39 protein-coding genes are annotated in these 47,232 nt (G+C 72.7%); 24 read left to right on the top strand and 15 right to left on the bottom strand.

The window, feature by feature from the left end; translation table 11 throughout:
• Both IE244_RS41740 and ctaC read right to left on the bottom strand, forming a co-directional pair.
• Positions 1-419 (bottom strand): cbb3-type cytochrome c oxidase subunit I (locus IE244_RS41740; protein WP_229853962.1); only part of this gene is annotated, 419 nt, incomplete at its 3' end.
• On the bottom strand, positions 416-1,375 hold the full coding sequence (ctaC, locus tag IE244_RS04550; protein ID WP_191871275.1) for an aa3-type cytochrome oxidase subunit II: 960 nt from the start codon (positions 1,373-1,375) through the stop codon (positions 416-418). The genes ctaC and IE244_RS41740, both read right to left, overlap by 4 nt.
• A gap of 258 nt (positions 1,376-1,633) precedes the next feature.
• Between ctaC and IE244_RS04545 the strand changes: the two genes are divergently transcribed.
• Positions 1,634-3,013 (top strand): cysteine desulfurase/sulfurtransferase TusA family protein, encoded by a 1,380-nt coding sequence (locus IE244_RS04545; RefSeq protein WP_191871274.1) that lies wholly within the window; start codon positions 1,634-1,636, stop codon positions 3,011-3,013.
• Positions 3,014-3,049: 36 nt separating this feature from the next.
• On the opposite strand, the gene IE244_RS04540 is transcribed toward IE244_RS04545, so the two are convergent.
• Positions 3,050-4,024 (bottom strand): carbohydrate kinase family protein, encoded by a 975-nt coding sequence (locus IE244_RS04540; protein WP_191871273.1) that lies wholly within the window; start codon positions 4,022-4,024, stop codon positions 3,050-3,052.
• 130 nt (positions 4,025-4,154) lie between these two features.
• Between IE244_RS04540 and IE244_RS04535 the strand changes: the two genes are divergently transcribed.
• Together IE244_RS04535 and IE244_RS04530 are read left to right on the top strand one after the other, a co-directional pair.
• Positions 4,155-4,364: a hypothetical protein gene (locus IE244_RS04535; protein ID WP_191871272.1), complete on the top strand. Its 210-nt coding sequence runs from the start codon at positions 4,155-4,157 to the stop codon at positions 4,362-4,364.
• A 102-nt stretch (positions 4,365-4,466) separates the two neighbouring features.
• On the top strand, positions 4,467-6,215 hold the full coding sequence (locus IE244_RS04530; RefSeq protein WP_229853944.1) for an ICP22 family protein: 1,749 nt from the start codon (positions 4,467-4,469) through the stop codon (positions 6,213-6,215).
• Between the two features lie 84 nt (positions 6,216-6,299).
• Here the strand turns inward: IE244_RS04530 and IE244_RS04525 are convergent, their stop codons facing one another.
• The gene (locus IE244_RS04525; RefSeq protein WP_023551351.1) at positions 6,300-6,656 is read right to left on the bottom strand and encodes an iron-sulfur cluster assembly accessory protein; all 357 of its coding nucleotides are present in this window, start codon (positions 6,654-6,656) and stop codon (positions 6,300-6,302) included.
• A 295-nt stretch (positions 6,657-6,951) separates the two neighbouring features.
• On the opposite strand from IE244_RS04525, the gene nadA reads away from it, so the two are divergent.
• Positions 6,952-8,148, top strand: a complete 1,197-nt coding sequence (nadA, locus tag IE244_RS04520) for a quinolinate synthase NadA (RefSeq protein ID WP_191871271.1) — start codon at positions 6,952-6,954, stop codon at positions 8,146-8,148.
• A gap of 96 nt (positions 8,149-8,244) precedes the next feature.
• Here nadA and IE244_RS04515 read toward each other — a convergent pair whose 3' ends face one another.
• The 3 genes from IE244_RS04515 to IE244_RS04505 form a co-directional block, all read right to left on the bottom strand.
• The gene (locus tag IE244_RS04515) at positions 8,245-11,349 is read right to left on the bottom strand and encodes an efflux RND transporter permease subunit (protein WP_191871270.1); all 3,105 of its coding nucleotides are present in this window, start codon (positions 11,347-11,349) and stop codon (positions 8,245-8,247) included.
• A 158-nt stretch (positions 11,350-11,507) separates the two neighbouring features.
• The gene (locus tag IE244_RS04510) at positions 11,508-12,188 is read right to left on the bottom strand and encodes a response regulator (RefSeq protein WP_191871269.1); all 681 of its coding nucleotides are present in this window, start codon (positions 12,186-12,188) and stop codon (positions 11,508-11,510) included.
• Positions 12,185-13,414, bottom strand: coding sequence for a sensor histidine kinase (locus IE244_RS04505; protein ID WP_229853943.1), 1,230 nt, complete (start codon positions 13,412-13,414; stop codon positions 12,185-12,187). Before IE244_RS04505 ends, IE244_RS04510 begins: the two co-directional genes overlap by 4 nt.
• A gap of 260 nt (positions 13,415-13,674) precedes the next feature.
• On the opposite strand from IE244_RS04505, the gene IE244_RS04500 reads away from it, so the two are divergent.
• Positions 13,675-15,009 (top strand): hypothetical protein, encoded by a 1,335-nt coding sequence (locus IE244_RS04500; protein ID WP_373305706.1) that lies wholly within the window; start codon positions 13,675-13,677, stop codon positions 15,007-15,009.
• Between the two features lie 46 nt (positions 15,010-15,055).
• On the opposite strand, the gene pspAA is transcribed toward IE244_RS04500, so the two are convergent.
• Both pspAA and IE244_RS04490 read right to left on the bottom strand, forming a co-directional pair.
• Complete coding sequence (pspAA, locus tag IE244_RS04495) at positions 15,056-15,334, bottom strand: PspA-associated protein PspAA (protein ID WP_031173067.1); 279 nt, start codon at positions 15,332-15,334, stop codon at positions 15,056-15,058.
• A 33-nt stretch (positions 15,335-15,367) separates the two neighbouring features.
• The gene (locus IE244_RS04490; protein ID WP_078964031.1) at positions 15,368-16,159 is read right to left on the bottom strand and encodes a PspA/IM30 family protein; all 792 of its coding nucleotides are present in this window, start codon (positions 16,157-16,159) and stop codon (positions 15,368-15,370) included.
• Positions 16,160-16,396: 237 nt separating this feature from the next.
• Here IE244_RS04490 and IE244_RS04485 point away from each other — a divergent pair, with 237 nt between their 5' ends.
• The 3 genes from IE244_RS04485 to IE244_RS04475 all read left to right on the top strand — a co-directional run bounded on the left by IE244_RS04485 (position 16,397) and on the right by IE244_RS04475 (position 18,938).
• Complete coding sequence (locus IE244_RS04485; protein ID WP_191871266.1) at positions 16,397-17,023, top strand: DUF3043 domain-containing protein; 627 nt, start codon at positions 16,397-16,399, stop codon at positions 17,021-17,023.
• Between the two features lie 83 nt (positions 17,024-17,106).
• The gene (locus tag IE244_RS04480; protein WP_191871265.1) at positions 17,107-17,808 is read left to right on the top strand and encodes a class I SAM-dependent methyltransferase; all 702 of its coding nucleotides are present in this window, start codon (positions 17,107-17,109) and stop codon (positions 17,806-17,808) included.
• A gap of 56 nt (positions 17,809-17,864) precedes the next feature.
• Positions 17,865-18,938, top strand: a complete 1,074-nt coding sequence (locus IE244_RS04475) for a S1C family serine protease (RefSeq protein WP_191871264.1) — start codon at positions 17,865-17,867, stop codon at positions 18,936-18,938.
• Between the two features lie 57 nt (positions 18,939-18,995).
• Here IE244_RS04475 and IE244_RS04470 read toward each other — a convergent pair whose 3' ends face one another.
• On the bottom strand, positions 18,996-19,208 hold the full coding sequence (locus IE244_RS04470; RefSeq protein ID WP_055709718.1) for a hypothetical protein: 213 nt from the start codon (positions 19,206-19,208) through the stop codon (positions 18,996-18,998).
• An 80-nt stretch (positions 19,209-19,288) separates the two neighbouring features.
• On the opposite strand from IE244_RS04470, the gene IE244_RS04465 reads away from it, so the two are divergent.
• Entirely contained in the window at positions 19,289-20,491 is a 1,203-nt protein-coding gene (locus IE244_RS04465) for a bifunctional adenosylcobinamide kinase/adenosylcobinamide-phosphate guanylyltransferase (protein WP_191871263.1), read from the top strand.
• A gap of 91 nt (positions 20,492-20,582) precedes the next feature.
• Here the strand turns inward: IE244_RS04465 and IE244_RS04460 are convergent, their stop codons facing one another.
• Positions 20,583-21,584, bottom strand: coding sequence for a methyltransferase domain-containing protein (locus tag IE244_RS04460; RefSeq protein ID WP_191871262.1), 1,002 nt, complete (start codon positions 21,582-21,584; stop codon positions 20,583-20,585).
• Positions 21,585-21,717: 133 nt separating this feature from the next.
• Between IE244_RS04460 and cobT the strand changes: the two genes are divergently transcribed.
• The 3 genes from cobT (at position 21,718) to IE244_RS04445 (ending at position 25,614) form a co-directional block, all read left to right on the top strand.
• Positions 21,718-22,878 carry a nicotinate-nucleotide--dimethylbenzimidazole phosphoribosyltransferase gene (gene cobT, locus IE244_RS04455; RefSeq protein ID WP_191871261.1) on the top strand — a complete coding sequence of 387 codons (1,161 nt, stop codon included), beginning with the start codon at positions 21,718-21,720 and terminating at the stop codon, positions 22,876-22,878.
• A gap of 161 nt (positions 22,879-23,039) precedes the next feature.
• Complete coding sequence (locus IE244_RS04450) at positions 23,040-24,836, top strand: phosphatidylglycerol lysyltransferase domain-containing protein (protein WP_191871260.1); 1,797 nt, start codon at positions 23,040-23,042, stop codon at positions 24,834-24,836.
• 25 nt (positions 24,837-24,861) lie between these two features.
• Positions 24,862-25,614, top strand: coding sequence for a hypothetical protein (locus IE244_RS04445; protein ID WP_191871259.1), 753 nt, complete (start codon positions 24,862-24,864; stop codon positions 25,612-25,614).
• On the opposite strand, the gene IE244_RS04440 is transcribed toward IE244_RS04445, so the two are convergent.
• A complete protein-coding gene (locus tag IE244_RS04440) occupies positions 25,554-26,318 on the bottom strand; it encodes a hypothetical protein (RefSeq protein WP_191871258.1) in 765 nt (254 codons plus the stop codon). The two genes, IE244_RS04445 and IE244_RS04440, sit on opposite strands and share 61 nt — an antisense overlap.
• 60 nt (positions 26,319-26,378) lie before the next feature.
• Here IE244_RS04440 and IE244_RS04435 point away from each other — a divergent pair, with 60 nt between their 5' ends.
• The 9 genes from IE244_RS04435 to IE244_RS04395 all read left to right on the top strand — a co-directional run bounded on the left by IE244_RS04435 (position 26,379) and on the right by IE244_RS04395 (position 38,731).
• Entirely contained in the window at positions 26,379-27,164 is a 786-nt protein-coding gene (locus tag IE244_RS04435; protein WP_191871257.1) for an adenosylcobinamide-GDP ribazoletransferase, read from the top strand.
• An 81-nt stretch (positions 27,165-27,245) separates the two neighbouring features.
• Entirely contained in the window at positions 27,246-27,854 is a 609-nt protein-coding gene (locus tag IE244_RS04430) for an RDD family protein (protein WP_229853942.1), read from the top strand.
• Between the two features lie 260 nt (positions 27,855-28,114).
• Positions 28,115-29,671: a leucyl aminopeptidase gene (locus IE244_RS04425; RefSeq protein ID WP_191871256.1), complete on the top strand. Its 1,557-nt coding sequence runs from the start codon at positions 28,115-28,117 to the stop codon at positions 29,669-29,671.
• A 289-nt stretch (positions 29,672-29,960) separates the two neighbouring features.
• Positions 29,961-31,349, top strand: a complete 1,389-nt coding sequence (gene lpdA / locus IE244_RS04420; protein ID WP_053711762.1) for a dihydrolipoyl dehydrogenase — start codon at positions 29,961-29,963, stop codon at positions 31,347-31,349.
• Between the two features lie 61 nt (positions 31,350-31,410).
• Entirely contained in the window at positions 31,411-33,201 is a 1,791-nt protein-coding gene (gene sucB, locus IE244_RS04415) for a 2-oxoglutarate dehydrogenase, E2 component, dihydrolipoamide succinyltransferase (protein WP_191871255.1), read from the top strand.
• A gap of 231 nt (positions 33,202-33,432) precedes the next feature.
• Positions 33,433-34,056 carry a GntR family transcriptional regulator gene (locus IE244_RS04410; RefSeq protein WP_031173098.1) on the top strand — a complete coding sequence of 208 codons (624 nt, stop codon included), beginning with the start codon at positions 33,433-33,435 and terminating at the stop codon, positions 34,054-34,056.
• Positions 34,057-34,314: 258 nt separating this feature from the next.
• A complete protein-coding gene (gene aceE / locus IE244_RS04405) occupies positions 34,315-37,017 on the top strand; it encodes a pyruvate dehydrogenase (acetyl-transferring), homodimeric type (RefSeq protein WP_191871254.1) in 2,703 nt (900 codons plus the stop codon).
• Positions 37,018-37,123: 106 nt separating this feature from the next.
• On the top strand, positions 37,124-38,146 hold the full coding sequence (locus IE244_RS04400) for a helix-turn-helix transcriptional regulator (protein WP_191871253.1): 1,023 nt from the start codon (positions 37,124-37,126) through the stop codon (positions 38,144-38,146).
• A 66-nt stretch (positions 38,147-38,212) separates the two neighbouring features.
• Positions 38,213-38,731, top strand: a complete 519-nt coding sequence (locus IE244_RS04395) for a DUF4240 domain-containing protein (RefSeq protein WP_191871430.1) — start codon at positions 38,213-38,215, stop codon at positions 38,729-38,731.
• Positions 38,732-39,048: 317 nt separating this feature from the next.
• Here the strand turns inward: IE244_RS04395 and IE244_RS04390 are convergent, their stop codons facing one another.
• Positions 39,049-39,900 (bottom strand): peptidoglycan recognition protein family protein, encoded by an 852-nt coding sequence (locus IE244_RS04390; protein ID WP_191871429.1) that lies wholly within the window; start codon positions 39,898-39,900, stop codon positions 39,049-39,051.
• A gap of 1,276 nt (positions 39,901-41,176) precedes the next feature.
• Here IE244_RS04390 and IE244_RS04385 point away from each other — a divergent pair.
• Positions 41,177-42,361: a MarP family serine protease gene (locus IE244_RS04385; RefSeq protein WP_191871252.1), complete on the top strand. Its 1,185-nt coding sequence runs from the start codon at positions 41,177-41,179 to the stop codon at positions 42,359-42,361.
• A gap of 3 nt (positions 42,362-42,364) precedes the next feature.
• On the opposite strand, the gene IE244_RS04380 is transcribed toward IE244_RS04385, so the two are convergent.
• Positions 42,365-42,853 carry a GNAT family N-acetyltransferase gene (locus IE244_RS04380; RefSeq protein WP_191871251.1) on the bottom strand — a complete coding sequence of 163 codons (489 nt, stop codon included), beginning with the start codon at positions 42,851-42,853 and terminating at the stop codon, positions 42,365-42,367.
• A gap of 64 nt (positions 42,854-42,917) precedes the next feature.
• On the opposite strand from IE244_RS04380, the gene IE244_RS04375 reads away from it, so the two are divergent.
• Both IE244_RS04375 and IE244_RS04370 read left to right on the top strand, forming a co-directional pair.
• The gene (locus IE244_RS04375) at positions 42,918-43,817 is read left to right on the top strand and encodes a TIGR01777 family oxidoreductase (RefSeq protein ID WP_191871250.1); all 900 of its coding nucleotides are present in this window, start codon (positions 42,918-42,920) and stop codon (positions 43,815-43,817) included.
• A 206-nt stretch (positions 43,818-44,023) separates the two neighbouring features.
• The gene (locus IE244_RS04370; protein WP_191871249.1) at positions 44,024-45,388 is read left to right on the top strand and encodes an NAD(P)/FAD-dependent oxidoreductase; all 1,365 of its coding nucleotides are present in this window, start codon (positions 44,024-44,026) and stop codon (positions 45,386-45,388) included.
• Positions 45,389-45,542: 154 nt separating this feature from the next.
• Here IE244_RS04370 and IE244_RS04365 read toward each other — a convergent pair whose 3' ends face one another.
• A complete protein-coding gene (locus tag IE244_RS04365; protein ID WP_191871248.1) occupies positions 45,543-47,012 on the bottom strand; it encodes an NsdA family TPR-like regulatory protein in 1,470 nt (489 codons plus the stop codon).
• Positions 47,013-47,232: the final 220 nt, after the last annotated feature.

The following is a 47,232-nucleotide window of genomic DNA, read 5'->3' as shown; positions in this document are numbered from 1 at the left end:
GCGATGGTCGAGCCGAACAGGTACAGCCAGTAGGCGAACATGTTCAGCCGCGGGAACGCCACGTCGGGCGCGCCGATCTGCAGCGGCATGATCCAGTTCGTGAAACCGGCGAACAGCGGCGTCGCGAACATCAGCAGCATGATCGTGCCGTGCATCGTGAACGCCTGGTTGAACTGCTCGTTCGACATGATCTGCAGGCCCGGCCGGGCCAGCTCCGCACGCATCAGCAGCGCCATGACGCCGCCGATCAGGAAGAACGCGAACGACGTGACCAGATACAGCGTGCCGATCGTCTTGTGGTCGGTGGTCGTCAGCCACTTCACCACGACATTGCCGGGCTGCTTGCGCCTGACCGGCAGCTCGTCGGAGTACGAGCCTTCAGCTGCCGCGGCACCCTGGGGTTCGTTGAGGATGCTCACAGGTTGTTCGTCTCCCGGTTCTTCTCGTGGCTCGTCTGCGCGATGCCGGCGGGAACGTAACCGGTCTGCCCCTTCTTGGCGAGGTCCTGGAGGTGCTTCTGGTACGCCGCCGGGGAGACGACCTTCACGTTGAACAGCATGCGCGAGTGGTCGACGCCGCAGAGCTCGGCGCACTTGCCGAGGAAGGTGCCTTCGTGGTTCGGAGTCACCTGGAAGGCGTTGGTGTGGCCCGGGATGACGTCCTGCTTCATCAGGAACGGCACCACCCAGAAGGAGTGGATGACGTCACGAGAGGTCAGGACGAAGCGGACCGTCTTGCCCTTGGGGAGCCAGAGCGTCGGACCGGGGTTGCCCGTCTCCGGGTTCCGCGTGCCCGGGGTACCGACGTCGTAGACACCGCCGGCGTTCGCCGGGAAGTCCTTCTTGAACCGGTCCGGGATGGCGTCCAGGTTCTTGTCGGTCTTGGCGTCGCCGGGCACACCGGGGACGTTCTCGACGTAGTTGAAGCCCCAGCTCCACTGGAAGCCGACCACGTTGACCGTGACGTCGGGCTTCTTGGAGAGATCGAGGAGCTTCGACTCGTCCCGGGCCGTGAAGTAGAAGAGCACCGAGATGATGATGATCGGGACCACCGTGTACAGGGCCTCGATCGGCATGTTGTACCGGGTCTGCGGAGGTACCTCGACCTTGGTGCGGCTGCGCCGGTGGAACATGGCGCTCCACAGGATCAGGCCCCACACCAGCACGCCGACGGCGAGCGCGGCAGCCCAGGAGCCCTGCCACAGCGAGAGGATCCGCGGAGCCTCTTCCGTGGTCGGGGTGGGCATACCAAGGCGGGGGAAGTCCTTGTATGTGCAACCGGTTGCGGTCGCCAGGACCAGGCCCGCGGTCAATGCCTGCAGCAGCTTCCGCCGCATCGGGCGCCGCGGCGAGCGGTCGGAGCCGTTGGGACTCACGTAGCGCCTTCCCGAGAGTCTCGCCCGCGCGGTCGGCTGCGGCCTTCTCGCTGGTCGGTCGCCGCCCTGCGTCGGGCAGGGGTTTGGATGTTTATGCGGACCAAACCCTAGCCGACGCCCTCCGGGGGTTCGCGGGGAGGGGGGCCTACTAACTCGGGTGGTTCGCTGGATTGGCGGCTGCGGGCCTGTTGTGGCTGGTCGCGCCGTTCCTCGTGCCCCTTGGGGACGCTGCCCTGACCGGCGGTTTAGCGTTGCCGTATGGGCTACTTTGATGCTGCTTCCGCCGTTCCCCTCCATCCCGTCGCTCGTCAGGCGTTGTTGGCCTCTTTGGATGAAGGATGGGCCGATCCCGCTCGGCTCTACCGGGAGGGGCGGAAGGCGCGGATGCTGCTTGACGCGGCTCGGGAGGCCGCCGCCGAGGCGGTGGGGTGCCGGGCCGATGAGCTGGCCTTCACCTCTTCGGGGACGCGGGCCGTCCATGCGGGTGTCGCGGGGGCGTTGGCCGGCCGGCGCCGGGTCGGACGCCACCTGATCGTGTCAGCCGTCGAACACTCCTCCGTGCTCCATTCGGCGGAGGTGCTTGAGGCGGACGGTGGAACGGTGACCCAGGTGCCGGTGAACCGGGCCGGCCTGGTGGACCCGGCGGGCTACGCGGCCGCTCTTCGCCCGGACACCGCACTCGCCTGTCTGCAGTCGGCCAACCACGAGGTGGGGACCGTGCAGCCGGTGGGCGAGGTGGCCGAGCTGTGCCGGGCCGCGGGGGTGCCGCTGCTGGTGGACGCGGCGCAGTCGCTGGCGTGGGGGCCCGTCGAGGGCGACTGGTCGCTGCTGGCGGCCAGTGCGCACAAGTGGGGCGGGCCGTCCGGGGTGGGGCTGCTCGTCGTCCGCAAGGGGGTGCGGTTCGCCGCCCAAGGGCCGGTGGACGAGCGGGAGTCGGGGCGGGCACCCGGGTTCGAGGACATCCCGGCGATCGTGGCGGCCGCGGCGTCCCTGCGCGCGGTGCGGGCGCAGGCGGCCCAGGAGGCGGTACGGCTGCGGGAGCTGACGGAGCGGATCCGGGCCCGGGTGCCGCAGACCGTGGCGGACGTGGAGGTGGTCGGCGACCCCGAGCGGCGGCTGCCCGGGATCGTCACCTTCTCCTGTCTCTACGTCGACGGCGAGGCGTTGCTGCACGAACTGGACCGGGAGGGCTTCTCGGTGTCCTCCGGCTCGTCCTGCACCAGCAGCACGCTGACGCCCAGCCATGTGCTGAAGGCGATGGGGGTGCTCAGCGAGGGGAACGTGCGGGTGTCCCTGCCGGCGGGGGTGGCCGAGGAGGACGTGGAGCGGTTCCTGGCGGTGCTGCCGGGCGCGGTGTCCGGGGTCCGGGAGAAGCTGGGCGCGCCGACGGCGCCCGCCGTGCAGGCGGGCCCGCGGGAACTGCTCGTCGACTCCCTCGGCAAGCGCTGCCCGATCCCGGTCATCGAACTGGCCAAGGCGTTCGGCGGGGTGCCGGTCGGGGGGACCGTACGGGTCCTGTCCGACGACGAGGCGGCCCGCCTGGACATTCCGGCGTGGTGCGAGATGCGGGGGCAGGAGTACGTGGGAGAGGAGCCGGCGGACAACGGGACGGCATACGTCGTCCGCCGGACGAGGTGACCGGCCTCGGGGCCGCGAGGAGCGGCGGCCGGCGCCTCAGCGCAGGTGAGCCCGCACCTCCTGCGCCGCGTCGTCCCCGTACGCCTTCACGAACCGCTCCATGAAGTGACCCCGGCGCAGCTGGTACTCCTGCGTCCCCACGGTCTCGATGACCAGCGTGGCGAGCATGCAGCCGACCTGGGCGGCGCGCTCCAGCGAGACCCCCCAGGCCAGTCCCGACAGGAACCCGGCGCGGAAGGCGTCGCCGACACCCGTGGGGTCGGCCTTGCGCTCCTCCTCGGCGCAGCCGACCTCGATCGGGTCCTCGCCGACCCGCTCGATCCGCACGCCCCGCGAGCCGAGCGTGGTGATGCGGTGGCCGACCTTGGCCAGGATCTCGGCGTCGCTCCAGCCGGTCTTGGACTCGATGAGGCCCTTCTCGTACTCGTTGGAGAACAGGTACGTCGCACCGTCCAGCAGTATCCGGATCTCCTCGCCCTCCATCCGGGCGATCTGCTGGGAGAAGTCGGCGGCGAACGGGATCCCGCGCGAGCGGCACTCCTCGGTGTGGCGGAGCATCGCCTCGGGGTCGTCGGCGCCGATGAGGACCAGGTCGAGGCCGCCCACGCGGTCGGCGACGGTCTTGAGCTCGATGAGGCGGGCCTCGCTCATCGCGCCGGTGTAGAAGGAGCCGATCTGGTTGTGGTCGGCGTCGGTGGTGCACACGAAGCGGGCGGTGTGCAGGGTCTCGGAGATGCGGACCGAGTCGGTGTCCACACCGTGCCGGCCGAGCCAGGCCCGGTACTCGTCGAAGTCGAAGCCGGCGGCACCGACCAGGACCGGCGCGGTGCCGAGCTGGCCCATGCCGAAGGCGATGTTCGCGCCGACGCCGCCGCGACGCACCTCCAGGTTGTCGACCAGGAAGGAGAGCGAAACCGTGTGCAGCTGGTCCGCGACGAACTGGTCGGCGAACCGGCCGGGGAAGGTCATGAGGTGGTCGGTGGCGATGGAGCCGGTGACTGCGATGCGCACGACGGGGATTCTCCTGCGGGAGGCGGGGTTGACAGTTCACGCTACCCGTTCCACCGCCGGGGCTGTAGTTGGCGAAACTACCCGATAGTAGATGTTTCTTCGCGGGCCGGAACGGGCCTACCGTGCGGTCATGACGAACCTCAAGTTCCGTTCCGCCGCCCCGGCCGACCTGGAGGGCGACCTCGCCGCGCTGCGGGGTGACTGCGCCCTGATGGCTCGGCACTGGACCGTTCCCGAGCACGCCGAGTCCCGGCCGGTGCCGCCGTCCCTGATCCACGGGGTGACCGTCCCTGCCCGGTCCGCACGCCTGCTGGACGCGATGTCGGACTACGGCGACTGACGCGCCGGGCGCATTCCGCGGGGAACCGCACGCTCCCCTCGCGCGTCCCATCGCCGTCCCCCGGGTGGGGGATGCGGGATACGACCAGCGAGGAGCGATGCGGTGAACACCGAGCGACCCGAGAACCGCGAGCACCCTGAGGGCTCCGAGCAGGCCGGGAGCACCGGGAACGGTGGGAGCCACGAGGCCTCCGAGCAGGCCGGGAGCACCGCGAGCGGCGGGAGCCACGAGGCCTCCGAGCAGGCCGGGAGCACCGCGAGCGGCGGGAGCCACGAGGCCTCCGAGCAGGCCGGGGACGGTGGGAGCCGCGAGGGCTCCGAGGACTCCGGGAAGCCCGAGCCGACGCCCGCGACGCCGCGGGACGCGCACGGCGACGGTGCCGGCGGTTCCCGTGAAGCCGGCGCTCCCGAGGCCGACGGCACGGACGGCGGGCGTGCCGCGCCGCACCGGTCCCGGCTCGCCGTCGTCTCCGTCGCCGCCGCCGTGCTGCTGGTGGGCGGCGGTGGCGCCTATCTCGCGGCGAGCGGTGACCACGGGGGCCGTACGGCCGGTGACGGTGCCCCTCCCCCGCCGCTCGCCCTGGACGGCTTCAGGGGCACGGGCGGTATCGCCCCGGGCGAGCCCGACCCGTACGGGGCGAGGTACGTGGCCCGGGGCGAGCTGCCGGCCGGTCCCGGCTCCACGCCGGTGTACGCGCCGAAGGGCGAGGTCGGCAAGGACGCGGTGGCCCGGCTGGCCCGGGCGCTGGGCGTCGACGGCACTCCGGTGGCCCAGGGGCGGATCTGGCGGGTCGGCGGCCGTGACGGCTCCGGGCCGAGCCTCCAGGTGAACCGGGACGCGTCGGGCAGCTGGAGCTACAGCCGGTCCGCGCCGGGCACCGACGACTGCAAGAAGGGAGTCCTCTGCATGCACGACCCGATGGCTCCCCTCGGCACTCCGGTGAGCGTGGCGGCGGCCGAGAAGGTGGTGGCGCCGGTGCTGAAGGCGGCCGGTCTGGACGACGCGAAGATCGACGCGAGCCAGGTCATGGGCTCCCAGCGGGTGGTCAACGCCGACCCGGTGGTGGGCGGGCTGCCGACGTACGGCTGGACGACCGGTCTGACCGTGGACCGGCGGGGCGAGCTGGTCGGCGGGTACGGCCTGCTGGGGACCGCCGTCGAGGGCGACACGTACCCCGTGCTGAGCGCCGCGAAGACACTGAAGCTGATGAACGCGGCCCCGAAGGGCGACCACCGGATGGGGATCGGCGGCTGTGCCAGTCCGATGCCGCTGAAGGACCGGCTGGAACAGCCCTGCGGGACGTCCACGGGGGTGGCGCGGCAGGGGGCGGATCCGGGCACCGAGACGGTGACCGTGGACAAGGCGGTCTTCGGGCTGGCCTCGCACTCCGTCGCCGGGCGGCGGACGCTGGTGCCGTCCTGGCTGTTCGGGGTGCGGGAGCCGGCCGGTCAGGGCGCGTCCACCGTGGCGTATCCGGCGGTCGATCCCCGCTCTCTGGCCCCGGCGGCCACACCCTCCGCGCCGACGGCGTCCGCGGCGCCCACGACCCGGACCGTGCAGGTGACCGGCTACACGGCCGACGGCCGGGAGCTGACCGTGAGCTTCTTCGGCGGGGTGTGCGCCGACTACAAGGTGTCGGCGCGGGAGAGCGCCGAGCGGGTGACCGTGACCGTCACCGAGCGGCCCTGGCCGGACAAGGTCTGCGTGCTGATCGCCAAGGAGTATGTGAAGACCGTACGGCTGGCCGCGCCGCTGGACGGGCGGACGGTGGTCGGCGACGACGGCCGGCCCGTCCCGCAGGCCAAGCCCGGCGCGCTGCGCCCGGACGCGTCCGCACAGCCTCGCCGGTGACCCGCTGCACGACGAAGGCGGCGGCCCCCCGTGCAGGGGGGCCGCCGCCTTTTCCGGACCGTCAGGCCGTGACGGGCCGTCGGCTCAGCTGAAGGAGTCGCCGCAGGCGCAGGAGCCGGTCGCGTTCGGGTTGTCGATCGTGAAGCCCTGCTTCTCGATCGTGTCCACGAAGTCGACGGTGGCGCCGCCCAGGTACGGAGCGCTCATGCGGTCCGTGACGACCTTGACCCCGCCGAAGTCCTTCTCCACGTCGCCGTCGAGCGAGCGCTCGTCGAAGAAGAGCTGGTAGCGCAGGCCGGAGCAGCCGCCGGGCTGGACGGCGACACGCAGCGCGAGGTCGTCGCGGCCTTCCTGGTCGAGCAGGGCCTTGACCTTGGCCGCGGCGGCGTCGGTCAGGATGATGCCGTCGGTGACGGTGGTGGTCTCGTCCGATACGGACATCTACATCTCTCCCGGGTTGTACGGAGACTGCTTGCCGACGAGTGCAACCGGCGCTTCCGCGGATTCATTCCGGGCCGGGCAGTCACGTTGTCGCCTTTTTGCTTCCGTCTTCATGCTCGCACATGGCCGTCGGCTCCGGCAGCGGCCTGTGGAGGGACCCGGCGCGACCCGGACCGGAGGGCACCGGACCGGAGCGGGATTCACGTCACATGGACGCTATGGGCATCGTCAAAGTGACGTGAACCGGATATGATAGATAGCGTCAGTTAGACGAAAAGTAGAAAGGGTGCGTGTCGTGACCACCGCCCAGACCCCGGAACTCGACGTGCAGCCGACTCCGCTCGCCCTGCTGCTGCTCGGCCGTGAGGCCGACCCGAAGAGCGAGCGGGGCGTCGAGTGCCCCGGAGACCTGCCGTCGCCGTCCGACCCCGACCTGGTCGAGCGCGCCCGCGCGGCCAAGGAGAAGCTCGGCGACAAGGTCTTCGTGCTCGGCCACCACTACCAGCGCGACGAGGTCATCCAGTTCGCCGACGTCACGGGTGACTCCTTCAAGCTGGCCCGGGACGCGGCCGCGCGCCCGGAGGCCGAGTACATCGTCTTCTGCGGTGTGCACTTCATGGCCGAGTCCGCGGACATCCTCACCTCCGCCGACCAGAAGGTCGTTCTGCCCGACCTCGCCGCCGGCTGCTCGATGGCCGACATGGCGACGGCCGAGCAGGTCGCGGAGTGCTGGGACGTCCTGACCGAGGCGGGCGTCGCCGAGCAGGTCGTGCCGGTCTCCTACATGAACTCCTCCGCCGACATCAAGGCGTTCACCGGCAAGCACGGCGGCACGATCTGCACCTCGTCGAACGCCAAGCGCGCCCTCGACTGGGCCTTCGAGCAGGGGGAGCCCTCGACGACAAAGGTGCTGTTCCTGCCCGACCAGCACCTCGGCCGCAACACCGCCGTCCGGGACATGGGGATGTCCCTGGACGACTGCGTGGTCTACAACCCGCACAAGCCGAACGGCGGCCTCACGGCGGAGCAGCTGCGGGCGGCCAGGATGATCCTGTGGCGCGGCCACTGCTCGGTCCACGGCCGCTTCAGCCTCGACTCGGTGAACGACGTGCGCGCCCGCATCCCCGGTGTGAACGTCCTGGTCCACCCCGAGTGCAAGCACGAGGTGGTCGCCGCCGCGGACTACGTCGGCTCGACCGAGTACATCATCAAGGCCCTGGAGGCCGCTCCCGCCGGCTCCAAGTGGGCCATCGGCACCGAGCTGAACCTGGTCCGCCGCCTGGCGAACCGTTTCGCTCCCGAGGGCAAGGAGATCGTCTTCCTCGACAAGACGGTCTGCTTCTGCTCGACCATGAACCGCATCGACCTCCCCCACCTCGTGTGGGCCCTGGAGTCGCTGGCCGAGGGCAACCTGGTCAACCGGATCGAGGTCGACCAGGAGACCGAGGCGTTCGCGAAGCTGGCACTGGAGCGGATGCTGGCGCTTCCCTAGCACGGGCCTGCCCGGCACGGGCCTGCCCGGCACGGGCCTGCCCGGCACGCACGAAAGGGCCGGGTCTCGCACGAGACCCGGCCCTTTCGCATGCCGTCAGACTCCGGCCGGCTCCCGTACCCGCTCGGTGGTCTTCGCCTCCCGCTTGGCCGCCCGCTTCTTCGCGCGGCGCTCCTTGCGGAGCTCCAGCATCGCGTAGAGCGTCGGCACCAGCAGCAGCGTGAGCAGCGTCGACGTGATCAGGCCGCCGATGACGACGACCGCGAGCGGCTGGGCGATGAAGCCGCCCTCGCCGGTGACGCCCAGGGCCATCGGGAGGAGGGCGAAGATCGTCGCCAGGGCCGTCATCAGGATCGGGCGCAGCCGGTGCCGGCCACCCTCGATCACCGCCTCCACGACGCCGTACCCCTGCCTGCGGTACTGGTTGATCAGGTCGATCAGCACGATCGCGTTGGTCACCACGATGCCGATCAGCATCAGCATGCCGATCATCGCCGGGACGCCCATCGGGGTGCCGGTGGCGACCAGCAGGCCGATCGCGCCCGTCGCCGCGAAGGGGATGGACACCAGCAGGATCAGCGGCTGGGCGAGGGACCGGAAGGTCGCCACCAGCAGCATGAAGACGATCGCGATCGCCGCCAGCATGGCCAGGCCCAGGTTCTTGAACGCGTCGTTCTGGTCCGACGTCACGCCGCCGATCTCGGCCTTCGCGCCCGCCGGCAGCTTCAGGTCCTTGATCTTGGCCTGCAGCTTGGTGCTGATCGCGCCGGTGTTGTCACCGTCCGGCTTGGCGGTGATGGTCGCGGCGCGCTGACCGTCGATCCGGGTCAGCGACACCGGGCCGTCCACCAGCTTCACCGTGGCGATGTCGCCCAGCTTCACCGGACCGAGGCGCAGCGCCTTCAGCTGGGCCAGCGTCGTCGCGGGCTTCGCCGACCGCACGACGACGTCCCGCTCGGTGTCGTCGAGGATCGCCTTCGCCGCCGTCGTACCGCGCACCGCCTGCGCGACCGCCGCACCGAGCTTCTGGTCGTCGAACCCGGCCGCCGCCGCCTTCGCGCCGGCCTTCACCGAGATCCGCGGCACGCTCGTGGCGAGGTCGCTGGTGACGTCCGTGACGTCGTCGAGGCCGGCGACCGTGGAGCGGACCTGCTCCGCGGCCGTGCTCAGCGCCTTCGGGTCGGACGCCTTGACCACCACGCTCAGGTTCTGGTTGCCGAAGCCGTCACCGGCCGACACCGTGGTCGTACCGATGCCCTTGAGCTTCTTCAGGCCCTCCTCCAGGTGCTTCTGCACCCTGTCGTACGCCTTCGCGTCCTTCAGCATCACCTGGTACGACGCCTGGTTGGTGTCCGTGCCGCCGCCGAAGGCCGCCATGAAGCCGGAGGAGCCGACGGTGACCTGGTAGTCCTTGACGCCGTCCGTGGAGGCGAGCAGCTTCTCCACCCGCTTGGCCTGCGCGTCCGTGGCGGCCAGGCTCGTGCCCGGCTTCAGCTCCTGCTTGACCGTGAGGACCTCCTGCTCGCCCTGGTCGAAGAAGTTGGTCTTGAGCAGGCCGCCCATGCCGAACGTGACGACGAGGACGACGATCGCGATCAGCACGCTGGTGAGGCGGCGGCGCGTGGCGAAGCGCAGGACCGGGACGTAGGCGCGCTGGAGTCGGCTGTTCGCCTCCTTCTCCTCGGCCCGGCGGCGGGCCTCCTCGGCGTCCTCGGGGGTGCCCTTCGGGGCGCGCAGGAACCAGTACGACAGGACCGGCACCACCGTCAGCGACACCAGCAGGGAGGCCAGCAGGGCCGCCGTCACCGTGATGCTGAACGAGCCGAACAGGGCGCCGACCATGCCGCCGACCAGGCCGATCGGCAGGAACACGGCGACCGTGGTGAGGGTGGAGGAGGTGACCGCGCCGGCCACCTCGCGCACCGCGTTCAGGATCGCGTCGGTGCGCTCCTCGCCGTAGCCGAGGTGGCGCTTGATGTTCTCCAGGACCACGATCGAGTCGTCCACGACCCGGCCGATGGCGATGGTCAGCGCGCCGAGCGTGAGCATGTTCAGGGACAGGTCGCGCGTCCACAGCACGATCAGGGCCAGCACGACCGACAGCGGGATGGACACGGCCGTGACCAGCGTCGAGCGGATCGACGCCAGGAAGACCAGGATGATGAGGACCGCGAAGAGCAGGCCGAGCGCGCCCTCCGTGGTCAGGCCCTTGATGGACTTCGAGACGGCCGGGCCCTGGTCGCTGACGACCGTGAGCTTCGCGCCGGAGCCGAGCTGCTCGCGCAGGCCGGGCAGCTTGTCCTTGACCGCGTCGGAGATGCTGACCGCGCTGCCGTCGTGGTCCATGGTCACGTTGACGGCGAGGCTGGGCCTGCCGTCGGTGCGGGTGATCGAGTCGGCCGGGGCCGGCTGCTCCTTGACGGTGGCCACGTCACCGAGGCGAACCGGCTTGCCGCCGCCCTCGCCGGTGACCCTCAGGTCCTGGATCTGCTTCAGCGAGGTGAAGCCGCCACCGACCTGGACGGTGCGGTTGGCGCCGTTCTCGTCGAAGGAGCCGGCCGGGACGGTCGCGCCGCCCGCCTGAAGGGCCTGGCCGAGCGCGGCGGGGGTGAGGCCGGCCCGCGCGAGCTTCGCGTCGTCGGGGCTGACCGTGACCTGGAGGTCACGGACGCCCATGACCTGGACGCGGCCGACGCCGTCGATGTCCTTCAGGGTGGGGACGACGGTCGTGTCGAGCCGGTCCGCGAGGGCCTGCTGGTCCTCGTCGGAGGTGGCGGCGAGGACCACGGTCGGCATGTCGTCGGTGGAACCGGATATGACCTGCGGGTCGACGTCGTCCGGGAGCTGGTTGCGGGCCCGGTTCACGGCCTGCTGGACGTCGGAGACGATCCGCTTGGTGTCGTCGTCGTAGTCGAAGGACGCCATGATCACGGCGTTGCCCTCGCTGGCGGTGGAGGTGACGGTGCTGACGCCGTCGACGCCCTGGAGGTTGTTCTCGATCGGCTCGACGATCTGCTTCTCGACCACGTCGGGCGAGGCGCCCTGGTACGGCGCGATCACCGACACCATGGGCAGGTTGATGGTGGGCAGCAGCTGCTGCTTGATCTGGGGTATCGCGATCAGCCCGAAGACGAGCGCGACAAGCGACATCAGGCCGATCAGGGCCCGTTGCCGGAGGCTGAATCTCGACAGCCAGGACATGGATCAGGGTCTCTCTTCTGTGAGCGGCAGAAGCGGCGAAGGGACGCAGGTGAGCGCCCACCCCAACACCCTGAGCCATCGCTGGGGGCCGATGCGTAGGCCCAGGGTCCATTTCCTTATCCAGGCCCTACTCCGCCCGCAGTACGCCCGGGTGGAGATCACTCCATCCTTGGACGTACCAGCCCCGACTCGTACGCGATCACCACGAGCTGGGCCCGGTCGCGCGCGCCCAGTTTGGCCATGGCCCGGTTGACGTGCGTCTTCACCGTCAGCGGGCTGACCTCCAGGCGCTCGGCGATCTCGTCGTTGGAGTGGCCGCCGGCGACCTGGACGAGCACCTGCCGCTCCCGGCCGGTGAGCGCGCCGAGCCGCTCGGAGCGGGCGGGGTCACGGTCGTCGTCGACGTCGCCCTGGGCGAGGAAGCGGGCGATCAGCCCCTTGGTGGCGGCCGGGGACAGCAGGGCCTCACCGCCCGCCGCGAGCCGGATGGCGTTCAGCAGTTCCTCCGGCTCGCTGCCCTTGCCCAGGAAGCCGGAGGCGCCGGCGCGCAGGGCCTGAACGACGTAGTCGTCCACCTCGAAGGTGGTCAGGATGACCACGCGCACCTGTGCCAGGGAGGGATCGGCGCTGATCATCCGGGTCGCGGCGAGCCCGTCGGTGCCGGGCATCCGGATGTCCATGAGGACGACGTCGGCGCCCTGCTCCTTCGCCAGCCGGACGGCCTCGGCCCCGTCGGAGGCCTCCCCCACGACCTCCATGTCCGGCTCGGAGTCGACCAGCACCCGGAACGCGCTGCGCAGCAGCGCCTGGTCGTCGGCGAGCAGGACACGGATCGTCATACGGACTCCCCCGGGGCCGTGGTGCGGGTCTTCAGGGGCAGGATCGCATGGACGCGGAAGCCGCCGCCGTAGCGGGGCCCGGTGGTGAGGGTGCCGCCGACGGCGGCGACCCGCTCGCGCATCCCGAGCAGTCCGTGGCCGCCGCCGGCCCCGGGCACACCGGCCGCGCCGGCACCGTCGTCCAGGACCGTCACCTCGACGTCCGTCCCCACCCGTACGACGCTGACCTCGGCCTGGGCCTCGCCTCCAGCGTGTTTCTGCACGTTGGTCAGGGCCTCCTGGACGATCCGGTAGGCGGCCAGGTCGATGGCGGCGGGCAGGTCGGTGCCCTGGTCGGCGCGGACCACCCGCACCGGCAGGCCCGCGTTGCGGAAGGTGGCGGCCAGCTCCTCCAGGCGGCTGAGACCGGGTGCGGGCTCGGTCGGGGCCTCCGGGTCACCGGACTGCCGCAGCAGCCCGACGGTGGCACGCAGCTCGTCGAGCGCGGAACGGCTGGCCTCGCGGACGTGGGCCAGCGCCTCCTTGGCCTGGTCGGGCCGCTTGTCCATGACATGCGCGGCCACCCCCGCCTGCACGTTCACGAGGGCGATGTGGTGGGCGACGACGTCGTGCAGATCGCGGGCGATGCGCAGCCGCTCCTCGGCGACGCGGCGGCGCGCCTCCTCCTCGCGGGTGCGTTCGGCGCGTTCGGCGCGCTCCCGGATGGCCTGGACGACCGCGCGCCGGCTGCGTACGGCGTCCCCGGCGGTGGCGCCGATACCGGTCCAGGCGAGGACACCGAGGTTCTCCTGCGCGTACCAGGGCAGGGGGCCGCCGAGCATGGCGGCGGCCGTCAGCACGGTCATGGTGAGCAGACCGACGCGCCAGGTGGTGGTGCGGTCGGTGGCCGCGGCGACGGTGTACAGGGCGACGACGGCGGACATCGCGACCGGGGCGCGGGGGTCGCCGGTGACGGACTCGGTCACGGAGAGGGCGCCGGTGACGGCGAGGACCGTCATGGGGGCGCGGCGGCGGAAGACGAGGGTGGCCGCGGCGAGCAGCATGAGCAGGAGGCTGAGCGGGTCGGGCGTACGGACGCCCCAGGTGACGCCGTGCGCGCCACGCGGTACGACGAACGACCCGGCGACCATGCAGGCCAGGACCCCGGCGGCGATGGCCGCGTCCAGGGCCAGCGGGTGGGCCTTGAGACTGCAGCGGGCGCGGTCGAGAGGGCGGACGGTACTCACGGGTGAACAGTACGGGTGCCGTGCGGTGCCCCGTACGGGTGAGCGGGCCGGACGACCCGAAGGGGCCTGCGCGACCGGCCACGACGGACCCGTGGCCGCCGGGGTGCGCATCGCCCCGAGGTGTTGGGCACCCGGTCGCCCGACGGACCGTCAACTGTCAAGCCACGTTGGCCGAACGTCCGCACCCTTCTCGCCAGCATCCCGCCGACGAAAGGCACCCCGTGCGCCCTCAGCTCCGTGTGGTCTGGTCCGCCGCAGCCCTGTCTCTGGTCGCGGCCACCGGCCTCACCACCGCCGCCCACGCGGTGACGTACGGCACCCCGACGATCAGACTGTCGGCGTCCTACCTCTCGGGCGCCGTCGGCAGCACGGGCGACCCCGTCGCCACCGTCACCGTCGCGCAGAGCGGCGCCGACGCCTCCGCGCTCACCGTGAGCGCCACCAGGACGAGCAGAAGCAGCGTGGCCGGCGCCGGCGACGTCCAGGTCACCGGCACCGCGGGCACCCGTACCGTCGCGGTGACCGCGCGCGCCCAGGGCTACACCGACCTCACGCTGAAGGTGACGGGCCTCGGCGGCAAGACGGCCACGGCCACCCTGCACTACGCGGCCTCCCCGGCCGTCCAGCACTCCGCCGACGCCCGCTATCTGACCGGCGCCTCGGACGCCTCCGCCGCGGTGGACGTCGGCGACGGGTACGTCGTCGTCGGCGACGACGAGGACAACACCCTGCGTCTGTACGACGGGGCGGCCTCGGGCGCGCCGGTGCGGACCTGGGACCTGGACGGCGCGCTGGGCGCCGACAAGGAGGTCGACATCGAGGGCGCCGCGCGGGTCGGGAACACCATCTACTGGACGGGATCGCTCGGCAACAACAAGGACGGCGTGTACAAGCCCGACCGGAACACCGTGTTCACCACGACCGTCTCCGGGTCGGGCGCCGCCACCCGGCTCACCTTCGGCACGGCGGGGCACCGCCTGCGGGACGACCTGGTCGCCTGGGACGAGGCGAACGGCGACCGGTACGGCTTCGCGGCCGGCACGGCCGACGGGCAGACCCCCAAGCAGATCGACGGCTTCAACGTCGAGGGACTGGAGTTCGCCCCCGGCTCCGGCACCACGGCCTACGTCGGCTTCCGGGCCCCGCTGGTGCCGCCGCAGAACGGCGGGAAGGCACTGGTCGTGCCGGTGACGGACATGGACCAGGTGGCGCGCGGCGGCGCGGCGAGCTTCGGGACACCGATCGAGCTGGACCTGGGCGGACTGTCCATCCGGGATCTGCGCCGGAACGACGCCGGCCAGTACCTGATACTCGCCGGGTCCTGGGCCGCCGACGACAACAGCGACCCGTACGCCCTGTACTCCTGGGACGGCGTCGCCGGGCACCGGCCGGTGAAGGTACTGGACCTGCCGACGGCGGACGCGGGCGGCTGGGAGTCCGTCGTCTCCGTGCCCGACCTGAGCGCCCCCGGCGCCCGGGTGCAGCTGATCACTGACGACGGCGCCGCCGACCTCTACGGCGACGGCACCGAGGCGAAGGACCTCACCCACCCGGAGTGGCAGAAGTCCCGCACCACCTGGTTCACCCTGAACTGACCCGGGTCCCGCCCCGGGCGTGCGCCCCGGGCCGGCCCCAGCGGGGTCAGCCCGGGATCAGCCCGTCGTCGCTGAGCATCTGCCGGACCTCCTCCAGCGACGCGTCCGGCGCCGGCAGGATCAGCTCGGAGGGTTCCAGCGCGTCGTCGGGCAGCGGCCGGCCCAGCTCACGGACCTTGGCCAGGAGGGCGTGGAGGGTGCTGCGGAAGCCGGCGCTGTCGCCGCTCTCCATCTCCTCCAGCAGCTCGTCGTCCAGCTTGTTCAGCTCGACGAAGTGGGAGTCGTCCAGCTGCACCTGGCCCTCCCCCATGATCCGTACGATCACGTCGGCCTCCTCGGCTCGCGTCCCGGCGCCGGGCTACTGCTTGTCGAAGCGCGGGGTGTCCTGCGGCTGCTGCTGGGTCTGCCCCTGGCCGGTGCCGCCCTCGATCGCCTGCTGCGGCGAGCCTCCGGCCAGCTCGGCCTTCATGCGCTGCAGTTCCAGCTCTACATCACTACCACCGGAGAGCCGGTCCAGCTCGGCCGCGATGTCGTCCTTGGCCATGCCGCTCGGGTCGTCCAGGGCACCGGAGGCGAGCAGCTCGTCGATGGCGCCGGCGCGGGCCTGCAGCTGCTGCGTCTTGTCCTCGGCGCGCTGGATGGCGAGGCCGACGTCGCCCATCTCCTCGGAGATGCCGGAGAAGGCCTCGCCGATGCGGGTCTGGGCCTGGGCGGCGGTGTAGGTGGCCTTGATGGTCTCCTTCTTCGTACGGAAGGCGTCGACCTTGGCCTGCAGGCGCTGGGCCGCGAGGGTGAGCTTCTCCTCCTCGCCCTGCAGGGTCGCGTGCTGCGTTTCGAGGTCGGTGACCTGCTGCTGGAGGGCGGCGCGCCGGGACAGCGCCTCACGGGCCAGGTCCTCGCGACCGAGGGCGAGCGCCTTGCGGCCCTGGTCCTCCAGCTTGGCGGACTGCTGCTGCAGCTGGTTGAGCTGGAGTTCCAGCCGCTTGCGGCTGGTGGCCACGTCGGCGACGCCGCGGCGCACCTTCTGCAGCAGCTCCAGTTGCTTCTGGTACGAGTAATCGAGGGTCTCGCGCGGGTCCTCGGCCCGGTCAAGGGCCTTGTTCGCCTTCGCGCGGAAGATCATCCCCATACGCTTCATGACACCGCTCATGGGCTTCGCGCGCCCCCTTCTGACGGACTCCAGCTCACAGATCCTGCGACAGGACCCACAGTACGGGCCCTGACTCCATTACCGCACTGTCCGGGGAGTGATGCGCTCATCCCCAAGGACGACTGCGGACGGTACCGCTCCGGCGTGAGGAGTAGGTGACCCCCCTGGCCGAACGCCCCCTCTGTCCCCCTACAGACGTCCGGTGTTGCCGGATCGTTCCCCGCCGGACTGGGGTCCATGCCGGTGCAGCCCTTACCCTTGGGTTTTGTGTTCCGTAGCCGTGCCAAGGACGAGAAGGCCTCCACCGACAAGACGCCGGTGGTCCTCTCCAAGCAGCCCCGTGACCCGCAGGCCCCGAAGGGCAGGCCCACGCCCAAGCGCAGTGAGGCCCAGTCCCAGCGGCGCAGCGTGGCCAAGACGCCCACCAACCGCAAGGAGGCCGCGAAGCGCCAGCGCGAGGACCGGCGCCAGGCCCTGGAGCGGCAGCGCCAGGCGCTGGCCAGTGGTGACGAGCGCTATCTGCCCGCCCGGGACAAGGGCCCGGTCCGCAAGTTCGCCCGCAACTGGGTGGACTCGCGGTTCAACGTGGCGGAGTTCTTCCTGCCACTCGCCGTGGTGATCCTCGTGCTCAGCGTGGTGCGGGTGCCGGCGATCCAGTCGATCGCGCTGCTGCTGTGGCTCGTGGTGATCGTGCTGATCGTGGTGGACGCGGCGATCAGCGGGTTCCGGCTGAAGAAGCGGCTCAAGGAGCGCTTCCCGGACGAGAACACGCGAGGCGCCGTCGCCTACGCCCTGATGCGCTCTCTCCAGATGCGCCGGCTCCGGCTGCCGAAGCCGCAGGTCAAGCGCGGAGAGCGGCCCTGAGCGCTGACGCTTTCACCGGGGGTGCGGCACACGCGTGGCTGGACAAGCTGGGCCACCTGCGTGATGTCGTACGGCAGGAGCTGGTGGCCCGGCAGCTCGACGAGCAGATAGCCGGGCGGTTCCCGGTCGGACAGCGGCTGCGGGTGCTCGACGTCGGGATGGGTCAGGGCACGCAGGCGCTGCGGCTGGCCCGGCTCGGTCATCAGGTGACCGGGGTCGAGCAGGACGCGACGATGATCGCCGCCGCGCGTGAGGCGCTGGCCGCGCAGCCGGAGGGCATCCGCGAGCGGGTCCGGCTGGTGCAGGGCGACGGGCGGGACACCGGTGTGCACTTCCTGCCGGGCAGCTTCGACGTGGTGCTGTGCCACGGGGTGCTGATGTACGTGGAGGAGCCCGACCCGCTGGTGGCGGGGCTGGCCCGGATGCTGGCGCCCGGCGGACTCCTCTCCCTGCTGGTCCGCAACGGCGACGCGCTCGCCATGCGGCCGGGTCTCGCCGGTGACTGGGCGGGCGCGCTGGCCGCCTTCGACACCACCGCCTACCGCAACCGTCTGGGCCTGGACGTACGGGCCGACCGGCTGTCGGCGCTCACCGCCACGCTCGCCGGGATCGCGGCCCCGCTGCACGCGTGGTACGGCGTCCGGGTCTTCACGGACACCGCGGCGGACGACGCGCCGATACCGGACGACCTGGAGACGCTGCTGGCGGCCGAGGAGCGGGCGGGGCGCACGGACCCCTACCGCGGGATGGCCGCGCTGCTGCACCTGTGCGGTGTACGCGGCTGAGACCGTTCGGCGGAGCAGCGCGGGCCGGATGATCATCGCCCGGTGAGACTCGGGGCATGGACGCTTCCCTCGCCCGTGCCCTCCGGAAGGCCGTGTCCGCCGTCGTGCTCGTGTGCTGCGCGGCCCTCGCCGCCGGCTGCACCGGCTCCGCCGCTCCGGCCGGCCAGGACACCGCCGCGCCGACGGGGGCGGCGGTGCCGATGGCCGTGAGCGATCTGCAGGCCCAGTACCAGAAGGTCATCAGGGAGGTCCTGCCGTCGGTCGTGCAGATCCAGGCGAGTCACGGCCTGGGCTCGGGCGTGGTCTACGACGACAAGGGGCACATCGTCACCAACGCGCACGTGGTCCAGTCGGAGAAGACCTTCAAGGTGACCACGGCCAACAGCGAGGAGCCGCTCACCGCGCGCCTGGTGTACTCCTACCCCGAGCAGGACCTGGCCGTGATCAAGCTGGACAAGGTGCCGGCCGGGCTGAAGGCGGCGGTGTTGGGGGACTCCGAGACGGTGGAGGTCGGCCAGATCGTGCTGGCCATGGGCTCGCCGCTCGGGCTGTCCTCCAGCGTGACCCAGGGCATCGTCTCGGCGACCGGGCGGACCGTCAGCGAGGGCAGCGCGGGCGGGGGTACGGGCGCGACGATCGCGAACATGGTGCAGACCTCGGCCGCCATCAACCCCGGCAACAGCGGCGGTGCGCTGGTGAACCTGGCCGGGCAGGTCATCGGCATCCCGACGCTCGCCGCCGCCGACCCCGACCTCGGGGGCAGCGCGGCGCCGGGCATCGGGTTCGCCATCCCCGCGTCCATGGTGAGGACGGTCGCCGGCCAGATCGTCGAGAAGGGCAAGGTCGTGGACTCGGGGCGGGCCGCGCTCGGCATCACCGCGCGCACGGTCGTGGACGACCGCTACCAGCCCGCCGGGGTGGCGGTGGTCACCGTCGCGAGCGGCGGCGCGGCCGACAGGGCGGGCCTGCGCCCGGGCGACATCATCACCGCGCTGGGCAAGGCGCCCATCACCACCATCACCTCCCTCTCGGAGGCGCTGGCGGCGGACAAGCCGGGGCAGCGGACGACGGTGACGTTCCAGCGGGACGGCGCCGAGCGAACGGCGAAGGTGACGCTGGGCGAGCAGTGACGGGGCCACGGCCCGGGCGGTTCCCCGGGCCCTGGCCCTCCCCACCGCCGTGCCGGGTTAGGCCGCGTCGGCGTGCAGGCTCATCGGGCCGTAGATCTCGGTGTTCTCCTCGAACAGCCGTACCTGGTCGGCCCCGCCCTCCAGCAGCGCCTTCCAGTGCTCCCCGATCCAGGACTCGGCATCCCCCTGCGTGGTGAACTCCTCGGGCTGCACCGCGGGCTGGACCTCCGTCCCGTCGGCCTTCTCGAACCGCCACGTCCATGCCGTCATGTGGGCCTCCTTGTGATCCGACGCCTGCTGGAAGACTAGCCGGAAGCGCAAGACCTGATCAGACAGGCGAAAATCGATCCGTGGAAGTGACTCTGCTCGGTACCGGCGCCCCGGCCGGACTGCCCCGGCCCGACTGCCCCTGCGCCGCCTGCGCGACCGCGCTCGGCCCCGACACACGGGCCGCCACCGCCGTGTTGGTGGACGGGGAGCTGCTGCTGGACCTGACGCCCGGCGCGGCGTTCGCGGCCGCGCGGGCCGGGCATTCGCTGGGCGGGGTGCGGCAGGTGCTGCTGTCCCATCCGCACGACGGGCCGGCGGTGGAGGTGCCGGCCGGGCTGCCGCAGCCCGGGCGGGTGCCGGACGGGCGGGAGTTGGCGCTGCTGACGGGACATCGGGTGCGGGCCGTGGCGATGGACGCGGGCGGCACCGGGTACGCGGTGACCGGGCGGGACGGGCAGCGGATGCTGTATCTGCCGCCGGGCGGGGCGCCGGCCGGTCTGACGGAGGCGACGGCGGAGTCGTACGACATGGTCCTCGCGGACGTGGTGGGCCGCCCGGACGCGCTGGCCCGGCTGCGGGCGTTCGGCTCCGTCGGGCCGGCCACCGATGTGGTCGCCGTCCATCTCGACCATGACGTGCCGCCCGGCCCGGAGCTGCGGCGCCGGCTGGCGGCGGCCGGGGCGCGGGCGGTCGCCGACGGTACGACGCTGGCGGTCGGGGCGTACGAGGACGTGCCCGACGTGCCGCGCCGGACTCTGGTGCTGGGCGGGGCGCGCTCGGGCAAGTCGGTGGAGGCCGAGCGGCGTCTGGAGACCTTCCCGGACGTGCTGTACGTGGCCACCGGCGGGACCCGCGGCGGGGACCGCGAGTGGGCGCAGCGGGTGGCCGTGCACCGGGAACGGCGGCCGGGGTCGTGGCGTACGGCGGAGACGACGGATCTGGTGCCGCTGCTCGCCGAGGACGGGCCGCCGCTGCTGATCGACTGTCTGTCGCTGTGGCTGACGGACGTCATGGACTCCGTGGGCGCGTGGGACGACGCGGAGTGGGCGGGCGGGGGTGAGAGGTCCCTGCGGGAGCGGGTACGGGAGCTGGCGGACGCCGTGCGCCGTACTCGGCGGACCGTGGTCGCGGTGTCCAACGAGGTGGGGTCGGGGATCGTCCCGGCGACCGCGTCGGGGCGGCGGTACCGGGACGAACTCGGGCGGCTGAACGCGGCGTTCGGGGCGGAGTGCGAGCAGGTGCTGCTGGTGGTGGCGGGGCAGGCCGTCGTGCTCCGGGGCTGAGCGGGCGCGCCTGCCCGCGCCGGCAGGACGCCGCCGCGAGCGCCCCGGAGGGGCGCGGGGAAGGGCGCGGCCGGCCGCGACGCACCCGCGGTCAGGCACGGTCCTTGCGGGCCACGATCCGGTACGCGTTCGAGAACCTTGTGTGGCGGAGCAACGGCGCCAGGACGTGGTCGGCGGCCGCCGCCACGTCCAGCAACGGCGCCGCGGCCGTCCTCAGCAGGGGATGGCGCGCCGAGGCCAGGGCGACGGCGCCGGAGAGGTCGTAGGGGATGTGCGGCGCGCTGCGGTCCGTGACGAGGATCGTGCAGCCCAGGGACTCCAGCTCCGCGCGCAGGTTCGCCAGCGGCATCAGGTGCAGGTGGCGGGGCTGGCCGAAGGGCAGCCACCATCTGCCGAGCAGGGCGGCGAACGCGCTGCGCGGGTCGGCGACTTCCACGACGAGGTGGCCGCCGGGGCGCAGGACCGTCAGGGCCGCGCGGAGTTCGGCGCGCGGGTCGGGCGCGTGCTCGACATGGCGGAACATGCTGACCACGTCGTAGCGGTTGCGCAGCCGGGCCGCCATCTGCGGGGTGGAGAGGTAGCCGCGGTGGGCCTCCTCGACCCGCTCCTCCAGCTGGGCCTGCTGCACCCGGGCCGTCGGGTCCAGGCCGTCGAAGCTCGTGTACGGGAAGAACTCCTTCGCCGCCTCGGGGAAGCGGGCGTGGCCCGTGCCCACGTCCAGCCAGCTCTCCGCCTCGGCCAGCGCCGACAGCTTGCGGGCGGTGTCGCGGTGCCGGCGCTGGACCGCGCGGGCGGACAGCACGCGGGCGGTGAACTCCTCCAGGTGCCGTTCGTAGAAGTCCCGGTGGAAGAAGGCGAACCCCTCCGCGGTGAGCCGGGGATTCTGGAAGACGTGGGCGCAGTCACGGCACTTGTCGACGACGAACCTGCCCGGCCGGTGCCGCAGGGGATCGCGCGCCCGCACCCGGGCGCGCAGCCGTCCGGAGCCGCACCAGGGGCAGTTCTCGCGGCGCGGTTCGAGGAAGGGGTCGGAGGACCGCTGGGGGCGCCCCTCGCGAGGGAGGGGCGTCGGTGTGGAAGGCGAGGTCGGCATGGGCGGCTCCCTGTGCGACATTCCGCTGCAAACCGGAACGTATGGGATCCTGATCTTGGGTGCAATGACGTCGGCGGGGTGTGGTGGCGATGTGGCACGGAAGCGTTCGTTCTCTGGCGGTACTGTTCGGCGAATGAGCAGGCTTAATCTGGACGACTTCACCGATCTGATCGAGCGCCCGGACGGGGGCGTGCGCCGTGACGCCGAGGCCCTGCGGGAGCGCCAGATCGTGCCGCCCGGGGCGCTGGGACGCCTCGACGAGCTGGGCGAGTGGCTGGCCGCCGCACAGAGCGCCGTACCGGTCCGGACCGTGGAGCGGCCGCGGGTGATCCTCTTCGCCGGTGACCACGGGGTCGCCGAGCTGGGCGTCTCGGCGCGTCCGGCGGGCGGTGCGGAGCAGCTGGTGCGGGCGGTGCTGGAGGGCGCCGGCCCGGTGTCCGTCCTCGCGCGGCGGCAGGAGGTGCCCGTACGGGTCGTGGACATGGCCCTGGACTGCGCGCCCGACACCTTCCCGCAGGACGTCGTACGGCACCGGGTGCGGCGCGGCAGCGGCCGTATCGACATCGAGGACGCGCTCACCTTGGAGGAGGCCGAGGCGGCGCTGCGCGCGGGCGTGGCCGTCGCCGACGAGGAGGCCGACTCGGGTACGGATCTGGTGGTGCTCGGCGACATCAGCGTGGGCGGGACCACGGCCGCGGCGGTGCTGATCGCCGCGCTGTGCGGGACCGACGCGTCGGTGGTGACCGGCCGGGGCGGGGTCGCGATCGACGACCTGGCGTGGATGCGCAAGTGCGCGGCGATCCGGGACGCGCTGCGGCGGGCGCGGCCGGTGCTCGGCGACCAGCTGCAGCTGCTGGCGACCGTGGGCGGTGCGGACCTCGCGGCGATGACCGGCTTCCTGCTGCAGTGCGCGGTGCGGAAGCTGCCGGTGATCCTGGACGGCGTGGTGGCCGCCGCGTGCGCGCTGGTCGCGCAGCGGGTCGCCTTCCGGGCGCCGGACTGGTGGCTGGCCGGGCACGACAGCGGGGAGCCGGGGCAGGCGAAGGCGCTGGACCGGATGGCCCTGGAGCCGCTGCTGGCGCAGGGCGTGAAGGTCGGCGAGGGCGTCGGGGCGCTGCTGGCGCTGCCGTTGGTCCGGGCCGCGGCGGCGCTGGCGGCGGAGCTTCCCGAGAAGGACCCGGAAGAGGCCTCCGGGAAGGAGCTGGAGGAGCCTTCCGGGAACGAGCCGGGGGCGGGCTCCCAGGAGGAGCCGGGAGACGCGTCCGGGAAGGAGCCGGAAGACACGGAGGAGTAGTCGGGTTTCGGCCGGTCCGGCACGGCCGGACTCCACCGGCGCGGCCGAGCACCCGTGCGGCGGAACGGAGTTGCCGGCCGGGTCGGCCGCGCGACAGCGCGCACGCCACAGCGACCGGAAAAGTACGGTTGGCCCGGGCAGCACCCATATCATCCTGCCCCATGGGAGATGCCCGAATTGCGGTGCTGCAGCATGCCGAGCCGGGGCGCCCGGGCGCGGAGGGGCAGCGGTCCACCGGGGCCTCCCGGCGGGCCGCCGCCTTCGCCGTCTGGTATCTGCGGACCGTCGCTTTCATCAACTTCCTCAGCGCGGTCTGGGTCTCGCTCGGCCAGGACGTACGCCGCCACAACCAGGACGACTTCTTCACGCCGTACCTGCTGACGGCCGGCTTCGCCTCCGGCGTGTTCACCGCCTTCCTGGCGATCACCATGCGGCGCAGGAAGCGCGCCGCCTGGATCCTCAACCTCGTGCTCAGCGGCTCCTTCCTGGCCCTGTTCGCGCTCGCCATGGCGTTCCCGGACATCCGGGGGTACGCGCAGAACTGGATCTCGCTGGTCCTCACGGCCGCCTTCGTCGCCGCGCTGCTCGTGGGCCGCCGGGAGTTCTACGCCAGGGGCGACCGGTCCAACCCGCGGCTGGCCGCGACCGTCGCCGTCGGCGGCGGCCTCGCGGCCAGCCTGCTCGCCGGGGTGCTGGTGACCGTCACCAACCAGGCGCCGGACGCGGCCCGTTCGACCTTTCCGGAGCGCTGGCGCTACGGCACCCTGCGCCTGGTCTCGGTGGCCGCCGAGGAGTCCCGCTTCCAGGGGATCGACCCGCCGAACTGGGCCAACGTCGCCGTCAACGTGCTCAGCACGGCCCTCGTCCTCGCCGTGCTCTACGCCGCGTTCCGCTCCCGGCGCGCCGTCGACCCGCTGACCGAGGACGACGAGAAGCAGCTGCGGGCGCTGCTGGAACGGCACGGCGAACGGGACTCGCTGGGCTACTTCGCGCTGCGCCGGGAGAAGAGCGTGGTGTGGTCGCCGACCGGGAAGGCGGCCGTCGCCTACCGCGTGGTCGGCGGGGTGAGCCTGGCCTCCGGTGATCCGCTCGGGGATCCCGAGGCGTGGCCGGGCGCGATCGGCCCGTGGCTGGCCGAGGCACGGGCGCACGGCTGGATCCCGGCGGTGATGGGGGCGGGCGAGGAGGCGGGCACGGTCTACGCCCGGCACGGGCTCGACGCCCTGGAGCTCGGTGACGAGGCGATCGTGGAGGTCGCCGACTTCACGCTGGAGGGCCGGGCGATGCGGACGGTCCGGCAGGCCTACAACCGGGTCGGGCGGGCCGGGTACGAGGTGCGGATCCGGCGCCACGAGGACATCCCGGCGGGCGAGATGGCGTACCTCGTCGAGCGCGCCGACGACTGGCGGGACGGGGCGACCGAGCGCGGCTTCAGCATGGCGCTGGGCCGGCTCGGGGACCCCGCGGACGGGCGGTGCGTGCTGCTGGAGTGCACCGACGCCGAGGGCCGGCTGCGGGCGCTGCTGTCCTTCGTGCCGTGGGGCCCGCACGGGCTGTCCCTGGACCTGATGCGCCGCGACCGGCACGCCGAGAACGGGCTGATGGAGTTCATGGTCCTCGAACTGCTGCGGCGGGCCCGCGAGATCGAGATCACGCAGGTGTCACTCAACTTCGCGATGTTCCGTTCGGTCTTCGAACGTGGCGCGCGCCTCGGTGCTGGACCGGTGCTGAGGCTGTGGCGGTCGCTGCTCAGCTTCTTCTCGCGCTGGTGGCAGATCGAGTCGCTGTACCGCGCCAACGCAAAGTACCGGCCCATCTGGGAACCGCGGTTCCTGCTCTTCGAGAAGAGCGCGGACCTGCTGCGCATCGGCCTCGCGTCGGCCCGCGCGGAGGGCTTCCTGGAAGCGCCGGGGCTGCCCAAGTGGCTGCACCGCAGGCATCTGGGCACGCGCAGATGACCACACGGGGGATGAGGAACGGTTGATGAGAACGCTCGCCCGCTGGGCCCGTGAGGAGTGGGGCCTGCTGTACGTCACCGTGCGGGAGGCCCTGCTGAAGCGACGGCTGCGGGCGATCCCGATGACCGCCGGGGCGGTGTGTCTGACGGCCTTGCTCCAGTACGTGCAGAACCAGCCATGGGGCTACCAGTTCGTGCAGAACGCGGGCGCGGTACGGGCCGAGGACCCGCTGTGGCTGGCCCTGCTGCGCACCCCCCTGTCGCTGTTCGTGCCGGCGCTGGATCTGCCGGTGTGGGGCGCGCTGGCGCAGATCCTGCTGGTGTTCGGGATCGCCGAGGTGTGCATCGGCTGGTGGCGGACACTGGTCCTCGCGTACGTCGCCACGCTCGCCGGGACGCTGTACGCGCGCATCGGCATCACGCTCGGCGCACACGCCCCGTTCGGGCTGCCGTGGACGGACGCGCAGGTGGTGGACACCGGTCCGTCGGCGGCCGTGGTGGGGCTCGCCGTGTTCGTGAGCTGGCGGTACGGCGCCTACCTCACGGCGGGCGCGGTGACCCTGGCGATGGTGGTCGAGGTCCTGCTCAAGGAGAACCTGGCGGGCAAGGAGCATCTGGCCGCACTGATGGCCGTGGGGCTGCTGTGCCTCGCGGTGGCGCTGCGGCACCGCCGCGGGCACGGGCTGCGGCGCGCCCGCGCCCGTGTGCTGCGGCGCGGTCAGCGGCCGCCGGGCAGCCGGGCCGGGCGCGGGTCGGGCTTGCCGCCGATCCAGTCCTGAACGGCGCGGCGCGGCGCGGCCCAGCGGCGGTCGTGGCGGTAGGCGCGCAGGACGGCCCTGGCGCGGGCGCGGGGCCGGTTGCCGTAGAAGCGGCGGGCCCACGGGGAGCCGGGGCGGGCGAGCCGGACCGCGCCGACGAGCGCGACCAGCGGCACGATCGCCCCGAAGACCGCGACGCGCGCCTTGCCCTTGCTCAGGGCCACGAGCGCGAAGAGGAAGTTCATGGCGATGGTGCTGAGGGCGCCGCCGCGGTCCTGCAGCTCCTGCCGGGTCAGGTCGTTGACGCCGAAGGGGGCGAACCCGGCGAGCAGCAGGCCGACGAGCGCGGCGGTGAGCACGACGGCCTCGACGCTCTTGCGGCCCTCCTCGGTCCAGTAGACGTCGTCCAGGTGCAGGATCAGCGCGAACTCGTCCAGCACCAGACCGGCCCCCATACCGAACAGGACCGCGGCGACGACCCCGCCCGTCCCGTGCCGGTCGCTGGCGACCGCGCCGAATCCGCCGACCACGGTGAGGACGACCCCGGGGACGACGTGGTGGATGTGCACCCCGCCTGCCTTGACGTTGCCGAAGGGGCCCTTGCCGGCCCGGATCAGCCGGGTGATCACCCGGGTGACCACGAAGGTCAGCAGGAAGGCGGCGAGGGCGAGCAGCAGCGGGAGTTTGCCCGGTTCGACGATGTTCCGCTCCCACCAGTGCCCCATATGCGCACCTTATCCCCCGGTACGAACGGCGGCTCCACGACCGCCGGGTAACCTTCGCCGGTGCTCAAGTCCTCCCCTCTCGACGGCCTCCGCTTCGCCTTCGGCACCCTCACCGTGCTGCCCGTCCGGGTGCGCCGCTGGGACCGGGGAGCCGCACGCGGCGGCATGCTGGGCGCGCCCGTCGCCGGGCTGGTCGTGGGCGCCTGCGCCGCCGGACTCGGGCTGCTGCTGCTCCTCCTGGGCACCGGCCCGCTGCCCGCCGCCGTCGCCTCGGCCGCCGTACCCGCCGCCCTGACCCGCGGTCTGCACCTCGACGGTCTCGCCGACACCGCCGACGGCCTGGGCAGCGGCAAGCCCGCGGAGGACGCGCTGCGGATCATGAAGCAGTCGGACATCGGCCCGTTCGGCGTGATCACCCTGGTCCTGACGCTGCTGGCCCAGGTCGCCGTGCTGGCACAGCTGTACGGCGACTCGTGGGCCCGGGGTGCCGCGGCGGCCGTAACCTCGGCGGTCACCGCCCGGCTCGCCCTCACCTGCGCCGCCCGCACCGGCGTGCCGGCCGCCCGCCCCGAGGGGCTGGGGGCGGCGGTGGCGGGAGTCGTACCGGTGGCGGGGGCGGCGGCCGTGGCGGCGGCGGTCACGCTGGGTTCGGCCGCCTGGGGCTGGACTTCGGGCCCGTACGGCGCCCTGCGCGCGGCGGCCGCGGTACCGCTGGCCCTGGCGGCGGCCGAACTCCTGCTGCGCCGCTGTGTGAACCGCTTCGGCGGGGTCACCGGGGACGTCTTCGGCGCGCTGGAGGAGACGGCCGCGACGGCCTCGCTCGTGGTCCTGGCGCTGGGCGGCTGAAAGCACGCCAGCACGCCTCCCCCCGGCGGCGCTAAGCTCTCCGCCCGTACACGGACAAGAAAGTATGATCGGGGGAACTCCGTGTTGAAGCTGCGCCGCACCCTGGCCTGGTCCATAGACTTCGCACTGATCGTCGCGGCGGCCACGCTGCTCGCCGTCCTCACCTTCCACAGAGTCAGCGCGCTGGTGACCGACGTACCGGAGCTGGCCACGAAGGGCGGTCTCGACCTCGTCACCTCGCGCGGTGACGTCATCGGCGCCTCCGAACACCTCGGGCTGTCCCTGTGGGACAAGGTGGTGCTGGACGTCGAGGAGGCCTTCGGCGCTCTCGTCGTCGTCACGTTCCTCTACCAGTGGGCCTGCCTCACCTGGCTCGGCCGCACCCTCGGCAAGGGTCTGCTCGGCCTGCACGTCACCCCGCGGCTGTCCCGGCACGCCGTGCGCCGCGCCGCCGTCACCACCGCTGCCGACGTGGCGGTGTACGCGCTGGCCTGTGTGCTGCTGATCGAGGGTCACTTCGCGCTCTCGGTGCTGGTGTGGGCGGTCGCGGTGGTGCTGTTCCTCGTCAACGCGCTGACCGTGTTCTTCCCCGGCCGCCGCTCCCTCGCCGACCGGCTGGCCGGCACCTCGGTGGAGGGCGCGTTCCGGCGGGCGGGGTCCGGCCCGATGGAACGCGTGCCCCTGGGCTGAGCGCCGGCGCGCGTCGAACTATGGCTCGTTCCCCGGCCCGGAGGAGCCAGAAGTGGCCACGGCGCCACACGCGGGTGAACACCCGAAGGAATGAGCGAACGCACTCACGCGCGTAGTCTCGTCCCGGGTGTTCGCCGACAGGGTGAAGGCCCCGGTTGCCACCTGCGCCCAGGCATGGACCTAGGGTCGGCTCTCGGGCCCGGTCGACCCACCCCACTTCGGCCACAGCAACTTCACATCGGAAGCGAGATTTCACCACCGTGACTGCTCTGACTCTCAGCACCGCCGCGGCGCCAGGCCTGCGGGCCGACGCGATCGTGATCGGTGTCGCCAAGGGCGCTGGACCCAGGTCTGGGGACCTCGTCGTAGCGCCGGGCGCCGAGGCCGTGGACAAGGCGTACGACGGCAAGCTGGCCGGCGTCCTGGAGACCCTCGGCGCCTCGGGTGCCGAGGGCGAGCTGACGAAGCTGCCCGCTCCGGCCGGCTTCAAGGCACCGCTCGTGGTGGCGGTCGGCCTGGGCGCGGAGCCCGGCGCCAAGGACGCCGACGCCGGCTACGACGCCGAGGCGCTGCGCAAGGCCGCCGGTGTGGCGGCCCGGGCGCTGGCCGGTTCGAAGAAGGCCGCGTTCGCCCTGCCCGTCGACGGCGCGGGCGCCATCGGCGCGATCGCCGAGGGCGTGCTGCTCGGCGCGTACTCCTTCGACGTCTACAAGGAGAACGGCCAGGCGAAGAACGGCGCCAGGTCCAAGAACGGCAAGGCGCCGCTGGCCGAGGCCGCGCTGCTCGGCGGCAAGCCCCGCGACGCCGCCCACAAGGGCGCGGTCGCCCGCGCCGTCGCGGTCACCGAGGAGCTGAACCGTGCCCGCGACCTGATCAACACCCCGCCGAACGACCTCACCCCCGCGATCTTCGCCGGCATCGCTCAGGCCGCGGCCAAGGAGCACGGCATCAAGGTGCAGGTGCTCGACGACAAGGCCCTGGCCAAGGGCGGCTACGGCGGCATCCTCGGCGTCGGCGGCGGCTCGGCGGCCACCCCGCGCCTGGTGAAGCTGTCGTACACCCACCCGAAGGCGGAGAAGCACCTCGCGTACGTCGGCAAGGGCATCACCTACGACTCGGGCGGCATCTCGCTGAAGCCGGCCGGGCACAACGAGACGATGAAGTGCGACATGAGCGGTGCCGCCGCCGTGTTCGCCGCCGTCGTCGCCGCCGCGCGGCTCGGCCTGGAGGTCAACGTCACCGGCTGGCTGGCGCTGGCCGAGAACATGCCGTCCGGCTCCGCCGTGCGCCCGGGTGACGTGCTGCGCATGTACAGCGGCAAGACCGTCGAGGTCCTCAACACCGACGCCGAGGGCCGGCTGGTCCTCGCCGACGCGCTGTGGGCGGCCTCGCTGGAGAACCCGGACGCGATCGTGGACGTCGCCACGCTGACCGGCGCGATGATGCTGGCGCTGGGCAGCCGGACGTTCGGCGTCATGGCCAACGACGACGCGTTCCGCTCCGCGGTGCACGAGGCGGCGGAGGAGGTCGGCGAGCCGGCCTGGCCGATGCCGCTGCCAGAGCACCTGCGCAAGGGCATGGAGTCCCAGGTCGCCGACATCGCGAACATGGGTGAGCGGATGGGCGGCGGCCTCGTCGCCGGGCTCTTCCTGCGCGAGTTCGTGGGCGAGGACATCACGTGGGCGCACCTGGACATCGCCGGCCCGGCGTTCAACGAGGGCGGTCCGTTCGGGTACACGCCGAAGGGCGGCACGGGTTCTGCCGTACGGACGCTGGTCCGGCTGGCGGAGCTCACGGCCGCGGGTGACCTGGGCTGACGTTCGCCCACTGACTCGGGTCGCCTCGCTCGTGCGGCGACCGCGGGGGCGTGGGGGCTGGTCGCGCAGCTCCCCGCGCCCCTGGGCCGGCCGCCCCGAGCCCCCTTTTCAAGTGAGCGTGGGGTGTCTCACACTCCAGCCCGGCGTCTCGTCCGCCTCGAACAAGTGCAAAGATGGAGCCCGGCAGGACAGGGCCCCACCGAAGGGCCGAAGCATCAAGCGGCCGGACACCAGCCGCCCGCCGGTCATCGCAGACCGGCGCAAGGCGCACATGCATGGAGGACGTGACGTGGCGAACGACGCCAGCACCGTTTTCGACCTAGTGATCCTCGGCGGTGGTAGCGGTGGTTACGCCGCGGCCCTGCGCGGGGCGCAGCTGGGCCTGGACGTCGCCCTGATCGAGAAGGACAAGGTCGGCGGCACCTGCCTGCACCGGGGCTGCATCCCCACCAAGGCCCTGCTGCACGCGGGCGAGATCGCCGACCAGGCCCGCGAGAGCGAGCAGTTCGGCGTGAAGGCGACCTTCGAGGGCATCGACGTCCCGGCCGTCCACAAGTACAAGGACGACGTGATCTCGGGCCTGTACAAGGGTCTCCAGGGCCTCATCGCCTCCCGGAAGGTGACCTACATCGAGGGTGAGGGGCGCCTGTCCTCCCCCACCTCCGTCGACGTCAACGGCCAGCGCGTCCAGGGCCGCCACGTCCTGCTGGCGACCGGCTCCGTGCCGAAGTCGCTGCCGGGCCTGGAGATCGACGGCAACCGGATCATCTCCTCCGACCACGCCCTCGTCCTGGACCGCGTGCCGAAGTCCGCGATCATCCTGGGCGGCGGTGTCATCGGCGTCGAGTTCGCCTCGGCGTGGAAGTCCTTCGGGTCCGACGTCACGGTCATCGAGGGCCTGAAGCACCTCGTCCCGGTCGAGGACGAGAACTCTTCGAAGCTTCTTGAGCGCGCGTTCCGCAAGCGCGGCATCAAGTTCAACCTCGGCACCTTCTTCCAGAAGGCCGAGTACACCCAGGACGGCGTGAAGGTCACCCTGGCGGACGGCAAGGAGTTCGAGGCCGAGGTCCTCCTCGTCGCCGTCGGCCGCGGCCCGGTCTCGCAGGGCCTGGGCTACGAGGAGGCCGGGGTCGCCATGGACCGCGGCTACGTCCTCGTCGACGAGTACATGCGCACCAACGTCCCGACCATCTCCGCGGTCGGTGACCTCGTCCCGACGCTCCAGCTCGCGCACGTCGGCTTCGCCGAGGGCATCCTGGTGGCGGAGCGTCTGGCCGGTCTGAAGGTCGTTCCGATCGACTACGACGGTGTCCCGCGGGTGACGTACTGCCACCCGGAGGTCGCCTCCGTCGGCATCACCGAGGCCAAGGCCAAGGAGATCTACGGCGCGGACAAGGTCGTCGCTCTGAAGTACAACCTGGCGGGCAACGGCAAGAGCAAGATCCTGAAGACCGCGGGCGAGATCAAGCTCGTCCAGGTCAAGGACGGTGCCGTGGTCGGCGTCCACATGGTCGGCGACCGCATGGGCGAGCAGGTCGGCGAGGCCCAGCTGATCTACAACTGGGAAGCGCTGCCGGCCGAGGTCGCCCAGCTCATCCACGCCCACCCGACGCAGAACGAGGCGCTCGGCGAGGCGCACCTGGCGCTGGCCGGCAAGCCGCTGCACTCCCACGACTGAGCCTTCGGTCAACGGGCGCGACGACACAGACTTCCGCAATTCGTTAGGAGCAACCGAAACCATGGCGGTTTCCGTAACCCTTCCGGCGCTCGGTGAGAGCGTCACCGAGGGCACTGTCACCCGCTGGCTGAAGGCCGAGGGCGAGCGCGTCGAGGCCGACGAGCCGCTGCTCGAGGTGTCGACCGACAAGGTGGACACCGAGATCCCCTCGCCGGCCGCCGGTGTGCTGGCCTCCATCAAGGTCGCCGAGGACGAGACGGTCGAGGTCGGCGCCGAGCTGGCCGTCATCGACGACGGCACCGGCGCCCCCGCGGCCGCCCCGGCCCCCGCCGCTGCCGAGGCTCCGGCTCCGGCCGCCGAGCCCGCCCCGGCCCCGGCCGCTGAGGCCCCGGCCGCTGAGGCCCCGGTCGCTGAGGCCCCGGCCGCCCCCGCCGCCGCTCCGGCTGCCCCGGCCGGTGGCGCCCAGGGCACGGACGTGGTCCTGCCCGCGCTCGGTGAGTCCGTCACCGAGGGCACCGTCACCCGCTGGCTGAAGTCGGTCGGTGACTCCGTCGAGGCCGACGAGCCGCTGCTCGAGGTCTCCACGGACAAGGTCGACACCGAGATCCCGGCGCCCGCCTCCGGCGTGCTGCTGGAGATCGTGGTGAACGAGGACGAGACCGCCGAGGTCGGCGCCAAGCTCGCCGTCATCGGCGCCCCGGGTGCCGCCCCGGCCGCCGCCCCGGCTCCGGCCGCTCCGGCGCCCGCCGCCGCTGCCCCGGCCGCTCCGGCCCCGGCCCCGGCCGCCCCGGCACCCGCCGCTCCGGCTCCGGCGCCCGCCGCCGCTGCCCCGGCCGCTCCGGCCCCGGCCCCGGCCGCCCCGGCTCCGGCCGCCCCGGCCACCGCGCCGACCTCGCCGACCGCCACCCAGGCGACCGACGAGGGCGCGTACGTGACCCCGCTGGTGCGCAAGCTCGCCGCCGAGAACGGCGTCGACCTGGCCACCGTCAAGGGCACCGGCGTCGGCGGCAGGATCCGCAAGCAGGACGTCATCGCCGCCGCCGAGGCCGCGAAGGCCGCCGCGGCCGCCCCGGCTCCGGCCGCTGCCGCCGCCCCCGCCGCGAAGAAGGCCCCCGCCCTGGAGGCCTCCCCGCTGCGCGGCCAGACCGTCAAGATGCCCCGCATCCGCAAGGTCATCGGCGACAACATGGTCAAGGCGCTGCACGAGCAGGCCCAGCTGTCGTCGGTCGTCGAGGTCGACGTCACCCGCCTGATGCGTCTGCGCGCCCAGGCCAAGGACTCCTTCGCCGCGCGCGAGGGCGTCAAGCTCTCCCCGATGCCGTTCTTCGTGAAGGCGGCGGCCCAGGCGCTGAAGGCCCACCCGGTCATCAACGCCAAGATCAACGAGGCCGAGGGCACGATCACCTACTTCGACTCCGAGAACATCGGTATCGCGGTGGACTCGGAGAAGGGCCTGATGACCCCGGTCATCAAGGGCGCCGGCGACCTCAACATCGCCGGTATCGCCAAGGCCACGGCCGACCTGGCGGGCAAGGTCCGCGCCAACAAGATCACCCCGGACGAGCTGTCCGGCGCGACCTTCACCATCTCCAACACCGGTTCGCGCGGTGCCCTGTTCGACACGATCATCGTGCCGCCGGGCCAGGTCGCGATCCTCGGCATCGGTGCCACGGTCAAGCGTCCGGCCGTCATCGAGACCGCGGAGGGCACGGTCATCGGCGTCCGTGACATGACCTACCTGACCCTCTCCTACGACCACCGCCTGGTCGACGGCGCCGACGCGGCCCGTTACCTGACGGCGGTCAAGGCGATCCTGGAGGCGGGCGAGTTCGAGGTCGAGCTCGGTCTCTGATCCCGCGGCCTTCGGGTCGAGGATCTCAACGAAGTCGGTCCGGGGTGCTGACACCCCGGACCGGGTGGTACGGCGCCCCGTCCGGAGCTTCTCCGGGCGGGGCGTTTCGTGTCTGCCGGCACACGGTGCGTGTAAGGCTCGTCTCACCTGCGCGAAAGCGCCCCCAGACTTCCCACCCCCGGAGCTAACCCGCCGTATTGTCTAAACGTCAGCCCTCCCTAAGGAGCCCTCATGACCGCGCCCGTCGTCCACTCGCTGCGCGAGCAGATCCGCGAGCACATCGTGGAAGGAATCGTCAGCGGGCGCTGGCAGCCGGGTGAGCGCATCGTGGAGCGGCGGATCGCCACCGAGCTGGAGGTCAGCCAGACTCCCGTGCGCGAGGCCCTGCGCGAGCTGGAGTCGCTGCGTCTGATCGAGTCGGCCCCCAACAAGGGCGTCCGCGTCCGCAATCTGACCGCGGCGGACCTGGAGGAGAGCTACCCTGTCCGGGCCGGCCTGGAGGCCATCGCGGCGGAACTCGCGGCGGAGCGCCTCGCGGTGGACTGCTCGGCGCTGGAGCCGCATGTGGCGGCGCTCTACGACGCCGACCGCCAGGCCGACGGCACCGCCCAGGTCCGCCACACGGTCGGCTTCCACCGGGAACTGGTCCGCGCCGCGGACAACTCGGTGCTGCTGCACACCTGGGAGGGTCTGGGCATCGAGGTGTTCACGGCCCTGTCCATCCGCTGGCTGGGCACGGTGCAGCAGTCGTACGCGGAGGAGCACGAGGAGCTGGTGCAGGCGTTCAAGCGCCGGGATCCGCGGATCGCGGAGCTGGTCAAGGCACATGTCCTGGGGTGCGCCCCGCGGCCTTGATCGCACCCGAGCATCCCCCCGCTCACCTGCGAAAACAAGGTCATCCGGCGTCACCCGGTGCCATCACTGAAGGCACCGCGTGCCGACTTTCTCCAAATCAAGAGGTTTTCCCCCTCAACCCTTTGATCGATCATCGATCAGGGAGTTACAGTCGCCGACGGACTTCCACCGAAGTCCAGCCCTGTCCTGCCAAAGACCTAGGGCACCCCCGAACCCTTACCGATGAGGGAACCCCCTTCGACTGAGGAAGGCGGCGACATGACCGACCCCAACGCCATCCAGCCGAGCGCGCTCGACCAGCTCCCGGACCGCGACCCGGAGGAGACCGCCGAATGGCAGGCCTCCCTCGACGCCGTCGCCAGGGAGGCCGGGCCGCACCGCGCCGCGTATCTGATGCGGCGCACGCTGGAGCGCGCCGAGGCGGGCGGCATCGCGCTGCCGAAGCTCCTCGAGACGGACTACGTCAACACCATCCCCACCTCCGCGGAGCCGGCGCTGCCCGGTGACCCGGAGATGGAGGCCCGGATCACCGCCTGGAACCGCTGGAACGCGGCCGCCATGGTCACCCGCGGCAGCAAGTACGGCGTCGGCGGCCACATCGCCACCTTCGCCTCCGCCGCCTGGCTCTACGAGACCGGCTTCAACCACTTCTTCAAGGGCAAGGAGGGCGACGGCTCCGGCGACCAGCTGTACATCCAGGGCCACGCCTCCCCCGGCATCTACGCCCGCGCCTTCCTCGACGGCCGGCTGAACGAGCACCACCTGGACAACTTCCGCCAGGAGGCCGGCGGCAACGGACTGCCGTCGTACCCCCACCCGCGGCGCCTGCCCTGGCTGTGGGAGTTCCCGACGGTGTCGATGGGCCTCGGCCCGCTCTCCGCGATCTACCAGGCGCGCTTCAACCGCTACCTCACCAACCGCGGCATCAAGGACGTCTCCGCCTCCCACGTCTGGGCCTTCCTGGGCGACGGCGAGATGGACGAGCCGGAGTCGACCGCGGCCCTCGCGCTCGCCGCCCGTGAGGAGCTGGACAACCTCACCTTCGTCATCAACTGCAACCTGCAGCGCCTCGACGGCCCGGTGCGCGCCAACTTCAAGATCGTGCAGGAGCTGGAGGCCCAGTTCCGCGGCGCCGGCTGGAACGTGATCAAGACGCTGTGGGGCTCGGCCTGGGACGAGCTGTTCCAGCTCGACACCACCGGCGCGCTCGTACGCCGTCTGCGCGAGGTACCGGACGCGCAGATCCAGACGTACCAGACCCGGGACGCCGCCTACATCCGCGCCGACTTCTTCGGCAAGGACCCGGCGCTCGCCGAGATGGCGAAGCTGCTGAGCGACGACAAGATCGTCGAGATCTTCCACCTCTCGCGCGGTGGTCACGAGGCCCGCAAGGTCTACGCCGCGTACAAGGCCGCCGTCGAGCACAAGGGCGCGCCGACCGTGATCCTGGCCCAGACGGTCAAGGGCCACACCCTCGGCGAGGGCTTCGCGTCGAAGAACGCCAACCACCAGATGAAGAAGCTGACGGTGGACGAGTTCAAGACGATGCGCGACCTGCTCGGCCTGCCGATCAAGGACAGCGACTTCACCGACGGCGTGGTCCCCTACGGCCACCCGGGCGCCGACTCCCCCGAGGTCCGCTACCTGCAGGAGCGCCGCGCGGCCCTCGGCGGTCCCGCCCCGGCCCGCCGTACGCACGCGCTGGCCCCGCTGCCCGCCCCCGCCGAGAAGGCCTTCACCTCCTTCGACAAGGGCTCCGGCTCGCAGAACGTGGCCACCACCATGGCCTTCGTCCGCCTGGTCAAGGACCTGGTCCGCGACAAGGAGACGGGCAGGCGCTGGGTGCCGATCGTCCCCGACGAGGCGCGCACCTTCGGCATGGAGAGCCTCTTCCCGTCCCTGGGCATCTACTCCCCCAAGGGCCAGACGTACGAGCCGGTCGACCGCGACCAGCTGATGTACTACAAGGAGGCCAAGAACGGCCAGATCCTCAACGAGGGGATCACCGAGGCCGGTTCGATGGCCGACTTCATCGCCGCGTCCAGCGCGTACGCGACGCACGGCGAGGCGATGATCCCGTTCTACATCTTCTACTCGATGTTCGGCTGGCAGCGCACCGCCGACCAGATGTGGCAGCTCGGCGACCAGCTCGGCCGCGGCTTCCTCGTCGGCGCGACGGCGGGCCGTACGACCCTCACCGGCGAGGGTCTGCAGCACGCCGACGGCCACTCCCCGGTGATCGCGGCGACGAACCCCGCCGCCCTCACCTACGACCCCGCGTTCGCCTACGAGGTCGCGGTGATCGTCCGTGAGGGTCTGCGCCGGATGTACGGCGAGGCCAAGCCGGGCGAGGACCAGAACGTCTTCTACTACCTGACGGTCTACAACGAGCCGCTGCCGCAGCCGGCGAAGCCGCAGGGCCTCGGCATCGACGAGGGCATCGTCAAGGGCCTGTACCGCTTCAACACGGCGGAGTCCGCGGGCGCGACCGTGGCCGCCAACGCCCCCCGCATCCAGCTGCTGAGCTCCGGTACGGCGATCCACTGGGCCCTCGAAGCCCAGAAGGTGCTCGCCGACGAGTGGGGTGTCGCGGCCGACGTGTGGTCCGCGACCTCCTGGTCCGAGCTGCGCCGGGACGCGATGGAGGCGGACACCGCCCTCCTGCGCGGCGAGGAGCGGGTGCCGTACGTCCGTCAGGCGCTGCAGGGCGCCGAGGGCCCGGTGCTGGCGGTCTCCGACTACATGCGCCAGGTCCCGGACCAGATCGCGCAGTGGGTCGAGCAGGACTGGTCCTCGCTGGGCGCCGACGGCTTCGGTCTGTCGGACACCCGTGAGGCCGCCCGCCGCCACTTCGGCGTCGACGCCCCGTCGATCGTCGTCGCGGCCCTGGCCCAGCTCGCCAGGCGCGGCGAGGTGAAGGCCACGGCGGTCAAGGAGGCCCGCGAGAAGTACGGGCTGTAATCAGCCCAGGGTTCGACGAAGGGGTACGGCGGCCGCCGTACCCCTTCCCTTTTTCTCTCTCTGCCCGCCCCGGCCGATGTCAGGGGCCCCCGGCATCATGAAGGGCATGCGTGCCGCTCGGCTCATCAAAATGGTGCTCCTTCTCCAGTCCCGGCCGTCCATGACCGCCGCCGAGCTCGCCCGCGAGCTGGAGGTGTCGGAGCGGACGGTCACCCGCGACGCGCAGGCGCTGTCGGAGGCGGGGGTGCCGGTGTACGCGGACCGTGGGCGGGCCGGCGGCTACCGGCTGGTCGGCGGGTACCGGACGCGGCTGACGGGGCTGGCCAGGAGCGAGGCGGAGGCGCTGTTCCTCGGCGGGGTGCCGGGGGCGCTGCGTGAGATGGGCCTGGAGGACGCCCACTCCGCCGCCCGGTTGAAGGTGTCCGCCGCGCTGTCGCCGTCCCTGCGCGACGCCCCGGACAGCGCCGCGCAGCGCTTCCATCTGGACGCGCCGGCCTGGTTCCGGGAGCCGGAGCCGCCCGCGCTGCTGCCGGTGGTCGCGGAGGCGGTGTGGGACGACCGCCGGGTCGCCGCCCGGTACCGGCGCGGTGAGGAGGAGGTGGAGCGGCGGCTGGAGCCGTACGGGCTCGTGCTGAAGGCGGGCGTCTGGTACCTGTGCGCGCGGGTGGCCGGCGGTGGCTCGTTCCGGACGTACCGCATCGACCGGTTCACCTCGGTGGACCCGCTGGAGGAACGCTTCGCCCGTGATCCGGACTTCGACCTGCCCGGTCACTGGGCCGAGCAGGCCGAGCGGTTCGCGCGTTCGCTGCTGCGTGCCGAGGTGGTCGTACGGCTGTCCCCGCAGGGCGTGCGCGGGCTGCGGTACGCCGTCGACCCGGTGTCGGCGCGTCAGGCGCTGGGCCAGGTGGGCGAGCCGGACGGGGCGGGCTGGGTGACGGTGACCCTGCCGGTGGAGTCCGAGGAGATCGCGCAGGCGCAGCTGACGGCGCTCGGGGCGGACGTCGAGGTGCTGGCCCCGGCGGGCCTGCGGGCGCGGTTCGCGAGGAACGCGGCCCGGCTGGCCGCGCTGTACGACGGTACGGACCGTGGCCCCGACGGCGGTACCGAGCGTGGGGCGGACGCCGGATAACGATCCGCCGCACTCCGGCGCACTCCGCGTGCGTCCCTCCGGTGAAGGCCCGATGCTGGTGCCGTGATGGACGAGACGGAGTTCTGGGAGCTGATCGACGCCACCCGCGAGGCCGCCGAGGGCGATCCCGAGGAACAGGCGGACGTGCTCGTGGACCGGCTGCTCCAGCTGGACCCCGACCTGGTCCTGGACTTCGCCCGTCACTTCGAGGCCCGCTACAACCGCGCCTACCACTGGGATCTGTGGGGCGCCGCCTGGGTGCTGCTGGACGGGGCCAGCGACGACGCGTTCGACTTCTTCCGCTGCTGGCTGATCGGCCAGGGCCGGGAGGTGTACGAGGGCGCCCTGCACGATCCGGACGCGCTGGCGGAGCTGCTGGACGACTTCGACGAGGAGATCGACGGCGACGGCGAGGAGCTCGGCTATGCGGCGGACGAGGCGTACGAGCAGCTGACCGGCACGGTCGCGCCCGATCTGGGGATCGCCCCGGCGCCCGCCGAGCCGGCGGGAACGCCGGTGGACTTCGAGAACGAGCGGGCGCTCGCCGAACGCTTTCCCCGGCTGTGGGACCGCTTCCGGGAGTGAGCGGCGCCGGCTCGGCCGGCCGTGCGCCGGCGGGTGCTGTCGGCCGGCAGGCAGGCCTGGGTCCGGTCGGCCCTCACGGCGTGGTGCAGCGGGGCGGCGTTGACCTGGTCGAGGGCGGACGCGGTGACCGCGGCGGGACCGAGGACGACGGTCGCGACCGCGCAGACCACCGCCCAGGGACGCCACGCGGTCCGCGGCCGGGACGGCTGCTGCGCGGCTTCGGTACGGGTACGGCTGCTGTTCATGATCCCCACCTCCGGTCGGCTGGTGTCGTGCACGACCGTAGGGCGCGGGGCTCGGAGGAGGCTGCGTGGCGGCTATGGCGTTCCTGTGGGCGGTGGCGGCGCGGTCCGGCCGTGGGCGGCGGCGCCGCCGGGGACGGCGGTGCCGCTCGGGACCGCCGTGCGGCTGGGGTGCATGCTGCCACTGGGGTGCGCTGTGCGGCCCTGGAGGCGGGCGGCCTGTTCCCTGATCTCGGGGAGGCGGGCGGCGAGGGCGGCGCCGGGGCAGCTGGTCATGAACCCGGCGTTGTGGCCGGCGACGGCGGGCAGTGTGGCGGTGGCGCCGGTGCGGTAGCGGCTGTGGCTGCTGCTGGACACGAGGCGGACGCTCGCGCGCGGGTCGACGTCGGCGAGGCCGAGTTTCCAGGCGGTCAGGGCGGCGATGGCGTCGGTCATGGCCCGCGGCACGGGGACGCCGGCCGTGAAGGTGCCGAGGGCGGCGATGCCGGCCGTGCGGTGGTTGAAGCCCAGGGTGTGGGCGCCGGTGACGGGCCGGTCGACGCCTCCGGCACGGCCTTCGTAGATGGTGCCGCAGCGGTCGACGAGGAAGTTGTAGCCGATGTCGTCCCAGCGGCGGTCGCCGGTCTGGCCGGCGTACAGGTGCTGGATGATGCGCGGCGCGTCGGCGCAGTCGTACGCGCTCGGCGAGTCGGTGTGGTGGAGGAAGACGGCGACCACCTTGTCGTCGTAGCGCGGGGGCGGCTGGGTGCGCTGGGCGGTGCCCAGCCAGACCGAGCGGGGCACGATGCGCGGGCGGGCGGCGCGGTGGGCCGGGGCGCGGGCCGGCCCGGGCCGGTCGAGACGGACCGCCTCGGGGCGCTCGGCACCGCGGGCGCACAGCACGAGCGTGAGGACGGCCACCAGAGCGGGCAGACAGCCGAGCAGCACCAGCAGCACCCCGGGCCCCCGCCGCCGGATGCGGCTCGGCGCCCACGACGCCTTGCGCGACGCGGGCGGCTGCGGCGGTCCAGGGGTCTCGGCGGCTCCCGGGGGCTCCTGGCTCCCGGCCGCGGCTCCCGAGGGCCCCTGGCTCCCGGCCGCCTCGAAGACCTCTGCCACCGGTCCCCCCGAGCCGATCGCCGCCCCGGACCCCGCCGAGCCCTCCCCTGCCCCGGAGGCCCCAGCCACCACCGACTGTCCCGAGCCCTCCGAAACCCCGGAAGACTCCCCCGTCCCGCACACCCCAGACACCACCGACGACCCCAGCGCCTCCGAAACCCCAGAGGACTCCACCGCCCCGAGCGACTGGACCACTGCCGCCGACCCCGGGCCCTCCGAAACCCCGGGAAGCGTCTCCCCGGTCCCGGACGCCCCAGACACCACCAACGGTCCCGAGCCCTCCGAAACCCCGGAAGACTCCCCCGTCCCGCACACCCCAGACACCACCGACGACCCCAGCGCCTCCGAAACCCCGGGAAGCGTCTCCCCGGTTACCGACGGCCCCGAGGCCTCCGCGATCCCGGAGGGCTCCTCCGCAGGGAGCGACCCGGGTCCCGACGCCTCCGAGCTCCCGGACGTCCCGGTCCCGGTCGTCCCGGAAGTCGAGCGCAGGTCCGGCGGCTCCGACGTTCCGGGCGCTTCCCGCGTCCCGGGCGTCTCCGGCATCCCCGAGGTGTCGGAGGATTTCTGCGGCCCGGCGGTATCCGGCGTCCCCGAGGTGCCGGAGGGCTGCTGCGGCCCGGAGACCTCCCGCGTCCCCGAGGTGCCGGAAGTCCGCTCCGGCTCGGAGATCTCCCCCGTCTCCGCGCTCTCCGCTGTGCCGGACCTCTCCGGCACACCGAGCCCCTCCGATGCACCGGGCCTGTCCGGGACACCGGATCTGTCCGGTACACCGGATCTCTCCGGCATTCCAGATCTCTCCGGTGCCCCGGGCCGCTCGGGTGTCCCGGGCCTCTCCGGGTTCCCCGGCTTGCCCGGTGTCCGCCGGGTTCCGGGCCTGCGCAGTGTTCTTCGGACGGCGTGCATGCTCCCACTCTCGGGGCCCCGGGTCGTGCCCGCGATGTGCGCTGTGCCACCCGGCGGAACCATCGTCCCGGTCCGGGACGTTTCTGGGGGTACACACATACGTGGCCGGTTCGCCGTCCGGTGCCCGTGCCCGTCTGTGGGCGACTGATCACCGGGCCCGTCCCGTCCGTACTGAGGGGTCCGAGAGAAAGGCGGCTCCGTGGACCTGCTCGACCTGGTGCTTGTGCTGGTCATCCTCGTCTACGCGGCGTCCGGTTACCGGCGCGGGCTGGTGGCCGGCTGCGTCTCGCTGGCCGGGTTCGTCGGCGGTGCCGTCGTCGGCGTCTGGGTGCTGCCCTGGGTGACCGGCCTGGCGGAGCGGGGTACGGCACAGGCGACCGCGCTCGCGGTGGTGACGGTGCTGGTGCCGGCGGTGGTGGGGCACGAGCTGGCGGGCCGGCTGGCGCTGCGGCTGCGCGGGGAGCTGGACCGGGGGCCGCTGCGGGTGGCGGACGGGATAGGGGGCGCGGCGGCGAACTCGGTCGCGGTGCTGATCGTGGCCTGGGTGGCGGCGAGCGTGCTGGCCGCGGCCCCCTCGCAGACCCTCGCCACGGCGATACGGAACTCGACGCTGCTGGGCGCGGTGCAGCAGGCGATGCCGGACACGACTCCCGCGTGGTTCTCGCGGGCCACGTCGGCGCTGACGGAGGCGGGCTTCCCGCAGGTCTTCAACCCGTTCGAGAACGAGTCGACGGCCCGGGTGGCCCGGCCCTCGGGTGACAGCGTCACCCCGGCCGCGACGCGCGCCGCGAAGCTGAGCACGGTGAAGATCGAGGGTGTGTCCGGCAACGAGGGCCGGGAGGGCAGCGGGTTCGTCTACTCCGCGCGGCACGTGATGACCAACGCGCACGTGGTGGCGGGCATCGACCACCCGAGCGTGCGGGTGGGCGGCGTCGGGCGGTCGTACGTGGCCCGGGTGGTGCTCTTCGACCCCGACCGGGATGTGGCGGTGCTGTACGTGCCGGAGCTGAGGGCCCCGGTGCTGCACTTCGACACGCGCGCGGCGCGCGGCGACTCGGCGGTGGTGGCGGGCTATCCGCAGGACGGCAGCCTGAACCTGCAGGCGGCGACGGTGGCGAGCCGGGTGCGGGCGACCGGGCAGAACATCTACAGCGACGGCGTGGTCACCCGGGACATCTACTCGATCCGCTCCACGGTCCGCCCGGGCAACTCCGGCGGACCGCTGCTGACCACGGACGGCAGGGTGTTCGGCGTGGTCTTCGCCCGTTCCACCTCGGACACCGAGACGGGGTATGCGCTGACGGCGGACGAGGTGGCCGCCGACGCCCGGCAGGCGGCCAGGTCGACGGCGCGGGTGGACACGGGGCAGCTGGTCAGCTCCTGACGGTCACAGGCGCCGGCCCATCAGCACGTCGTCGACATAGGCGCCGTCGAGGAGGAACTCCTGCGGCTGTACTCCCTCGACGGCGAACCCCTCGGACGCGTACAGCGCGCGGGCCGGGGCGTTGTGCCCGAGCACGCGCAGGCTCAGCCGCCGTGCGCCGCGTCCGCGCGCCTCCTCGATCGCGGCCCGGATCAGTGCGCGCCCGAGGCCCTGCCCGCGCGCCTCCTCGGCGACGGCGAGGCCCTGGATCTGCAGGACGTGCGCGTTGGAGGCGAGCGGGGTGGGGCGGGCGATGCGGACATAGCCGGCGAGCCGTCCGTCGGTCTCGGCGACCAGGTAGTCCCGCGGGACGTGGCGCTCGTCGAAGAAGGGCCGGTAGGGCGGCTCGGGTCGCGGCGCCACGGCGTGCAGGGTGGACCAGGTGGCCCGGTCGAGGACGGCCAGGGCCTCTTCGTCGTCGGCCATGGCGATGCGTATGTGCGGCTCCGGCATGACGATCACCCTACGGCGGGCGGCGGAGCGCCTCACGGGGTTTTCGCCGGGGCATCCTGGGGCCATGGAGCGTATGCGAATCGCCGTGGCCGGCGCGTCCGGGCTCATCGGCAGCGCCCTGGTGCGGTCCCTGACCGCGGACGGGCACGAGGTGGTACGGCTGGTGCGCCGACCGGCCGCGGGGCCGCACGAGGTCTGCTGGGACCCGGAGGGACGGGCCGTCGAGAAGACCGCGGCCGGGCTGACCGGCTGTGCCGCGGTGGTCAACCTGGCCGGGGCGGGGATCGGCGACCAGCGCTGGACGCCGTCGTACAAGCGGCAGCTGCGGGACAGCCGGGTGCTGGGCACGACGGCTCTGGCGGAGGCGGTGGCCGCGCTGCCGGTGCCGCCGCGGGTGTTCGTCAACGGCAGCGCGATCGGCATCTACGGCGACACCGGCGACCAGGTGGTGGACGAGGAGGCGCCGCCGGGGGACGGTTTCCTGCCCTCGCTGTGCGTGGAGTGGGAGGAGGCGGCGGCGCCCGCGCAGGAGGCGGGCGTGCGCACGGTGTTCGCGCGGACGGGGCTGGTGGTGGCGCGGGGCGGCGGGGCCTGGGGGCGGCTGTTCCCGCTGTTCCGGGCCGGGCTCGGGGGCCGGCTGGGCGACGGGCGGCAGTACTGGTCGTACATCGCGCTGCACGACGAGGTCGCCGCGATCCGGTATCTCATCGACCACGACACGCTGGCCGGCCCGTTCAACCTGACGGCCCCCGAGCCGCTGACGAACCGTGAGATCACGGCGGCGATGGCGCGTGTGCTGCGCCGCCCGGCGCCGTTCGCGGTGCCCGCGCCGGTGCTGCGGGCGGCACTGGGCGAGCTGGCCGGGGATGTGCTGGGCAGTCAGCGGGTGGTGCCGAGGCGGCTGTCGGCGGCCGGGTTCCGGTTCGCGTTCGCGGGGATCGACGACGCCATCCGGGCGGCGTGACGTACACGGGAGACCTCCTTCCTGCGCGCTTCTGCAGCCTCCTGAGATTTCCTGTGACCGTATGCGACCTCCATGCGACCGTGCCCTGTCGGTGCGCGACTGTTTATGACCGATCGCAGCCCTAACCTCGACCCGAACTCGGGTATCCCTAAAGCCAGTTGGGGGCATGACGTCTCCACCGGCCGCGCAACCACAGGAGGGGCCTCGTGCTTGAGCCCGCGTACCAGGTGGACGTCGTCATCGTGGGAGCCGGCATCGCCGGGCTCTCGGCGGCTCATCGGCTGACCAGTGCCGGAATCTCGACCGCAGTCCTGGAGGCCGCCCCGTACGCCGGCGGCCGCATGTCCACGGAGAAGGTCGACGGGTTCCGGCTCGACCGCATCGGACAGCTGCTGTCCACGTCCTACCCCGAACTCCGTACGACCCCCGGCCTGGACTCCCTCGTCCTGCGCACCTTCGCGCCCGGCGTCCTGCTGCACCGCGACGGACGCGCACAGCGCGCGGGTGCACCGGCGGCCGGAGGGAGCGCAAGGGGCGCACTCCATGCGGTGCGCGCCCTTGCAAGCGCCCCCAGGGGGCCGGCTCCCGCTCCTGGCCGGGTCGGCACGCCGGTGGGCGGCGCGGTCGACCAGGCCCGGCTCGGCGCCGCCCTGGGCCGGATCGCCGCCACCCCGGTCGAACGCATCCTGGCCCGCCCCGAGATGCCCGCCGGCCAGGCCCTCGCCCAGCGCGGGGTGCCCGGACGCACGATCGAGGGATTTCTGCGCCCGCTGCTCGCCACGCTGCTGTGCGATCCGGAGCTGACCACCTCCAGCCGGTGTGCCGACCTCGCGCTGCGCTCTTTCGCGAGCGGCCTGCTGTGTGTGCCGGAGGGCGGCGCGGAGATGCTGCCGGAGCTGCTGGCGCGGGCGCTGCCGCCCGGCACCGTGCACACCGGGGTGCGGGTCACCTCGGTGGCCACGACCTCGGTGACCACCGCCGAGCACGGCCCGATCCGCTGCCGGGCGGTGCTGCTGGCGACCGACGCGCGGGCCGCGGCGGAGCTGCTGCCCGGCCTGCGGGTACCGGACTTCCACCCGGTGACCGTGGTCCACCACACCACCGACGACCCGGCGCCGGCGTTCGCGGCGGGCACCTCGCTGCTGCTGGACGCCGACCGCGGCGGGCCGGTGGCGCACACGGCGGTGCTCAGCAACGTGGACCCGAGCCGGGCGCCGGGCGGCCGGGTGCTGATCTCCTCGACGGTGCTCGGCACCCCGCCCGAGGGCGTCGACACCGCGGTCCGGATCCACCTCGCCCGGCTCTACGGCACCTCGACGCGCCGCTGGGAGACGCTGGCCGTGCACCACACCCGGGAGGCCGTCCCGGCCATGCGCCCACCGCACGACCTGCGCCGCCCGGTACGCCTGCTGGCCGGCCTGTACGTCTGCGGCGACCACCGCGACACCAGCACGATCCAGGGCGCCCTGCACTCCGCCCACCGGGCCGCGTCCGCGATCCTGGCGGATCTGGGCGCCGCGGGCTCGATGCATCGCGCGGATCCGGCACCCACGCTGCCGAGGGCGGCGTAGGCGCCCGAAGGGGGCGCGGGCAGCCGCGCGACCAGCCACGACGGCGCGTGACCGAGCAGGCGACCGGCACCGACACGGCGAGTGGCCCTGGCCGGTTCGGCACCGCGGGTCACCACCGTCGTGGCCGGGCACCACCGCGGCGGGCGGAAGCGCCCTACCCCAGTGCGGCGACCTTCTCCCGGTACCCCCTCACCGGTGCCGCGTCCCGGTACGGTTCCAGCCGGCGCTCGAAGTCCCGTACGTACTCGATCGCCCGGGCCGACCTCATCTCCGCGGCCTGGCCCGCGGCCTCGACGGCCAGCGCGCACGCCTGGTCGAGTTCGCCGAGGCCGAGCCGGGCCGTGGCGAGGACGACCCGGCAGAAGAGCCGGCTGCGGGCGTGGGCGGGCGCGCGGAGCTGGAGCGAGCGTTCGGCGTGCTGGGCGGCCGCCCGGAACTGCTGCAGATCCCGGTGGCAGTGCCCGAACTCGTCGGCGAGCTGTGCCTCGTCGAAGAACGTGGCCCAGTACGGCACGTCGTCCCCGGGCCGGGCCGCCTCCAGGGCGCGCTCGGACCGCACGAGCGCCGCCGTGCACGCCCGCACCTCGCCGAGCACGCCGTGCGCCCTGGCTTCGGAGGCGTGCAGCAGCGCCTGCACGACCGGCGGGCCACCGGTGCCCGCGCCCTGCTGGGCGACCCGGGCCAGCTGGACGGCCTCCCTGCCGTGGCCGAGATAGACGGCCTGGCGGCTCATGGTGACCAGGACGTAGGAGCCGTAGGCGCGGTCGCCGGCCGCCTGGGCGAGCCGCAGGGCCTGCACGAAGTAGCGCTGGGCGAGGCCGTGCGCGGCGATGTCGTACGAGGTCCAGCCCGCGAGCCGGGTCAGGTCGGCGGCGGCGCCGAACAGCCGGCGGCCGGTCTGCTCGTCGTAGGCGCCGCGGAGCATCGGCTCGCACTCGTGCTCCAGGTAGCGCACGAGGGCCTGCCGGGCGTGGCCGCCGCCGTAGCGGTCGTCGAGGGTGCGGAACAGCTCGCCGACCGAGCGCAGCGCGTTGATGTCCCCGTTGGTGACCTTGTGGCCGGGGGCGCGCTCGGCGTGCCCGCGCGTGCGGGGCGGCAGCGTGAGCACCGGCCGGCCCTGCGGCCTGGCCGGGGCGGGACGGCCCTGCGGGGGCACCCGGGGTGTCTGTTCGCGGGCCACCTTGTCGTCCGGCTTGCCGATCAGCCAGTCCCGGCTGGGCACCACGAGCCCGGCCGGGGTGAAGGCGATCTTGCGCAGCTCGGCGTGGCTGCCGGAGTCCTTGCGCCACAGCCCGCTGACGATGTCGACGGCCTCCTCGGGGGTGGCGGCGAACTCCAGCCCGGCGTACACCGGCGCGCACGCGTCCAGGCCGAGATCCTGGGCGGTGAGCCTGCGCCCGAGCCGGCGGGTGAAGACCTCGGCGATGAGGGCCGGGGTCGTACCGCGCGGCTGCTGCCCGCGCAGCCAGCGGGTGACCGAGGTCTTGTCGTATCTCAGGTCCAGCCCGTGCTCCAGCCCGAGCTGGTCGACGCGACGAGCCAGACCCGCGTTGGAGAACCCTGCCTCTGCGATGAGCGCGGCGAGCTGGCGGTTGGGGGTGCGCTGCGCGGGTCGGTCCGTCATCTGCGGTGCGGTCTCCTGCCTTCCGTGCCTCTGAAGTGCCGGATTGCCTTTGAGCAGCCCTTATGGCCGCACGAACGGCGTGAATGTAGCGGAGAGTGAGCACCCGATCACACGCTTCCCACCGCATTCATCCGATCGTGTGAGGAAAGCCCGTAGAGCTGACGTACGTCGGTCGGTCGTACAGTGGCGTGGGCGCGTCACGTGCCTGACACACCGGTCG

The organism is Streptomyces filipinensis (genome assembly GCF_014649495.1).
Lineage (GTDB): Bacteria > Actinomycetota > Actinomycetes > Streptomycetales > Streptomycetaceae > Streptomyces > Streptomyces filipinensis.
This window is presented reverse-complemented; position numbering and strand designations above follow the sequence as displayed.

Coding starts and splice junctions, on each gene's coding strand:
- IE244_RS04545 (WP_191871274.1), top strand. CDS start 1,634: ATGGGCTACTTTGATGCTGCTTCCGCCGTTCCCCTCCATCCCGTCGCT.
- IE244_RS04535 (WP_191871272.1), top strand. CDS start 4,155: ATGACGAACCTCAAGTTCCGTTCCGCCGCCCCGGCCGACCTGGAGGGC.
- IE244_RS04525 (WP_023551351.1), bottom strand. CDS start 6,656: ATGTCCGTATCGGACGAGACCACCACCGTCACCGACGGCATCATCCTG.
- IE244_RS04515 (WP_191871270.1), bottom strand. CDS start 11,349: ATGTCCTGGCTGTCGAGATTCAGCCTCCGGCAACGGGCCCTGATCGGC.
- IE244_RS04510 (WP_191871269.1), bottom strand. CDS start 12,188: ATGACGATCCGTGTCCTGCTCGCCGACGACCAGGCGCTGCTGCGCAGC.
- IE244_RS04490 (WP_078964031.1), bottom strand. CDS start 16,159: ATGAGCGGTGTCATGAAGCGTATGGGGATGATCTTCCGCGCGAAGGCG.
- IE244_RS04485 (WP_191871266.1), top strand. CDS start 16,397: ATGCCGGTGCAGCCCTTACCCTTGGGTTTTGTGTTCCGTAGCCGTGCC.
- IE244_RS04475 (WP_191871264.1), top strand. CDS start 17,865: ATGGACGCTTCCCTCGCCCGTGCCCTCCGGAAGGCCGTGTCCGCCGTC.
- IE244_RS04470 (WP_055709718.1), bottom strand. CDS start 19,208: ATGACGGCATGGACGTGGCGGTTCGAGAAGGCCGACGGGACGGAGGTC.
- IE244_RS04460 (WP_191871262.1), bottom strand. CDS start 21,584: ATGCCGACCTCGCCTTCCACACCGACGCCCCTCCCTCGCGAGGGGCGC.
- cobT (WP_191871261.1), top strand. CDS start 21,718: ATGAGCAGGCTTAATCTGGACGACTTCACCGATCTGATCGAGCGCCCG.
- IE244_RS04450 (WP_191871260.1), top strand. CDS start 23,040: ATGGGAGATGCCCGAATTGCGGTGCTGCAGCATGCCGAGCCGGGGCGC.
- IE244_RS04445 (WP_191871259.1), top strand. CDS start 24,862: ATGAGAACGCTCGCCCGCTGGGCCCGTGAGGAGTGGGGCCTGCTGTAC.
- IE244_RS04440 (WP_191871258.1), bottom strand. CDS start 26,318: ATGGGGCACTGGTGGGAGCGGAACATCGTCGAACCGGGCAAACTCCCG.
- sucB (WP_191871255.1), top strand. CDS start 31,411: ATGGCGGTTTCCGTAACCCTTCCGGCGCTCGGTGAGAGCGTCACCGAG.
- IE244_RS04410 (WP_031173098.1), top strand. CDS start 33,433: ATGACCGCGCCCGTCGTCCACTCGCTGCGCGAGCAGATCCGCGAGCAC.
- aceE (WP_191871254.1), top strand. CDS start 34,315: ATGACCGACCCCAACGCCATCCAGCCGAGCGCGCTCGACCAGCTCCCG.
- IE244_RS04400 (WP_191871253.1), top strand. CDS start 37,124: ATGCGTGCCGCTCGGCTCATCAAAATGGTGCTCCTTCTCCAGTCCCGG.
- IE244_RS04395 (WP_191871430.1), top strand. CDS start 38,213: ATGGACGAGACGGAGTTCTGGGAGCTGATCGACGCCACCCGCGAGGCC.
- IE244_RS04380 (WP_191871251.1), bottom strand. CDS start 42,853: ATGCCGGAGCCGCACATACGCATCGCCATGGCCGACGACGAAGAGGCC.
- IE244_RS04375 (WP_191871250.1), top strand. CDS start 42,918: ATGGAGCGTATGCGAATCGCCGTGGCCGGCGCGTCCGGGCTCATCGGC.
- IE244_RS04365 (WP_191871248.1), bottom strand. CDS start 47,012: ATGACGGACCGACCCGCGCAGCGCACCCCCAACCGCCAGCTCGCCGCG.